Annotated in this window: 60 protein-coding genes and 1 other RNA gene (2 of these 61 cut by a window edge); 33 read left to right on the forward strand and 28 right to left on the reverse strand. The window is 56.6% G+C overall.

Going from position 1 to position 53,661, the window contains the following annotated elements:
• The 5 genes from AC5EFR_RS12780 to AC5EFR_RS12800 form a co-directional block, all read right to left on the reverse strand.
• Positions 1–484: the 5' end (the start) of a Gfo/Idh/MocA family protein gene (locus AC5EFR_RS12780; RefSeq protein WP_493576184.1), read on the reverse strand. 581 nt of this gene lie to the left of the window's left edge; 484 of the gene's 1,065 nt are visible here — the first part of the coding sequence; it begins with the start codon at positions 482–484; its stop codon lies off the left edge, out of view.
• Positions 484–1,974 carry a UxaA family hydrolase gene (locus AC5EFR_RS12785; protein WP_493576185.1) on the reverse strand — a complete coding sequence of 497 codons (1,491 nt, stop codon included), beginning with the start codon at positions 1,972–1,974 and terminating at the stop codon, positions 484–486. The genes AC5EFR_RS12780 and AC5EFR_RS12785 overlap by 1 nt, the downstream gene beginning before the upstream one ends.
• A gap of 116 nt (positions 1,975–2,090) precedes the next feature.
• Positions 2,091–3,686 carry a TRAP transporter large permease gene (locus AC5EFR_RS12790; RefSeq protein ID WP_493576186.1) on the reverse strand — a complete coding sequence of 532 codons (1,596 nt, stop codon included), beginning with the start codon at positions 3,684–3,686 and terminating at the stop codon, positions 2,091–2,093.
• Positions 3,686–4,507, reverse strand: coding sequence for a TRAP transporter small permease subunit (locus tag AC5EFR_RS12795; RefSeq protein WP_493576187.1), 822 nt, complete (start codon positions 4,505–4,507; stop codon positions 3,686–3,688). The genes AC5EFR_RS12790 and AC5EFR_RS12795 overlap by 1 nt, the downstream gene beginning before the upstream one ends.
• A gap of 96 nt (positions 4,508–4,603) precedes the next feature.
• A complete protein-coding gene (locus tag AC5EFR_RS12800) occupies positions 4,604–5,626 on the reverse strand; it encodes a TRAP transporter substrate-binding protein (protein ID WP_493576188.1) in 1,023 nt (340 codons plus the stop codon).
• A 210-nt stretch (positions 5,627–5,836) separates the two neighbouring features.
• Here AC5EFR_RS12800 and AC5EFR_RS12805 point away from each other — a divergent pair, with 210 nt between their 5' ends.
• Positions 5,837–6,496, forward strand: a complete 660-nt coding sequence (locus AC5EFR_RS12805) for a GntR family transcriptional regulator (RefSeq protein WP_493576189.1) — start codon at positions 5,837–5,839, stop codon at positions 6,494–6,496.
• A gap of 10 nt (positions 6,497–6,506) precedes the next feature.
• Here AC5EFR_RS12805 and AC5EFR_RS12810 read toward each other — a convergent pair whose 3' ends face one another.
• Positions 6,507–7,478 carry a GlxA family transcriptional regulator gene (locus AC5EFR_RS12810; RefSeq protein ID WP_493576190.1) on the reverse strand — a complete coding sequence of 324 codons (972 nt, stop codon included), beginning with the start codon at positions 7,476–7,478 and terminating at the stop codon, positions 6,507–6,509.
• Between the two features lie 54 nt (positions 7,479–7,532).
• Here AC5EFR_RS12810 and AC5EFR_RS12815 point away from each other — a divergent pair, with 54 nt between their 5' ends.
• The 4 genes from AC5EFR_RS12815 to bcoG all read left to right on the forward strand — a co-directional run bounded on the left by AC5EFR_RS12815 (position 7,533) and on the right by bcoG (position 12,603).
• Positions 7,533–8,693 (forward strand): acyl-CoA dehydrogenase family protein, encoded by a 1,161-nt coding sequence (locus AC5EFR_RS12815; protein ID WP_493576191.1) that lies wholly within the window; start codon positions 7,533–7,535, stop codon positions 8,691–8,693.
• Positions 8,694–8,751: 58 nt separating this feature from the next.
• Complete coding sequence (locus tag AC5EFR_RS12820; protein WP_493576192.1) at positions 8,752–10,830, forward strand: acetate--CoA ligase family protein; 2,079 nt, start codon at positions 8,752–8,754, stop codon at positions 10,828–10,830.
• A complete protein-coding gene (locus AC5EFR_RS12825) occupies positions 10,827–11,609 on the forward strand; it encodes a carnitinyl-CoA dehydratase (protein ID WP_493576193.1) in 783 nt (260 codons plus the stop codon). The genes AC5EFR_RS12820 and AC5EFR_RS12825 overlap by 4 nt, the downstream gene beginning before the upstream one ends.
• Positions 11,610–11,691: 82 nt before the next feature.
• Complete coding sequence (gene bcoG, locus AC5EFR_RS12830) at positions 11,692–12,603, forward strand: 3-dehydrocarnitine:acetyl-CoA trimethylamine transferase BcoG (RefSeq protein WP_493576194.1); 912 nt, start codon at positions 11,692–11,694, stop codon at positions 12,601–12,603.
• Positions 12,604–12,607: 4 nt separating this feature from the next.
• Here bcoG and AC5EFR_RS12835 read toward each other — a convergent pair whose 3' ends face one another.
• The gene (locus tag AC5EFR_RS12835; protein WP_493576195.1) at positions 12,608–13,054 is read right to left on the reverse strand and encodes a hypothetical protein; all 447 of its coding nucleotides are present in this window, start codon (positions 13,052–13,054) and stop codon (positions 12,608–12,610) included.
• 77 nt (positions 13,055–13,131) lie between these two features.
• The gene (gene metF, locus AC5EFR_RS12840) at positions 13,132–13,995 is read right to left on the reverse strand and encodes a methylenetetrahydrofolate reductase [NAD(P)H] (protein ID WP_493576196.1); all 864 of its coding nucleotides are present in this window, start codon (positions 13,993–13,995) and stop codon (positions 13,132–13,134) included.
• A gap of 127 nt (positions 13,996–14,122) precedes the next feature.
• On the opposite strand from metF, the gene AC5EFR_RS12845 reads away from it, so the two are divergent.
• Positions 14,123–15,028 carry a LysR family transcriptional regulator gene (locus tag AC5EFR_RS12845; protein ID WP_493576197.1) on the forward strand — a complete coding sequence of 302 codons (906 nt, stop codon included), beginning with the start codon at positions 14,123–14,125 and terminating at the stop codon, positions 15,026–15,028.
• A 13-nt stretch (positions 15,029–15,041) separates the two neighbouring features.
• On the opposite strand, the gene AC5EFR_RS12850 is transcribed toward AC5EFR_RS12845, so the two are convergent.
• On the reverse strand, positions 15,042–15,350 hold the full coding sequence (locus AC5EFR_RS12850; RefSeq protein ID WP_493576198.1) for a hypothetical protein: 309 nt from the start codon (positions 15,348–15,350) through the stop codon (positions 15,042–15,044).
• 178 nt (positions 15,351–15,528) lie between these two features.
• Entirely contained in the window at positions 15,529–15,735 is a 207-nt protein-coding gene (locus AC5EFR_RS12855) for a cold-shock protein (RefSeq protein WP_493576199.1), read from the reverse strand.
• 221 nt (positions 15,736–15,956) lie between these two features.
• Between AC5EFR_RS12855 and AC5EFR_RS12860 the strand changes: the two genes are divergently transcribed.
• Positions 15,957–16,274 (forward strand): arsenate reductase family protein, encoded by a 318-nt coding sequence (locus tag AC5EFR_RS12860; RefSeq protein ID WP_493576200.1) that lies wholly within the window; start codon positions 15,957–15,959, stop codon positions 16,272–16,274.
• Positions 16,267–16,635: a hypothetical protein gene (locus AC5EFR_RS12865; protein ID WP_493576201.1), complete on the forward strand. Its 369-nt coding sequence runs from the start codon at positions 16,267–16,269 to the stop codon at positions 16,633–16,635. The genes AC5EFR_RS12860 and AC5EFR_RS12865 overlap by 8 nt, the downstream gene beginning before the upstream one ends.
• 16 nt (positions 16,636–16,651) lie before the next feature.
• Here AC5EFR_RS12865 and AC5EFR_RS12870 read toward each other — a convergent pair whose 3' ends face one another.
• The 4 genes from AC5EFR_RS12870 to AC5EFR_RS12885 all read right to left on the reverse strand — a co-directional run bounded on the left by AC5EFR_RS12870 (position 16,652) and on the right by AC5EFR_RS12885 (position 19,202).
• The gene (locus AC5EFR_RS12870; protein ID WP_493576202.1) at positions 16,652–17,224 is read right to left on the reverse strand and encodes a DoxX family protein; all 573 of its coding nucleotides are present in this window, start codon (positions 17,222–17,224) and stop codon (positions 16,652–16,654) included.
• A gap of 12 nt (positions 17,225–17,236) precedes the next feature.
• Positions 17,237–17,974: an HvfC/BufC family peptide modification chaperone gene (locus AC5EFR_RS12875; protein WP_493576203.1), complete on the reverse strand. Its 738-nt coding sequence runs from the start codon at positions 17,972–17,974 to the stop codon at positions 17,237–17,239.
• Positions 17,975–17,985: 11 nt separating this feature from the next.
• Entirely contained in the window at positions 17,986–18,834 is an 849-nt protein-coding gene (gene bufB / locus AC5EFR_RS12880) for an MNIO family bufferin maturase (RefSeq protein WP_493576204.1), read from the reverse strand.
• A gap of 62 nt (positions 18,835–18,896) precedes the next feature.
• Positions 18,897–19,202: a BufA1 family periplasmic bufferin-type metallophore gene (locus tag AC5EFR_RS12885; RefSeq protein ID WP_299925660.1), complete on the reverse strand. Its 306-nt coding sequence runs from the start codon at positions 19,200–19,202 to the stop codon at positions 18,897–18,899.
• A 382-nt stretch (positions 19,203–19,584) separates the two neighbouring features.
• Between AC5EFR_RS12885 and AC5EFR_RS12890 the strand changes: the two genes are divergently transcribed.
• Complete coding sequence (locus tag AC5EFR_RS12890) at positions 19,585–20,052, forward strand: GNAT family N-acetyltransferase (RefSeq protein WP_493576205.1); 468 nt, start codon at positions 19,585–19,587, stop codon at positions 20,050–20,052.
• Positions 20,053–20,101: 49 nt separating this feature from the next.
• Here the strand turns inward: AC5EFR_RS12890 and thrS are convergent, their stop codons facing one another.
• Together thrS and AC5EFR_RS12900 are read right to left on the reverse strand one after the other, a co-directional pair.
• Complete coding sequence (gene thrS / locus AC5EFR_RS12895) at positions 20,102–22,048, reverse strand: threonine--tRNA ligase (protein WP_493576206.1); 1,947 nt, start codon at positions 22,046–22,048, stop codon at positions 20,102–20,104.
• A gap of 175 nt (positions 22,049–22,223) precedes the next feature.
• The gene (locus tag AC5EFR_RS12900) at positions 22,224–22,532 is read right to left on the reverse strand and encodes a hypothetical protein (RefSeq protein ID WP_493576207.1); all 309 of its coding nucleotides are present in this window, start codon (positions 22,530–22,532) and stop codon (positions 22,224–22,226) included.
• Positions 22,533–22,650: 118 nt separating this feature from the next.
• Here AC5EFR_RS12900 and AC5EFR_RS12905 point away from each other — a divergent pair, with 118 nt between their 5' ends.
• The 12 genes from AC5EFR_RS12905 to rnpB all read left to right on the forward strand — a co-directional run bounded on the left by AC5EFR_RS12905 (position 22,651) and on the right by rnpB (position 33,081).
• A complete protein-coding gene (locus AC5EFR_RS12905; RefSeq protein WP_493576208.1) occupies positions 22,651–23,319 on the forward strand; it encodes a DNA-3-methyladenine glycosylase I in 669 nt (222 codons plus the stop codon).
• 122 nt (positions 23,320–23,441) lie between these two features.
• Positions 23,442–24,176: an alpha/beta hydrolase gene (locus AC5EFR_RS12910; RefSeq protein ID WP_493576209.1), complete on the forward strand. Its 735-nt coding sequence runs from the start codon at positions 23,442–23,444 to the stop codon at positions 24,174–24,176.
• A 118-nt stretch (positions 24,177–24,294) separates the two neighbouring features.
• Complete coding sequence (locus tag AC5EFR_RS12915; RefSeq protein ID WP_493576210.1) at positions 24,295–25,263, forward strand: alpha/beta hydrolase; 969 nt, start codon at positions 24,295–24,297, stop codon at positions 25,261–25,263.
• Complete coding sequence (locus AC5EFR_RS12920; protein ID WP_493576211.1) at positions 25,263–25,691, forward strand: VOC family protein; 429 nt, start codon at positions 25,263–25,265, stop codon at positions 25,689–25,691. Before AC5EFR_RS12915 ends, AC5EFR_RS12920 begins: the two co-directional genes overlap by 1 nt.
• Before the next feature lie 37 nt (positions 25,692–25,728).
• A complete protein-coding gene (locus tag AC5EFR_RS12925) occupies positions 25,729–26,340 on the forward strand; it encodes a hypothetical protein (protein WP_493576254.1) in 612 nt (203 codons plus the stop codon).
• A gap of 70 nt (positions 26,341–26,410) precedes the next feature.
• A complete protein-coding gene (locus AC5EFR_RS12930; protein WP_493576212.1) occupies positions 26,411–27,373 on the forward strand; it encodes a nuclear transport factor 2 family protein in 963 nt (320 codons plus the stop codon).
• On the forward strand, positions 27,343–27,969 hold the full coding sequence (locus AC5EFR_RS12935) for a class I SAM-dependent methyltransferase (RefSeq protein ID WP_493576213.1): 627 nt from the start codon (positions 27,343–27,345) through the stop codon (positions 27,967–27,969). The genes AC5EFR_RS12930 and AC5EFR_RS12935 overlap by 31 nt, the downstream gene beginning before the upstream one ends.
• Before the next feature lie 222 nt (positions 27,970–28,191).
• Positions 28,192–29,307 carry a substrate-binding periplasmic protein gene (locus AC5EFR_RS12940; protein WP_493576214.1) on the forward strand — a complete coding sequence of 372 codons (1,116 nt, stop codon included), beginning with the start codon at positions 28,192–28,194 and terminating at the stop codon, positions 29,305–29,307.
• Between the two features lie 222 nt (positions 29,308–29,529).
• Complete coding sequence (locus AC5EFR_RS12945) at positions 29,530–30,624, forward strand: LysM peptidoglycan-binding domain-containing protein (RefSeq protein WP_493576215.1); 1,095 nt, start codon at positions 29,530–29,532, stop codon at positions 30,622–30,624.
• Between the two features lie 4 nt (positions 30,625–30,628).
• Positions 30,629–31,663 carry a LysM peptidoglycan-binding domain-containing protein gene (locus AC5EFR_RS12950; protein ID WP_493576216.1) on the forward strand — a complete coding sequence of 345 codons (1,035 nt, stop codon included), beginning with the start codon at positions 30,629–30,631 and terminating at the stop codon, positions 31,661–31,663.
• A 159-nt stretch (positions 31,664–31,822) separates the two neighbouring features.
• A complete protein-coding gene (locus AC5EFR_RS12955) occupies positions 31,823–32,533 on the forward strand; it encodes an alpha/beta fold hydrolase (RefSeq protein WP_493576217.1) in 711 nt (236 codons plus the stop codon).
• Between the two features lie 136 nt (positions 32,534–32,669).
• Positions 32,670–33,081, forward strand: an RNA gene (gene rnpB, locus AC5EFR_RS12960) — RNase P RNA component class A.
• On the opposite strand, the gene AC5EFR_RS12965 is transcribed toward rnpB, so the two are convergent.
• A complete protein-coding gene (locus AC5EFR_RS12965) occupies positions 33,082–33,441 on the reverse strand; it encodes a hypothetical protein (protein ID WP_493576218.1) in 360 nt (119 codons plus the stop codon).
• A gap of 193 nt (positions 33,442–33,634) precedes the next feature.
• Here AC5EFR_RS12965 and rpmG point away from each other — a divergent pair, with 193 nt between their 5' ends.
• Positions 33,635–33,802 (forward strand): 50S ribosomal protein L33, encoded by a 168-nt coding sequence (gene rpmG / locus AC5EFR_RS12970; RefSeq protein ID WP_008233681.1) that lies wholly within the window; start codon positions 33,635–33,637, stop codon positions 33,800–33,802.
• Positions 33,803–34,169: 367 nt separating this feature from the next.
• Positions 34,170–34,349 (forward strand): hypothetical protein, encoded by a 180-nt coding sequence (locus tag AC5EFR_RS12975; protein ID WP_493576219.1) that lies wholly within the window; start codon positions 34,170–34,172, stop codon positions 34,347–34,349.
• A 159-nt stretch (positions 34,350–34,508) separates the two neighbouring features.
• Here AC5EFR_RS12975 and AC5EFR_RS12980 read toward each other — a convergent pair whose 3' ends face one another.
• Together AC5EFR_RS12980 and AC5EFR_RS12985 are read right to left on the reverse strand one after the other, a co-directional pair.
• A complete protein-coding gene (locus tag AC5EFR_RS12980; RefSeq protein WP_493576220.1) occupies positions 34,509–35,291 on the reverse strand; it encodes a Bax inhibitor-1/YccA family protein in 783 nt (260 codons plus the stop codon).
• 113 nt (positions 35,292–35,404) lie between these two features.
• Positions 35,405–35,611 (reverse strand): DUF1127 domain-containing protein, encoded by a 207-nt coding sequence (locus AC5EFR_RS12985; protein WP_493576221.1) that lies wholly within the window; start codon positions 35,609–35,611, stop codon positions 35,405–35,407.
• Positions 35,612–35,736: 125 nt separating this feature from the next.
• Here AC5EFR_RS12985 and AC5EFR_RS12990 point away from each other — a divergent pair, with 125 nt between their 5' ends.
• Positions 35,737–36,585, forward strand: a complete 849-nt coding sequence (locus AC5EFR_RS12990) for a LysR family transcriptional regulator (RefSeq protein WP_299925603.1) — start codon at positions 35,737–35,739, stop codon at positions 36,583–36,585.
• 10 nt (positions 36,586–36,595) lie between these two features.
• On the opposite strand, the gene AC5EFR_RS12995 is transcribed toward AC5EFR_RS12990, so the two are convergent.
• Together AC5EFR_RS12995 and AC5EFR_RS13000 are read right to left on the reverse strand one after the other, a co-directional pair.
• Positions 36,596–37,006 carry a hypothetical protein gene (locus tag AC5EFR_RS12995; RefSeq protein WP_493576222.1) on the reverse strand — a complete coding sequence of 137 codons (411 nt, stop codon included), beginning with the start codon at positions 37,004–37,006 and terminating at the stop codon, positions 36,596–36,598.
• A 59-nt stretch (positions 37,007–37,065) separates the two neighbouring features.
• Complete coding sequence (locus tag AC5EFR_RS13000) at positions 37,066–38,076, reverse strand: alkane 1-monooxygenase (protein WP_493576223.1); 1,011 nt, start codon at positions 38,074–38,076, stop codon at positions 37,066–37,068.
• Positions 38,077–38,255: 179 nt separating this feature from the next.
• On the opposite strand from AC5EFR_RS13000, the gene AC5EFR_RS13005 reads away from it, so the two are divergent.
• Together AC5EFR_RS13005 and AC5EFR_RS13010 are read left to right on the forward strand one after the other, a co-directional pair.
• Positions 38,256–39,941, forward strand: coding sequence for an NAD(P)H-dependent oxidoreductase subunit E (locus AC5EFR_RS13005; RefSeq protein WP_493576224.1), 1,686 nt, complete (start codon positions 38,256–38,258; stop codon positions 39,939–39,941).
• Between the two features lie 110 nt (positions 39,942–40,051).
• A complete protein-coding gene (locus tag AC5EFR_RS13010) occupies positions 40,052–40,675 on the forward strand; it encodes a lysoplasmalogenase family protein (RefSeq protein ID WP_493576225.1) in 624 nt (207 codons plus the stop codon).
• Here AC5EFR_RS13010 and AC5EFR_RS13015 read toward each other — a convergent pair.
• A complete protein-coding gene (locus AC5EFR_RS13015) occupies positions 40,672–41,571 on the reverse strand; it encodes a lytic transglycosylase domain-containing protein (RefSeq protein ID WP_493576226.1) in 900 nt (299 codons plus the stop codon). The genes AC5EFR_RS13010 and AC5EFR_RS13015 overlap by 4 nt on opposite strands.
• Before the next feature lie 100 nt (positions 41,572–41,671).
• Between AC5EFR_RS13015 and ftsY the strand changes: the two genes are divergently transcribed.
• From ftsY to AC5EFR_RS13030, 3 genes are all read left to right on the forward strand, one after another.
• A complete protein-coding gene (gene ftsY / locus AC5EFR_RS13020; protein ID WP_493576227.1) occupies positions 41,672–42,928 on the forward strand; it encodes a signal recognition particle-docking protein FtsY in 1,257 nt (418 codons plus the stop codon).
• An 82-nt stretch (positions 42,929–43,010) separates the two neighbouring features.
• A complete protein-coding gene (locus tag AC5EFR_RS13025) occupies positions 43,011–43,913 on the forward strand; it encodes an EamA family transporter (RefSeq protein WP_493576228.1) in 903 nt (300 codons plus the stop codon).
• A gap of 33 nt (positions 43,914–43,946) precedes the next feature.
• Positions 43,947–44,567, forward strand: coding sequence for an inner membrane-spanning protein YciB (locus AC5EFR_RS13030; protein ID WP_493576229.1), 621 nt, complete (start codon positions 43,947–43,949; stop codon positions 44,565–44,567).
• A gap of 66 nt (positions 44,568–44,633) precedes the next feature.
• Here the strand turns inward: AC5EFR_RS13030 and AC5EFR_RS13035 are convergent, their stop codons facing one another.
• On the reverse strand, positions 44,634–45,068 hold the full coding sequence (locus AC5EFR_RS13035; protein WP_493576230.1) for an Lrp/AsnC family transcriptional regulator: 435 nt from the start codon (positions 45,066–45,068) through the stop codon (positions 44,634–44,636).
• Between the two features lie 111 nt (positions 45,069–45,179).
• On the opposite strand from AC5EFR_RS13035, the gene AC5EFR_RS13040 reads away from it, so the two are divergent.
• The 4 genes from AC5EFR_RS13040 to AC5EFR_RS13055 all read left to right on the forward strand — a co-directional run bounded on the left by AC5EFR_RS13040 (position 45,180) and on the right by AC5EFR_RS13055 (position 50,371).
• Entirely contained in the window at positions 45,180–46,301 is a 1,122-nt protein-coding gene (locus AC5EFR_RS13040) for a type III PLP-dependent enzyme (protein ID WP_493576231.1), read from the forward strand.
• 75 nt (positions 46,302–46,376) lie between these two features.
• Positions 46,377–48,689 carry a xanthine dehydrogenase family protein molybdopterin-binding subunit gene (locus AC5EFR_RS13045; RefSeq protein ID WP_493576232.1) on the forward strand — a complete coding sequence of 771 codons (2,313 nt, stop codon included), beginning with the start codon at positions 46,377–46,379 and terminating at the stop codon, positions 48,687–48,689.
• Positions 48,652–49,719 (forward strand): T6SS phospholipase effector Tle1-like catalytic domain-containing protein, encoded by a 1,068-nt coding sequence (locus AC5EFR_RS13050; RefSeq protein ID WP_493576233.1) that lies wholly within the window; start codon positions 48,652–48,654, stop codon positions 49,717–49,719. The genes AC5EFR_RS13045 and AC5EFR_RS13050 overlap by 38 nt, the downstream gene beginning before the upstream one ends.
• A 184-nt stretch (positions 49,720–49,903) precedes the next feature.
• Positions 49,904–50,371: a CoA-binding protein gene (locus tag AC5EFR_RS13055; protein WP_493576234.1), complete on the forward strand. Its 468-nt coding sequence runs from the start codon at positions 49,904–49,906 to the stop codon at positions 50,369–50,371.
• A gap of 60 nt (positions 50,372–50,431) precedes the next feature.
• Here the strand turns inward: AC5EFR_RS13055 and AC5EFR_RS13060 are convergent, their stop codons facing one another.
• The 5 genes from AC5EFR_RS13060 to hisA all read right to left on the reverse strand — a co-directional run.
• The gene (locus AC5EFR_RS13060; protein ID WP_493576235.1) at positions 50,432–50,740 is read right to left on the reverse strand and encodes a phosphoribosyl-ATP diphosphatase; all 309 of its coding nucleotides are present in this window, start codon (positions 50,738–50,740) and stop codon (positions 50,432–50,434) included.
• Entirely contained in the window at positions 50,740–51,498 is a 759-nt protein-coding gene (gene hisF, locus AC5EFR_RS13065) for an imidazole glycerol phosphate synthase subunit HisF (RefSeq protein WP_493576236.1), read from the reverse strand. Before hisF ends, AC5EFR_RS13060 begins: the two co-directional genes overlap by 1 nt.
• Before the next feature lie 87 nt (positions 51,499–51,585).
• Positions 51,586–51,942, reverse strand: coding sequence for a hypothetical protein (locus AC5EFR_RS13070; RefSeq protein WP_493576237.1), 357 nt, complete (start codon positions 51,940–51,942; stop codon positions 51,586–51,588).
• Positions 51,943–52,036: 94 nt separating this feature from the next.
• The gene (locus AC5EFR_RS13075; protein ID WP_493576238.1) at positions 52,037–52,522 is read right to left on the reverse strand and encodes a DUF2867 domain-containing protein; all 486 of its coding nucleotides are present in this window, start codon (positions 52,520–52,522) and stop codon (positions 52,037–52,039) included.
• 498 nt (positions 52,523–53,020) lie between these two features.
• Positions 53,021–53,661: the 3' portion of a 1-(5-phosphoribosyl)-5-[(5-phosphoribosylamino)methylideneamino]imidazole-4-carboxamide isomerase gene (gene hisA / locus AC5EFR_RS13080; RefSeq protein ID WP_493576239.1), read on the reverse strand. It continues 82 nt past the right edge of the window; only the last 641 of its 723 coding nucleotides appear in the window; its start codon lies beyond the right edge, outside the window — the gene reads right to left on this strand; it ends in the stop codon at positions 53,021–53,023.

The raw sequence follows: 53,661 nt of genomic DNA on the forward strand, positions 1-53,661 counted from the left end.
GCCACGGAACGTCATAGTAGCTGTCATGTTTGCGCATCGACCAAAACCCTTGCAAAGCAATGGGTTTGCCAATCTTGAAAAGAATATCACGCGCCGCGATGCTAAACGGATGACATCTGCGGTGGTGCCCCGTGAACAAGGGCAAGCCCAAGGCGCGGGCCAATCGGATCAACGCTTTGGCCTCGTCCATCGACGCACCAATCGGTTTTTCGACCAAAACGCCCATGCCCCGTTCCAAGGCGTCACGCGTGGCGCGAAAATGCAACGGGGTTGGGGTGGCGACAATGGCGGCTTTGGTGCCCTGTGGAAGGTCGGCGACATCAGGCACCATCGGCAAGCCAAGCGCCGCCAAATCCGCCCGCCGGGCGGCATCTGGTTCGACAACACCGACAAGAGCCACATCGGGAAGCACCTGAGCAACCTCAATATGGCGCATCCCGATCTGTCCGGCACCGATCACACAAAGGGGAAGGGCCGCCGTCATTACATGACCGCGCCGATTTGCCAGGGCACAAATTCGTAGTCGCCAAGGCCCTGCGCCTCGGATTTGCTGGCTTCACCGCTGGCCATGCGCAACCACATTTCATAGATTTCGCGCCCGACCTCTTCGATCGAGGCGTCACCGGTCAGAATGCGCCCGGCATTGACGTCCATGTCATCGGTCAGGCGATTGTACATATCGCTGTTGGTGGCCACTTTCATGCAGGGCGAAGGTTTGGACCCAAAGGCCGATCCACGCCCGGTAGTGAAACACACAAGGTTACAGCCCGAGGCGATCTGCCCGGTGACCGAAGCCGGATCGTAGCCCGGACTATCCATAAAGGTGAACCCTTTTGACGTGACCGCTTCGGCATATTTATAAACCCCGGTGAGCGGCGAGGTTCCGCCCTTGGCCGCCGCGCCAAGCGATTTTTCAAGGATGGTGGTAAGCCCACCCTTTTTGTTGCCCGGCGAGGGGTTGTTATCCATGCTGCCCTTGTTGCGGTCGGTGTAATCTTCCCACCAATGGATCAGATCGACCAATTTGCCGCCGACGGTGTCATCCACGGCGCGGGCGGTCAGCAGATGCTCAGCCCCGTAAATCTCGGGTGTTTCGGCCAAAACGCCGGTGCCGCCTTGGGCCACCAAGAGATCACAGGCGTAGCCCACCGCCGGGTTGGCGGTGATGCCGGACCAGGCATCAGACCCGCCACATTGCAGCGCCACCATCAGCTCAGAAGCGGGGCAGGGTTCGCGTTTGGCCTCGTTGACGATGGGCAGCATGGCTTTGATTTTGGCAATGCCTAGATCAACGGTTTTGCGCAATCCGCCAACGTCCTGGATGTTCATTGATTGAAAAAGCGGGCCGGGTTTGAGCCCATAGGATTCGATCAACCAATCGATCTGGTTCATCTCACAGCCAAGTCCGGCCATAAGAACGCCGCCGACATTGGGGTTGCGGGCATAGCCCCACATCACCCGCTGCAGTGCTTCGAATCCGGTGCCGTCGCCACCCATGCCACAACCGGTGCCATGCACAAAGGCGGTGACGCCATCGACGTTCGGATAGTCGGCCAAAACCTCGGGGGTAAAGGCCTGTGCAATCATCCGTGCCGCCGTGGCCGAACAATTCACCGAGGTCAGAACGGCGATGTAATTGCGGGTGCCGACACGACCGGTGTCGCGGCGATAACCCATAAAGCTGTCTTGGGTTGCGGCGGGGGCAACGGAGCGCAGATTGGTGGCAAAGCCATAGTCGGCCTCAACGTTGCGAAATTCGAGGTTATGCGAATGGACATGCGCGCCTTTGGCAATATCGCACGAGGCAAAACCAATGGTTTGGGCGTATTTTTGTACTTTTTCCCCCGCCTGAATGTCGCGAAGCGCCAGCTTGTGACCGCGTGGGATAATTTCGGTTGCCTCGGATTGGCCCGGTTGAAGTGTGGTCAGGGCCGTGGCGACATTGTCTTGGGGGGACAGGCGGGTGATGCTCATGGTCAGCAGTCTTTCATAAGTCTGCCCCGGGACGGACCCCGGGGCAATTTGTTGTTGTGTCCGGTGCAGAACCGGAAATGTTTGAGGCCGGGCCCCGGTCTTGGGGCCCGATCAGTTTACAAAAAGATCGTGACGATTGGTGGCCAGATCAGCAAAACCGAGAGCGCCAGCAATTGCAGGGCGATAAAGGGCAGGAACCCTTTGAAGATATCGGTCAGCGAGATATGCGCCGGAGCCACGGATTTCAGATAGAAGGCCGCAGGACCAAAGGGGGGCGACAGGAAGGACACCTGCATGTTCATACAGAACACCACACCAAACCAAATCGGGATATACTTGGCATCAACCGAGCCAAGGAACCCAATTTCCTCGGGTGGCAGTTTCATCACGATTGGGAGGAAAACCGGCATGATCAACAGAACAATGCCAACCCAATCCATGAACATCCCCATGATCAGGAACACAACCATCATCACCAGAATGATCCCCATCGTCGGCATATCGGCCCCAACAATGGTGTTGGCCACAAAGGTCGGCCCCCCCGCAAGCGTATAGGCCGCAGCCAAAGCCGCCGCGCCAATGGTGACCCAAATGATGGTGCCGGTCGATTTGATGGTCCGCATGACCGCGTCCCAAACAATATCAAAGGTCATCTCACGTCGGATCAAGCCAATGACAAAGACGGCGACAACGCCCATGCCCGCCGCTTCGGTGATGCCGGTGATACCGCCATAGATCGAGCCAAGCACAACGCCGATCACCACCGTCGGGGCGATCAGACCTTTGCCCATGTCCCAGCCGATTGCGGTGCGTTCGCGCCCAACGATGACAAAGACGACCAAGGCGCAGAGAACAAAGGCCCCGACGATCCAAGGAATGTCAGACACCATTCCCAACGGGATCGGGTCAACGCCTTCGGTGATGGCGTTTTCGCCGGTCACGGTAAAGAACAGCGCCCGCGCAAAGATCACACCGGACACCCACATGCCAAAGCGTGCCAAGAACCCGAGGAACATCATGCCCTTTTCGCTCCCGGCGGGGGCGTCTGGGTCTTCGGGGGGCAAGGGGGCTTGATCCGGGTCCATTTGCGTGCGGATGATGATGTAGACGATAAAGAAGGACGCCAACATGAACCCCGGTAAGAACGACGCGGTGAACAGCGCCTTGATCGAGGTTTCCGTCACCAGCCCGTAAAAGATCAAAACGATCGAGGGCGGGATCATGGTTCCCAAGGATCCAGAGGCGCAGATTGTCCCAATGGCGAGGTTCTGGTTGTAGCCAAGGCGCAACATTTGCGGCAGGGCAATCAGACCAAGCAGAACAACTTCGCCGCCGATGATACCCGACATCGCCGCCATGACCACGGCCATGATCGACGTCACGATGGCAATACCACCGCGCATCCGGCTCATCCAGACGTTCAGAGAGCTGTACATATCCCGCGCAATACCGGAGCGTTCCAGCAGCGCGGCCATGAATATGAAGAGCGGCACCGATATGAGCACATAGTTGGTCATTTGTCGGTAGACCGCCTGACCCAGAACGTTAAACGGCCCCATGCCAAAGCGGCCAAACATCAAGTCAGGGCCAAATTTCATCAACAATGTTGCAACTGCCAAAAAGGCAGAGGCAAAGCCAAGCGGCATGCCGATTGCCAGCAGGGCAAACATGCCCAGCAGCAAAATCAGGCTAAGTGTGCCGACATCAACCATTATTTATCCTCCCCAGAGACTTCTAGCGTGCGGCGAATGTTTTCGATTTCTGTTTCGTCAATCTCATCCGCAGGAGAGTGATGTTCAGGAGCTTTGTGCCAATCCGCGATCAGGTTAGACAGCGCTTGGATGGCCACCATGACGATCATGATAATGATCATCGGCTTGATCGTGGCCGGAATGGGGGGATCCCAGGCGGTGCCAAAGGTCTCCATCCGTATGAATTTGGCCTTGGCTTCGGAATAGCCGCCCCAAAATAGGCAAAAGGCAAAAACCCAGATCAGGAACACCGAGATGCAATCCGACAGTTTTTGCATCCAATGTGGCATCATATCGTAGATGATATAAATACGGATGTGGCTGCGTTGCTGCATGGCGTAAAGCCCAGATAGCAAAAACAAAAAACCGGCGAGCCAGAGTGAAAGCTCATTGGCCCAGAGCGTACCGGAGGCAAAGACGTAGCGCGAGATGACTTCGTAAAACATCACGATCACGATCAGGGGCAACATGATCATCGCGATGCGCGAAGACACCAGCGAGACAACATCGAAAAAGCCAGCCGGTTCGCTTTCGATCGAACCGACCGTATCGGAGAGATAGACCGAGGCAAAAAACACCGCGCCAAAGACGACGAAGAGGGTCAGATAGACGATCAAACGCCCTTCGGGACGCAGCATCTGGTGTATGCCGACTTCGCTGCCCAGAAAGGCGTTAGAGAAAGCAAGGCCGCCAACCAGAAGCAGGGCGGCGGCACCAAATCCGATCATCAGTAACCGAACGGGCTGGCGGGCGGGACCAAGCCAGACAGAAGGTGAGGACATAGAGATTTTCCTTGGATGGAAGGAAAACTGATCCCGGCGCGCGGGTGGGCCACGCGCCGGGCAGTCAGTCAGCCCAAGGGCTTATTCAGACACGGGTTACTCGGAGACGAGACCCAGCTGCTTGAGGTAACCAAGGTGGCTGGAAACCAGCGCCTTGGCTTCGTCCGTTGTGGCGAACTCGGGCCATGTGGCCTGGGCTGCGTCACGGAACGCTTGCAGGTCTTCGTCAGACCAAGCGTGAAGCGTCACACCATCGGCGCGCAGCTGAGCCGCAGCTTCGGCATTTTTCTTCTCAAAGGTCAGTGCGGTCTGCAGCGCCAGCTTTTGCATGGCGGTGTCCATGATGGCGCGATGGCTGTCGCTCAGACCATCCCAAACCATTTTGTTGCAGGCCAAGTGATCCGACGGCATAGAGTGGAAGCCAGGATAGTTGGCGTGTTTCACCAGATCATAGAGACCTAGACCTACGTTGTTGGCCAGACCCGAGGCATCGGCACCGTCGATGATACCGGTTTCAAGCGCGGTAAAGATTTCGGTGAAATCCATCACGATCGGCTTGGCACCCAGCTTTTCGAAGATTTTGGTTTCCATGCCGGGAGGTGAGCGGAATTTCCAGTCTTTGAAGGCGGCAGGGCCGTCGATTGGCTTGGAAGAGGCCAGCGATTCCTGACCGTAAACCCACCAGCCAACAAGCTGCATGCCAAAGCCGTTATAGAGTTCTTGGGCCGCGTCGTAGCCGCCACCGTGATAGAGCCAGCTCAGCTGTTGGTAAGGCGTGTCGTAGCCGCCCATGATGTCTCCAACGAACTGGAACGCCGGGTTTTTACCGGTCTGATAACCGCCACCTGTCATGTCGCAGTCCAGAATGCCGTTGGCCGCCGCGTCAAAGGTTTCAACCGAGGCCACAACAGATGACGAGAAGAACATTTCAATGTCGATCGCCCCGCCGGACATCAGTTCAACGTCATTTGCGAATTGTTGGGCCAACTGACCGGATACGGTTTCAGGCGCATAGTGCGTCTGGATCCGCAGGGTCACATCAGCAGCCATAGCCGCGCCACCCGCAACGGCCAATGCCGCGCCAGCAACTGAATTTAGAATCATCTTCTTAAGTTTCATTCTTTCCTCCCCGAAGGCGACACTCCTGCTGTCGCCGTTGTTTTTAAGGGTCTTTTTTGTGACCCTTGCACAAGATGGTATACCATCTAGGCCTCACGCTAGCGAAAGCGTGGTCGACAATCAACAGATTTTGGTATACCAAATTTTGCACTCGACATTTTCGGTCAGGGTTCGAACAAGGACCCAACCTGAAAGAGGGCTAAGAAGGGCATGGCAGAAGAAAACCGCTTTGAGCATATCGCAAACCGCCTACGGCGGGGGATTTTGCGTGGCGATCTTGCGCCCGGCTCTCCGATCAAAGAACGGGACAATGCCGCCGAGATGGGGGTGAGTCGCACACCGATGCGCGAGGCGATTCGCCAATTGGCCAACGAAGGGTTGGTGGTTTTACGTCCGTCTCGAAGCCCGATTGTTGCCGACCCATCGTGGAAAGAAATCAGCGATTGCATGGATTTGGTCCGTGCGCTTGAGCTGTTGTCGGGAGAATTGGCCTGTGCCAAAGCCACCGATGAAGAAATTGACCAAATCGCTGCGATCCAAACCCGGATGGAGGAGAAGGCAGACGCGATTGATGAAATTGATCTCTTTGAGATTGATATGGAATTTCATGTCGCGATTGTGCGGGCCTCGCACAATATCCCCTTGGCCGAAACCCATCGATCCTTGTTGTCGCGGCTTTGGCGTGCCCGGTTTTTGGGATCGCGTGTGGGGCGTAACCAAGACCGTGTTTTTGCCCAGCATCAGGCGATTATGGCGGCCCTGCGTGCCCGAGATTCCGCAGCTTTTCAGGCAGAGCTACGCAATCACCTGAGTATTCTGAAACAGCAAATCCGTCAGTTCTATCAAGAGGTTGAAGAGGACGTCGACTAGGGTCAACCTTCTAGGGCGCGCCCTTGCGCATATCGCGTGGTGTCATGCCAAATTCGCGTCTAAAGGCGCGGGTGAGAGCGCTTGGATCTTCATATCCACAGCGGGTGGCGATTTCGGTGACCGATAGCCGCGTTTGTTCCACCAATCGCCGCGCCACCCCAAGCCGAAGTGACAAATACACACTGCGCGGGCTATGCCCGGTGGCGCTGACGAAATGCTTTTCCAAGGCGCGCAAGCCCAGACCCAGCCGCTTGGCGATGGCCTCAAGGGGAAGGGGGGCTTCGGTGGTACGCCGCATGATTGCGACGGCGGCTTGGACAACTTGATTGTCGCCCATGCGCACCGGTGCGATCTCGGCCGGGTCCCGTTCGCCATGCATAAACAAGGCCGCCACTTCGAGCCGCAGCATCGTGCCGTGATGCTGGCCGATCAGGTCAAGCATCAGCTCCATTGTCGTGCTAGCCCCACCACAGGATAAGATAGACCCTTGGGCAATATAGCGATCTTCTCGCACCTCAACCTCTGGAAAACGCTCGGCAAAATGGGTGATCTCATCCCAATGAATGGTGGCGCGTTGCCCCTCCAGTAATCCGGCCTTTGCCAAAAGCCACGACCCCATGTCCAACCCGGCAATCTGCTTAAACCGCGACCGCGCGGCGCGCAAGGCACGTAGGGTTTGCGGTGTGCCCTGATCCTTGAACCCATAGCTGGGCAAGACCAACAACAGGTCGCCGCCGGGATGATTGCTCAGCGTGCCATCGGGTGTCACCGGCAATCCGCTCGACGATATGACCGTCCCGTTTTCAATCCCCAAGAAATGCCAATCATATAGGTTTTGACGCCCCAAAGAATTGGCGGCACGCAGGGGCTCCACGGCGTTGGCCAAGGCGTGATTGGAGAATTGCTCAAAAAGCAAAACGCCGATTTTGCGTGTTTTGGGGATGGGGTTCGACTTGTGCATGGTCGACGCCGTATCATGCATGATTAAAACTGGCGAGCCAAAGTTACCTTTTGTGCAGAACTCAAGGAGCGCCGCATGCATTTTGGTTTGTCAGAAGAGCAGGAGATGATCGTCTCGACCGTCCGCAGTTTTGTCGAGAACGAGATTTACCCTCATGAAGCCGAGGTTGAGCACAGCGGGCAGGTGCCTCATGAGCTGGGGGAGCAGATCAAGCAGAAATGCATCGATCTCGGTTTCTATGCCTGCAACTTTCCCGAAGAGGTCGGCGGCGCTGGACTGTCTCACATGGATTTCACCTTGGTTGAACGTGAGTTGGGCCGCGGGTCGATGGCGCTCACCCATTTCTTTGGGCGTCCCCAAAACATCTTGATGGCCTGCACCGGTGACCAGCGTGACAAATACCTACTGCCTGCGGTGCGGGGCGAGCGAATGGACGCGCTGGCAATGACGGAACCGGATGCCGGGTCAGATGTGCGTGGGATGAAATGTCAGGCGCGACGCGATGGTGGTGATTGGGTTGTGAATGGGTCCAAGCACTTCATTTCCGGCGCGGAACATGCTGATTTCTTTATCGTCTTTGTAGCGACAGGTGTCGATGACACCCCTAAGGGGCCGAAAAAGCGGATCACTTGTTTTCTGGTCGACCGTGGCCATCCGGGTTTTGACGTCCGCGAGGGGTATCACTCGGTCAGCCACAAAGGTTACAAGAATTACATCCTGAGTTTTGATGACTGCCGCCTGCCGGATGCGCAGGTTTTGGGCGAGGTGGATGGCGGGTTTGAGGTCATGAACGAATGGCTCTATGCGACCCGTTTGACCGTGGCGGCCTTTTGCGTCGGTCGGGCGCGGCGCTGTTTTGACTATGCCTTGGACTATGCCGCCGAGCGCAAACAATTTGGCCAGCCGATTGCCAAGTTTCAGGGCGTGAGTTTTCAGGTTGCCGATATGATCACCGAAATCGACGCGGCGGATTGGCTGACGTTATCGGGCGCATGGCGTTTGGATCAAGGCTTGCCAGCGAACCGAGAAATTGCCTCGGCCAAGCTATATGCCAGCGAAATGTTGGCGCGGGTGACGGATACAACATTGCAAATTTTTGGCGGTATGGGGTTGATGGATGACTTCCCGATTGAGCGCTTTTGGCGCGATGCGCGGGTTGAACGGATTTGGGACGGCACGTCTGAGATTCAGCGCCACATCATCAGCCGCGATCTCTTTCGCCCAATGGGGGCGTAGAGCGTGAGGCTGGGCCAAATTCCGTGCACGGAATTTGCACCGCAAGAGGCGAGGGCACATGTCAGGTAATCTGTCGCGTTTGTTGAAGCCGCAGAGCATCGCGGTGATTGGCGGGGGGGCGTGGTGCGTCAACGTCATTCGGGAATGTCGCAAAATTGGGTTTGCTGGGGATATTTGGCCGGTTCATCCCAAACGGTCCGAGGTTGGCGGTGTGGCGGCCTATGCGTCGATCGACGTGCTGCCTTCGGCTCCGGATGCGGCCTTTGTTGGTGTGAACCGCGAGGTCACGGTTGAGGCGGTTCGGCATTTGGCGGAACGCGGTACCGGCGGGGCCGTGTGCTTTGCATCTGGGTTTCAAGAGGCACAGGCCGAGCTTGGCAATGGTGCTGATCTTCAAGCTGCTTTGCTCGGAGCCTCGGGTCAAATGCGCCTATTGGGCCCCAATTGTTATGGATTTATCAACGCGTTAGATGGTGCCGCCCTGTGGCCGGACCACCACGGCATGACGCAGGTCGAAAGCGGCGTCGCGATCTTGACTCAAAGCTCGAACATCGCTTTGAACCTGACCATGCAAACACGCGGATTGCCGATTGCCTATCTAGGCACCGTTGGCAATCAGGCCCAAACGGATTTGGCCGAGTTGGGCATGGCGGTTTTGGATGACCCTCGGGTCACGGCCCTTGGTTTGCATATCGAAGGGATTGCAGACATTCGCCGCTTTGAAGCCTTGGCGGCCAAGGCATTCAATCTTGGCAAACGTATTGTTGCGCTCAAGGTCGGCGCGTCTGAACAAGCCAGTGCTGCCACGATCTCTCATACGGCGTCTCTGGCGGGGTCGGATGCGGGGGCACGGGCCTTGCTGGCCCGGCTGGGCATGGCGCAGGTGGGATCGTTGGCGGGGCTTTTGGAGGCTTTGAAGGTTCTGCATTGCAGCGGTCCGTTGGAACATGGTGGTATCGCGTCGATGTCTTGTTCGGGCGGCGAGGCCAGTTTGATGGCTGATAGTGTCCTTGGTTTGAACCTCTACTTTCCTGCGTTAGGTGCGGATCAAGAAGAGGCCTTGCGCAAGGCGCTTGGGCCGAAGGTCGCTTTGGCCAACCCATTGGATTACCATACCTATATTTGGAACGACGGCCCTGCGATGACCGCTTGTTTTAGCGCGATGATGGCAACGGGGGCATTGGCACTTGGGATCGTTGTGTTGGATTTCCCGCGGTTAGATCGCTGTGATGCCGGGGAGTGGGACAGGGTCACCGACGCTGTGGTTGCCGCGGCGAAAGAGACCGGGCGGACAATGGCGGTATTGGCCAGCCTGCCGGAAACCATGCCAGAGCATGTCGCCCAAGATTTGATGGCGCGCGGAGTGATCCCGCTGTGTGGTATTGGGGAAGCCATGGAAGGGGTGTCGGCAGCGGTTTGGTTGGGGGCACATGGGCCTACGTCAACGCCAATATTGCGCCCTCAAAACGGTGCCGGTTCTGAGGCTGGGCCGGGAGATGCGGCGGATGCCCAATCGATTTTGAGCGAAGGGGCCGCCAAGGCAACCTTGGCCGAGCATGGGCTGATGGTTCCACGTTCACGCCGTGTTTGTTCGGTTGAAGAGGCGGGAATGGCAGCGCAGGAAATCGGGTTTCCAGTTGTTTTGAAGGGCGAAGGCTTTGTCCATAAAACCGAGGCCGGGGCGGTGAAAGGAAACCTTTGCTCACCGTCGGATGTGATTGGGGTAGCTGAGGACATGGCCGCGCACGGCTACCTTGTTGAACAGATGATTTCGGGGGCCGTGGCCGAAGTGTTGGTTGGTGTGACGCGCGACCCGGCGCATGGCTATGTTTTGACGCTGGGCGCGGGCGGGGTTTTGACTGAAATTATGCAGGATACGGTGTCGCTTTTGCTACCGGTGGACGAGGGGGGGCTTGTCTCTGCACTGGAATCCTTGCGGATCGCGCCATTGTTGTCCGGGTATCGGGGCGCAGAGGCGGCGGATGTGAAGGCGATTGTAAACGCCGTTCTTGCGGTTCAGGACTATGTGATCGCCCATGCGGGGTCGGTTGGCGAAGTTGAAATTAACCCGCTGCTATGTCTCCCTAAAGGGGCTGTGGCGGTGGATGCGTTGATCAGATTGGAGAAGCAAGCATGACAGGACCCATTCGAACCGAACGTCGTGGCCATGTGTTTGAAGTGACACTGGATCGGCCCAAGGCGAATTCGATTGATTTGGCCACAAGTCGGATCATGGGCGAGGTGTTCACCGGATTTCGTGACGATCCGGAGTTGCGCGTCGCGCTTGTGACCGCGGCGGGTGAGAAGTTTTTCTGTCCCGGATGGGATTTGAAGGCCGCTGCCGATGGGGACGCCGTGGATGGTGATTATGGGGTTGGCGGCTTTGGCGGATTGCAGGAATTGCGCGGCTTGAACAAGCCAGTGATCATGGCAGTGAACGGGATTTGCTGTGGCGGCGGTTTGGAATTGGCGCTTTCTGGCGATATTATTCTAGCGGCGGAACACGCCAGTTTCGCCTTGCCGGAAATCCGGTCTGGAACGGTGGCGGATGCGGCGAGCATCAAGCTACCCAAGCGCATTCCCTACCACATCGCGATGGAAATGTTGTTCACAGGCAGATGGATAGATGCCGAAGAGGCGGCGCGTTGGGGGATGATTAATCAGATTCACCCGGCCGGTGATTTGATGACCAAGGCGCGCGAGATGGCGGATGCTTTGGCGGCCGGTCCACCCTTGGTGTTTGCGGCGATCAAGGAAGTGGTGCGCGAGGCGGAAGATATGAAGTTTCAAGACGCGTTGAACAAGATCACCAAATCGCAGTTTGAAACAGTTGAGAAATTGTATCGCAGTGAGGATCAGTTGGAGGGGGCCAAGGCCTTTGCCGAAAAGCGGGATCCGGTTTGGAAGGGGCGGTGATGTTTGTCGCCGCTCGTGCCGGGGCACGTCGCCCCGCCCACCATCCCGCCAGACGTTGCATGAAAATTGAAAGGAGGCAGCCATGCCATTGACCATGAACAAAGAGGTCTTCATCACCGCCGCTGTCACCGGTTCGGGCAGCACCCAAGACCGCAGCCCGCATGTACCACGTTCCCCCAAAGAGATCGCTGAGAGTGCGATTGACGCGGCCAAAGCCGGGGCGGCGATTGTACATTGCCATGTACGTGACCCGGAAACCGGTGTGCCATCGCGGGATTTGAAGCTTTATCGGGAAGTGACGGACCGCATCCGTGATAGCGACGTCGATGTTGTGTTGAACCTAACGGCGGGCATGGGCGGCGACATTGTTTTTGGCCCGACTGACGCACCTTTTCCGGTCAATAAGGCGGCAACCGACATGATCGGGGCCGAGGAACGCGTCGCCCATGTGGCGGAATGCCGGCCCGAGATTTGCACGTTAGATTGCGGCACGATGAATTTTGCCGAAGCCGATTATGTTATGACCAACACGCCGGGCATGTTGCGCGCCATGGGCAAGATGATGACCGAGATGGGGGTAAAACCCGAGATCGAGGCCTTTGACACCGGGCATTTGTGGTTTGCCAAGGAGTTGGTCAAAGAAGGGGTGTTGGACAGCCCGGCCTTGGTACAGCTTTGCATGGGGGTGCCATGGGGCGCGCCGGATGATCTCAACACCTTTATGGCGATGGTCAATAATGTGCCTGATGATTGGACGTTTAGCGCCTTTGCTTTGGGGCGCAACCAAATGGCCTATGCGGCGGCGGCGATTTTGGCCGGCGGCAACGTTCGGGTCGGGCTTGAGGATAACCTGTGGTTGGACAAGGGCGTTTTGGCCACCAACGCGCAGCTTGTGACCCGCGCCCGTGGTGTGATCGAGGGAATGGGCGCGCGGGTGATTGGCCCGGATGAGGTCCGCGCCAAACTGGGCCTGACCAAGCGCGCACCGGTTTAACGGGCTAGGCGATCGCCCCGGAGGTCTCTTCGGGGCGCGGCCAAATGGCCAATGCCAGCGCGAGCCACCAACACAGCCCCATAAGGGCAAGGGTAATCACCCCAAGTAGCACGGATAGGTTTTTGGAGAGTGGTTCGGATATTTCCCAAATGATCAAAGCCGTCATTGGCATCAGCGCAAAGGCGATGGTCGCAATGGCCAGACTAAAAGCGTTTTGAAGGAGATGGATGCCGGTTTTGGGATGCGAGAGGGAGCTTGGTGTCCATTTGGGAACGGCCAAGGTCAGAGCCGCCGAGGTAATGCCGAGCACAAGAATGCTAGGGATCAGAACAGAGGCATCCCGGTCAAAAGCCTTTGGCAAACCTGCGAAAAAGAGGATCGAAAAGGCGACGGTATAGGTGCCAGACAGGCGGAGAAGCAAAAGATAGGCTTTTTGAGTTAGGTCACGCATAGGAAACTCTATAAAGGGCAATTTGAATTACAAATACCCTTTATAGGTGATCAAAACATGGCAGTCACAAGGATTTTTTAGGCCACGTTCTCAAACTTTGCCTTTGGAGTGACACCCAAGGCAAAGCAAACGTCGCGGGTTAGCTCAGGGCGGTTGAGTGTGTAAAAGTGCAGGTTTTCAACGCCTTCGTCTAACAACTCGCTGCAGAGCTCGGTGCAAATCGCCGTGGCAAGAAGATCTTCGCGATTGTCACGGGCAGCTTTGGTAAAGGCTTCGTCGACCCACGCCGGAATATGTGTGCCGCACCGTTTGGCAAAGTTACGCGCACCCTTCCAGTTTTCGATCGGCAGGATGCCGGGGATGATTTGCTTGTCGATTCCCGCCTTGGCACAGGCATCGCGGAAGCGCAGGAACGTCTCGGCTTCGAAGAAAAACTGGGTCAGAGCCTCGGAGGCCCCGGCATCAAGCTTGCGCTTGAGCCACTCGATATCAGCCTGCGCATCGGCGGCTTCGGGGTGAATATCGGGGTAGGCCCCAACGCGAATGTTGAAATCCCCGGTGCTGGAAAGCGCTTCGATCAGCTCAACCGAATTGGCGAACCCGTCGGGGTGTGGGGTGAATGTATCGGCCCCTTTGGGCGGATCGCCACGAAGGGCAACAATGTCAGAAACCCCAGCGGCGGCAAAGCCTTGGGCAATTTCCAAGGTTTCGGCGCGGGTGGCATCAACACAGGTCAAATGCGCCGCCGTGGCCAGACCGGAATGCTTGTGCAGCGTCGCGACAACATCACGGGTTAGATCACGCGTTGTCCCACCGGCGCCATAGGTGACCGACACAAAGCGCGGGTCCAAAGGCGAGAGAACCTGAACCGCATCCCAGAGCCGAAAGGTGCCTTCAACATTGCGGGGCGGAAAGAATTCGAACGAGATTTGCGGGCGCATGGGAGGGTCCTGTGCTTGTTTTGTCGTGCCCGAATGGCCGGGCGGAGGTCGCTTTACTTGCGCTGCTTGTCGCATTTTGGCATTGGTGAAGCAAATTCATAATTCTCATCACAAACATGAGGCAAATATGCATATCGAGTTTCGCCACCTGCGCACGGTCAAAGCCATACACGAATGTGGCGGTCTCGCGAAGGCGGCAGATCAGCTCAATATTACGCAATCAGCTCTGAGCCATCAGATCAAAGGCCTTGAGGATCAAGCCGGAGTTGAGCTTTTTGTCCGCCGGTCCAAGCCGCTGAAACTCTCGGCGGCGGGGATGCGTTTACTTCGGCTCGCCAATCAAATTTTGCCACAAGTCGAGGCCCTGCAAGAAGAATTTATGGGGTTGCGTGCCGGGAGCTCGGGGCGGCTCCACATCGCAATTGAATGCCATGCCTGTTTTGAATGGCTGTTTCCGGTGCTGGAAGGGTTTCGCAAAAATTGGCCGGATGTGGATGTGGATATTCGCCCAGGTTTGGCCTTTGACGCGTTGCCAGCGTTGATAAAAGAAGAGGTCGACGTGGTGATTTCGTCCGATCCCGAAGACATCGCAGGCGTCACATTTACCCCCTTGTTTGACTACAGCCCGGTCTTTGTGGCCGCGTCAAACCATCCTCTGGCGGAAAAGAACCACATCGACGCCGAGGATTTTCGCGGCCAAACATTGATCACCTATCCGGTCGATCGCGCGCGGTTGGACATTTTCAGCCAGCTGTTAACCCCCGCCAAAGTTGAACCCGCAGCCATTCGCCAAGTCGAATTGACGGCGGTGATCTTGTTGCTTGTGGCGTCCAATCGCGGCGTGTCTGTTTTGCCGGATTGGGTGGTGCGCGAGGTGAAATATAGCTCTGATTATATCACCAGGCCGCTAACAAAAGAGGGGCTGACCCGGCGTCTTTACGCGGCGACGCGAACGGAAGATTTGACCAAACCCTTTATGCAGGAATTGATCAAAAGCGCCGGGCAGGAAGCTCTGAAATTACAAAAGGCTTAGGCCGCAGCTGCGCTTAGGATGAACAACCTTTGCGCCCTTGTTCGATTGCGAGATCAAGCTGATTTGCATAGGACCAGCCTAAGATACGTTCCTGTTTTTGCGCCAAAACCTGAGCCGCTTTTTGTTCAAAGCACGCGCAATCGACCCCGGGCATAGACGCGGCGCAGAACTGACGTGGTTGAAAGGCCGAGCGTTTGGCAACATATGCGACGGCGGTTGATGACACGCTCGGTTCTGTGAGTGCCGGTAGGGTCTGGGCACCCGCGACAATTGACGCGCAGACGACAATCGCTACGCCGATTCTGATGATATGGTCTTTCATGGCAAGTCCCATACAATTGCACTGTATGGAAAAAACCTTAACACGGATGACCCTTTTATGGGCCTAAATTACAGGTTGCACTTACGTTAAAATGTAGGGGTCCGGCGAAAGGAAACCCACCCCTGCAAACGACGGGCCGCGCACAGCCCGTGTTTTTCTTATCTATTTTTGTGTTGTTTTAAATCAGCTCAAGATCCGAGGCCATGACACGCCCGTCGCGGTTTTCCCGCAATTCAAAGCTGACCTTCTGATCGTCGGCCAATCCGGTCAATCCGGACCGCTCAACCGCTGAGATATGTACAAAAACGTCTTTGCCGCCATCATCGGGCGCAATAAAGCCGTAACCTTTAGTGGTATTGAACCATTTCACGGTGCCTGTCGGCATGATCCCCGTGCTCCTTTCAAAGTCTGTCTTAATGATCCGGCAATGTGCTGGACCCCCCTGTCGCAATCGCCTTTCAGACGCGCCGGGAAATGATCCGGTTCGCGGCTGATCATCGAAAGTAACGAGATCAGCTTCGTCGGTTGCGGGAAAAAAGCAAGAAAAACTCCCTCGTATTTCAATTTGAAGGCCCTTATGTGAAGATTATCAGCACAGGAGAAAACATGATCCTCTTTGGGTTAAAGACATGTGATACTTGCAGAAAGGCCCGTAAGGCCTTGGTTCAAGTGGACTTTGTTGACGTAAGGGAAGATGGCGTCGCAAAAGACATTCTAGATGCGGCATATGAGCGCTTCGGCGAAAAATTGCTCAATACCCGATCTACAACTTGGCGAAATTTGCCAGAATCCGACCGTGTGGGCACGCCGGTTGAGCTGATTTTGGCGCATCCAACCTTGATGAAACGCCCCTTGATCACCGATGGAGATCGGATGTGGTTGGGCTGGGACAAGGCGGTTCAGGCGGAGCTTTTGAATGCGTAATGCGGCGTTGACCCTAGGGATCATCGCCGGCGTTTTCGGCATGATCGTTGGCTTTTTTGGCTTTGGCTATACAGAGCTTGTGCGCGAATACACCGAAGTGGGCGAGGTTTTTGGAACTTTCAAGAACCCCGATCTGGTGCGGTTCTTTTCGCTCGTGTCGCCGATGTTGGCCATCGCAGGGGGGGCAATGGCCAAGGCCCGCGCGCTATGGGGCGGGGTTTTGTTGCTCTTGTCGGCGGGCGGCATGTATTACGCTTTTGGGTTCAATGTCTTCACAATGTTCCCGATTGCCTTTGCTGGTTTGGCGGGTGTTTTGGCCTTGGCCGCCGGAAAACCGGATGAGCCAAAGGCACATTTCTGACTAGACCCGACAAGCTTTAGGCGTGGGCCGCTTGGCCCACATGCCGCATCTGCAGGACCTTGTCGACGGACAAGACACCAGCCCCTTTGATCACCAAAGTCAGCAACAGCAGCATCCAAAAGGCGCGTTGATCCATGATCACCGAATCCGGTGCGCCATCAAACCATGCCCCAAGCGTTTCGACATGTTCGATGCCGCCATGGCCATAAAGATCGGTCAGGCTTTGCACCACAACAAAGCCGATCATGCCGAGCGAGGCCAGACGGGTGAACAAGCCGATGACGATCAACAGGGGGAGGATGAATTCGGCCCATGTTCCGGCGACGACGACGGCCCAATGAAAAATACTGAGCTGTGAGCTGTCATAGCCAACGGCCTCGAGCTGTTTCGGGAAAATCTGTGCGTAGGCACCAACCGAAGGCGACACGAGCCCAAAGAAACCGTCGCCGACTTTGGTCAGGGCGGATTTCCAGAAATAAACCAGTAAGACACCGGCAAAAATTAGTCGTGACAGCAAGGGTAGTAGCCCGTCGCCGAAACGCTCGACCGCGCCAAATACCGAGGAATGAAAAGAAATAAGACGATCCATGGCAATGGTTCCTTAGGTTAAATTGATGTCGCTTAGCGCGCCAGTGGAGAGCAGGACAGACAGGGTTGGACCCAAATCGAAATCCGTGCCCGCAGCGGCCATCGCGTCGGAAAAGGGTTGGTTCATTTGCAGGGCCGATACGAAATCAGCGCCACCAGACGGGAGAAGATGCGGCACCGGGTCATAGTCGGATCGGGTGACAAGAACGTCTTGGGCCACGGCGTCGGGTTGTGGGCCGTCGTTCATCGTGAAGTTGTAGACGGCTAAAACCGGCCACGGGGATCGCAGCAACCGGACCGATGGGGCGAGGATCAACCGCGCGCTCATCAACTGTTCTTCGCTGAGGGTTTGCAGGCGGGCCGGGTCCAGAATGCTGGCATCGGCGGCGTGATAGCTTTGGCGCATGGCCTGTTCGAGACGGGCCACATCGGCCAAATAGCCAATGGATTGTAAGGGTTCCAAACGTGCCAGAAACTCTGGAAAGCCTGCGCCGTAATGCATCATCAACGGTGACGAGGGCGGCTCTTGACGTAAAAACAATCCGGCGGCTTTGGCGAAATTCTCTGCGCCGATAAGTTTGGACACGGCCGGAAAGGCTGTTTCCAATGCCTCGGCCAAAGACACCGCGACGTTGTTGCGATAGACCGCGTAGCGGCGGCCGGCGGGCTGCCCCTGACCATCGAGCAAGCCGGGCGGGACCGGCAGGGCGGCGTCCAAAAGCGCGGCGCGAAAATCACTTTGTGTGGTCATGCCAATGCCTCTCAAGCGTGAACGCGGGCGAGGGCCTGCGCGGCGCGCTCGGCCTCGGCGGCCAAAACCGGCCAGTCGGGCACATCGGTGTCCCATTCGATCAAAAGCGGTTTGGGGCCAGATTGAGACAGGGTGAGATCAAGCAAGGCCCAAACCGGATCGGCAACCTCACGTCCGTGGCTATCAATCAGGAGCGGCGCACCATGGTCATCGTGGTCTTCGTCATGGCCGCCAAGGTGGATTTCCCCCACAAGATCAAGGGGGTAGCCAGCGATGTATTCTTGGGGCGAATAGCCAAGATTGGTGGCGGAAACAAAGACGTTGTTCACATCCAAAAGCAAACCACAGCCGGTGCGACGCGCCACTTCGCGCAAGAAATCCGTTTCGCTCCAGGTACTTTGCTCAAACGCCAAATAGGACGACGGGTTTTCCAACAACATCGGGCGGCCAATCGCCTCTTGCAGCTCATCTATATGGTCGGCAACGCGTTTGAGTGTGTCGTCCGTATAGGGCAAGGGGAGAAGATCATTAAGAAAATGGCTGTCATGGGTGGACCAAGCCAGATGTTCGGAAAAGCTAGCCGGGTTGAGCCAACTGACGAGATGTTTGAGGCGGGCAAGGTGCTCTGGATCAAGGCGGGTTTCACCGCCGATCGACAGGCCAACACCATGTACGGAAATGGGAAAGCGTTCGGACAGGGCGCGCAGTTGCGCCAAGGGGCGGCCACCGTCACCCATGTAGTTTTCGGCGTGAATTTCGAGCCAACCAACCGGAGCGGGATTGTCCAAAATCTCGGAAAAATGCTGCGGTTTGTAACCAACGCCGGGGAGCGGGGGCAGGGCATTTGCGTGATCGAACATAGGGGCCTCGGGGCTGGAATTGGACGGCATAGGGGCGGGAAAAACCCGCCCCAACCAGAGACTTAGGACGCTGGGAGATCGCGCTCCAGCTCTTCAAGAGAGCCCATGCGCGCTTTGCCGTCTGCCATCGCGGGCAGTTCGATCGAGGCACATGTGCCGGCGTCTACCAAGGTCCAAGCGTTGCCTTGATAGTCAACTTTGGATGTCCCGGCGCAGGTTGTGCCTGGGCCCGCGGCACAGTCATTTTTGCCGGCCAGCGACACGCCAAAGCACTTTTCTTTGTCCATTGCGGTTGCAGTGGTTGCGTGGGCGGCGAAAGAAGCTGCAACGGCGCTCACGAGAGCAACGGTTTTGATGGTGTTGGACATGGGTGATTTCCTCTGGTTTCAAAAACTGGTTCCGGGTGGCAACCTTGCCGTCCGGTGAAAACAGATTGGCCCAATTCCCCCCTCAATCGCCAATCACGGGCGCGTGCATCACGGGCGCGTTAGCTGCCGTGCGCGGACTGTGAGTGAAATTGCTGTCTTTCTCCTGAATCCATTGGGCGAAACCAAAGGCGGCGAAACAATTTCGCGGCTTTGACTCCAAAAATCCTGTCAATTGTTACAGTCGATCACGAGAATAACCCGTGAATCTGGCGTCGCTCACAGGTTTTGTCATGTTTGTCAGATGGCTTGTTCTTTGGTGACGGCTTTCCATCGCGCCGATTTTGCGTCAAAAATCCAATTCTTAACAATGTAAGAGGTCAAGATGGTGCACATTCGACAGGCGCAGCACAGAGACGCCGATGGGATCAGCGCATTTTTACAGAAACTGACTGCGATTGGGCTGCGGACTTTGCCCGACACGGCTGACTATGTTCTTGATCGCTATATTGATCATCCTGACATCCTGTCCTGTTGCCTTGCCGTTTCCGAGGCTGACGCGCCGCTTGGGCTTCAGGTTTTGCTGCGTGCGAGCGCGGGCAATGAGTACGGGGTTGCCCAAGGTTGGGGAATTATTGGCACTCATATTGACCCGGATGCCGCCCGTCAGGGGATCGGCAAGGCTTTGTTTACCCAAACCCGTGAAACGGCGCGTCTCAACGGGCTTCGCTTTTTGGATGCGGCGATTGGAGATCAGAATGCCGGTGGTTTGGCCTATTACGAGCGTATGGGGTTTGAGACCTATGCGATCGAGCCGGGCAGGGTACGCAAACGCTATGACGTGAGCGCATGAGAAAGGCGGCCAACTGGGGCCGCCTTTGACTTTTCTATATATAAGGTGATCAGCGCAGATCGGGGGGCGTTGCATCCGCCGACAGGCTTGTCACGATATCGGCAAGGCTTTCGACCTTGGTCTGTTTTTCCCCAAGGCGGCGCACGGTCACGGTCCGCTCTTCGACTTCGCGATGACCGACTGCCAAGATCACCGGCACTTTGCCGACCGAATGTTCGCGGACCTTGTAGTTGATCTTTTCGTTGCGAATGTCGGCTTCGGCGCGCACGCCTGCGGCTTTCAATTCGGCCACAACTTCATGCACGTAATCATCGGCCTCGGATGTGATCGAGGCGACAACCACCTGACGCGGCGCAATCCAGAACGGCAAACGGCCCGAATGTTCTTCGATCAGAATGCCGATGAAGCGTTCAAACGATCCAAGGCAGGCGCGGTGCAACATGACGGGGCGGTGTTTGTCACCATCCGCGCCAATATAATGCGCGTCGAGCCGTTCCGGCAGAACAAAGTCGACCTGAAAAGTCCCACATTGCCAAACCCGGCCAATGGCGTCGGTCAGGCTGAACTCCAGCTTGGGTCCGTAAAACGCGCCTTCGCCGGGGTTCATTTCCGGTTCAATCCCGGCGGCGCGAGTCGCGTCAAGAAGGGCGCTTTCGGCCTTGTCCCAAACCTCATCGCTACCGGCGCGGGTTTCAGGGCGGTCCGAAAATAGGATGCGGAAGTCTTCGAACCCGAGGTCTTTGTAGACGGCGGACAGGAATTTGATGAACTCGGCGCATTCCTCGGCGATTTGTGCTTCGGTCGAGAAAATATGCGCATCATCTTGGGTAAAGCCACGCACCCGCATGATGCCATGCAGAGCGCCCGAAGGTTCGTAGCGCGCACAGGAGCCAAACTCGGCCATGCGCAGGGGCAGGTCGCGATAGCTCTTCAGACCCTGTTTGAAAATCTCAACATGACAGGGGCAGTTCATCGGCTTGAGCGCGTTGATCGCCTTTTCGCGGGCGTGCTCTTCGTCAACTTCGACGATAAACATGTTTTCCTGATATTTTTCCCAGTGACCCGAGGCTTCCCACAACTTGCGGTCAACGACCTGCGGGGTGTTCACCTCGACATAGCCGCCGCGGGTTTGGGCGCGGCGCATGTAATCTTGGAGCATGGTGTAAATGCTCCAACCATTTGGGTGCCAAAAGATTTGGCCGGGGGCTTCGGGTTGTAGGTGGAACAGGTCCATCTCGCGGCCAAGTTTGCGGTGATCACGCTTGGCAGCTTCTTCGAGGAAGTTGAGATGGGCTTGCAGTTCTTTGCGGTTGCGAAACCCGATGCCGGTGATGCGTTGCAGCATCGGGCGCGAGGTGTCGCCAAACCAATGCGCGCCGGAAACGCCCATCAATTTGAAGCTGTCGCCGGGCAATTGGCCGGTGTGTTGCAGGTGCGGACCACGGCACAGGTCTTGCCATTCGCCATGCCAATACATGCGAATGTCTGCACCTTCGGGAATGCGGTCGACCAGCTCGACCTTATAAGGTTCGCCCGCGTCCTCATAGAATTTGCGCGCAACATCACGATCCCAGATTTCGGTGCGCACCGCATCCCGGGCATTGATGATGTCTTTCATCTTCTTTTCGATCACGCCAAGGTCTTCGGGTGTGAAAGGCTCTGCGCGATCAAAGTCATAGAACCAGCCGTGCTCGGTAACAGGGCCGATGGTGACCTTGGTATCAGGCCAGATGTCTTGAACCGCGCGGGCCATGACGTGGGCAAAATCGTGACGGATCAACTCAAGCGCCTGTTCGTCATCCTGCATGGTGTGCAGGGCGATGCTTGCGCTTTGGTTGATTGGCCATTGCAGATCCCAATGTTCGCCATTGACGGTGGCTGAGATCGCTTTTTTGGCAAGGGATTTGGAGATGGAGGCCGCGACTTCGGCAGGGGTCACACCTGCGTCGTAGTCACGCGCGTTGCCATCGGGAAATGTGAGAGAGATTTGGGCCATCTGTTGGCTCTCCTCGTCAGTTTGGCGCCCACGAAGCGCCCGGTTGCGGGTATATTGTTCGGCTGGGGTTTTGCGCCTGTGAGAACGGTGTGTCAAGCGGGGATGTTGTGGCCCTTGGCCCGAAGGGCTCCCACCCGCCCACCCCCGCCCTCCGGGCCAAGGGCGCGTTTGGTGTTCAGAGGTTTGTTTGTGACGAAATGAGCGCGAGAAAGTGATCGCAAATGTCGTGCAACACCGGGTCGGGTGTGTCGGGATCATTGGCAAAGAACCAGAATTCACCATAGGTTTCATGCACGCTAAAGGCATAGCCTTGATAGCTAAAATCAAACCAGGTTTCGATCATGTCCCCAAGGAAGTCGCCCCGCGTCGCAGTGTCGAGTTTTGACAGGCTGCGCCATAGCAACCGCGGCGGATAGTCAGCGGGCAAGCCAAGGAAATGGCGCGACCCATCATGCATGGTCAGATTGATCAACGGGTAGGGCATTTACAAGTGTGTATCACAGCAGATCGGGCGCGAATACTGTTGCCGCTTTCTGGCAGGATGGGCCTTTCCCAACGCGTCAAGCTCTGCAATTCTGGGGCTATTCGAGAAAGGGATCATAATGCGCACATTCGAACAAATCCTCGACATTGCCGCGGACCGCAAAGGGGGACGTGAGGCTGTCTTGGATGGGATTTCCAGTCCGAAATCGTCGGATGAGCTGGCCGCTATTTCCGATGATCGTTGGTTGTCGGCCATGGCGCGGGGGATTTTTCAGGCTGGGATTAGTTGGAAAGTCGTCGAAAACAAATGGCCCGATATTGAGGACGCCTTTCATGGGTTTGATGTCGCGCGGATCGCCTTTATGCCCGAGGATTGGTTTTACGAACTGATCGAAGACAAACGCATTGTCCGCAGCCCGCCCAAAGTGCGCGCCATTCAAGAAAACGCCGCGCTTATCCAAGATGTTGCCAAGGAGCATGGATCATTCGGGCGCAAAATCGGCGACTGGCCGGTGGATGATTTTCAAGGTCTTCTTGATTGGTTGCAAAAGGATGGGTCGCGTTTGGGCGGCGGCACCGGGTCGTATTTGCTGCGCTCGATGGGCAAGGAAAGCTATATCTTGTCCAAGGATGTGGTTGCGCGTCTGATCGCCGAAGGGGTGATCGACAAGGCACCCACGTCCAAAAAGGCCAAAGCCGCCGTGCAAGACGCGTTCAATATTTGGAAATCGCAATCTGGTCGGAGCTTGACCGAAATCAGCCGGGTGTTGGCGCAAAGCATCGGTTAGCGCCAACATGAAACTTTGTATCCGTTAATCTTGTGTTGGTGGCTTGTCTCTAAATACAACTAGAATTCTGTTGGGTATTTGTTCATTGCCGGTATGCTTGTCCAAGAATAACGGAGAATTTGATGGCTGAGGTTTCTTATCTCGATGGGCCGCGCGGTAAACTGGCCTATGCCTACACCGAGGGTGATGGCCCCTGTATCGTTTTCCTGCCCGGATATCGGTCAGACATGGATGGCAGCAAAGCTGTTCATCTTGAACAATGGGCGGCTTCGACGGGGCGGTCTTTTCTGCGGTTGGATTATTCGGGTCACGGCAAATCTGGTGGTGTGTTCGAAGACGGGTGTATTGGTGACTGGGCGGCGGATGCGGCCTTGGTTATCAAAGAGGTTGTGACTGGCCCGCTGATCTTGGTTGGTTCATCCATGGGTGGTTGGATCGCCTGTATTTTGGCCAAACGCCTGTCTCAAACGGTTGGCTTCGTTGGTATTGCTGCTGCACCGGATTTCACCGAAGAAGAATTTTGGGCCGGATTCAACGCAATAGAACGCCGCCAAGTCATGGAGGAAGGGCATCTTGAAATGCCCTCACTCTATGAAGACCCGTATTGGGTTACCAAAAAGCTTATCGAAGATGGGCGCGACCATTTGGTTTTGCGCACGCCACTGAACATGCCGTGGCCGGTCCGGTTGCTCCAAGGGACCGAAGATGAAGCGGTTGCGCGGGATACGGCGTTGAAATTGCTTGATCATATCGAAAGCGACGACTTGCGCCTGACATTGGTCAAAGGCGCAGATCACCGGTTTTCATCTCCGGCCTGTCTTGCATTGATTGAGCGCATCCTGTCGGAAATCGCCTAAACAATTGCCCAAATTGCGCTGGCTGACGTGGCGATTTTGTTGGCAGGCCGAAGTTCTATCCGCATGATTGCTGTGCCGCCTAGGTTTTTTGTGGGCGACGCGATCGGGGGGGGGAGCTGTGAAATTGTTGATTTGGGCATTGGCAGGAATTTTAGGGGCGGGCTGTCTGCTCTGGTTCTTTGGGCCGCGCGAACCCGTTGTGACACAGGTCGAGTTTGAAGAAGGCCAGTTGTCCGGAGGCATCGACGCATGGCTTGCGGCGCAAGAAGCCCGTTTTGACGACATCACCGATGGCACCGCCAAACAGGTGATATGGGCCAGAGAGCCAGAGACTAAAACCGATTGGTCAGTGGTGTACTTGCACGGGTTTTCAGCCACATCCGAAGAAATCCGACCGCTCCCCGATAGGGTTGCAGAGCAATTGAACGCCAATCTGGTTTTCACACGCCTTCAAGGGCATGGCCGTTCCGGAGAGGCCCTCGCCGAAGCCACGGTTGAAGGTTGGATGCGGGATGTGGCCGAAGCGCTGGCCATCGGTCGGGCCACGGGAAACAAAACCCTGGTACTTGGCACATCGACTGGGGCGACCCTTGCGGCCTTGGCCCTTCACGAGGACATGGCCAAAGAGGTCCGCGCGGTGGTGATGATCTCGCCAAATTTCCGGGTACGGGCTGCGGGAGCGCAGGTTCTAACTTGGCCCGGTGCCCGGTGGTGGTTGCCAAAACTGGCCGGGGCCGAACGGAGTTTCCCGCCATCCAACGACGATCACGCGAAATTTTGGACCAACACCTACCCAACCACGGCGCTTTTGCCGATGGCCGCCTCAGTCCAAGCCGCGCAAGCAGTGCCACATGAACAGGTCGCGCAACCGGCGCTTTTTGTCTTTGACGATCTGGATCAGGTCATTGATCATGCGGCCACGCGCGACGTGGCTGCGCGCTGGGGCGGGCCGACAATGATTCATTCGGTGGATGTTGGGCCCGGCGATGACCCCGGCCGTCATGTGATTGCGGGGCGGGTTTTGTCGCCTAACCAGACCTCCCCACTGACCGAGGTTATTGTGAAATGGGTTAAGGATTTGAAGTGATGGAACAACGTGTTAGCCTAATCACCCTGGGGGTGTCCGACCTTGGCGCAACGTCTAAGTTTTACGAAACTCTCGGCTGGCAACGGGTGCAGACGCCTGACAATATCGTTGTTTATGATCTTTTGGGGCAAGTGATCGGCCTATACCCTTTGGCGGCTTTGGCCGAGGATATCGGCATTGATCCGACGGCGCTGGGCAAGGGGGCGATGACACTAGGCCAGAACCTGCGTAGCAAAGACGAGGTCGATGCCTTGATGGAGTTGGTGGAACCGTCTGGCGGCAAAGTATTGAAACAGCCGCAAGAGGTGTTTTGGGGTGGTTATCACGGCTATTTCTCCGACCCCGAGGGCCATATCTGGGAGATCGCCTTTAACCCGTTTTCTCCGTTGCGCGATGGTGATGGGGCGTTTCGCTGGGGCGGGTATTGATGCGTTTTGGCGTGATCTGATGCGGCAACCTAAATCCATGTGGAGCCTTGAGACGTTGGGGCGTGAGCCCCTTTCGCGCCATTTCTGGATGCGGGAATTTTTGATGTCTGAGATCGGAAATTTTCACGAAATCAGTAATATACCAGATAATCCTGATCTTGCACTGGCGCGGGGGCGTGCCTTTGCCACCACTTTGCTAGACCCTCTTGAGGAAACATTTGGCCGTATTTTTGTGCGCTCTGGGTATCGCTCTGCTCGTCTCAATGCCTATGGCAACGCCCACAAACTCAACTGCGCGCGCAATGATTACCCGCTGGAATGCCATATCTGGGACCTGCCACAAACCGAGGTCGCCGGAGCGTCGATTGTCATTCCGTGGTTTGCCGAGAGATACGATCAAGGGCGCGATTGGCGCGATTTGGCCTGGTGGATGCATGACCATCTCGCGTACTCCGAAATCTGGTTTTTCCCAAAACTGTGTGCCTTTAACTTAACGTGGCGACCAACGCCTCAGCGCCGGATCGACAGTTACATTGCGCCACGCGGTTGCTTGTTGCGGTCCGGGGCCGAGCCTGTTGAAACCTTGCAACAGCGGCAGGCAAGATATCGCGATTTTCCACCCTTTCGCGGAATTTCTTACCCAAGTTAGCCAATCTAAACGCGGCATTAACCTTGATTGGTCAGCAAGGAAGGAAGGTTAACTGCGAAGGCGTGCCCCGATGAAGGGTTTTGATCAAAAATTTAGGGACTTTCCCGACTACATCCTGACAAGTACCCGCGAAATCTGGGAAAAGCGCGGGTTGATGTCGAAGATGCAGGAATATTACCACCCCGATGTGACCATTCGTACGCCGCGTGGTATCGGCTTTGGGGTTCAGGCTGTGGCGGATTTGGGCATGGAAAGTCTTGTCGCTTTTCCGGATCGCTCGATGCTCAGCGAAGATTTGGTGTGGTCCGGCAGCCCGCAAATCGGGTTGCTTGGCTCGCAACGGTTGTTGTCAACGGCGACCCATCGCGGCAGCGGATCGTATGGCCCGGCAAGCGGGCGCGCCATCCGGTTTCGTGAAATTGCTGACCGCTATGCCAAGGCAAATCGCATTTGCGACGAATGGCGGGTGATGGATAGCGCTGCTGTTCTGGCGCAACTCAACCTTGATCCCAAAGAGTGGGCGCGGGATCAATTGCCGGGGTTAAGCCCGGAAACCCAACCATTTCGCCCGGAGATCGACGAGGTTGGACCGTATACGGGCGGTGGAAATTCGAACCAATGGGGCGAAGCATTCGCCACAATCCTTGATCAGATAATGCAGGGTGAACTCTCTGTTATTCCCGAACAATATGATCAAGCCTGTCAGATGAGCTATTCGGGCGGGCGCGAGGTGCACGGCTGGACCGAGGCCGATACGTTCTGGCTTGGGTTGCGCGCGGCCTTTCCATCGGCGCAATTTCAACTCCACCATAAAATTGGCATGGAAGAGACCTTGATGCCGCCGCGCGCCGCTGTACGCTGGTCTTTGACCGGGCGGCATGATGGTTGGGGGGCCTTTGGCAAGCCAACCGGAGCCGAGGTGCATGTGATGGGGATTAGCCATGCGGAATTTGGCCCTTGGGGCTTGCGCCGGGAATGGACATTGATCGATGAGGCGGCGGTTTGGATTCAGATTGTGAGCAAGACCGGCTAGCAAAGCTGGCTGGTGAGACCCAAGAGATCTATGATCGTCAGGCCGTGTCTTATGACCAGCAGCGCAACAAATCCTTGTTTGAACGCAATTGGTTAGAGCGTGCTTTGCAAGATGTCCCGCCGGGCGGCCGTGTGCTTGATCTGGGCTGTGGGGCGGGGGAACCAATCGCGGCTTGGCTTGTTGCTCAGGGCTACCGCGTCACGGGGGCCGATTTTTCCACCAACATGCTGGCGCTGTTTGCAAGCCGCTTTCCCAAGGCGATGGCGGTTCGCAGCGATATGCGCGACCTTGATCTTGGGGCACAGTTTGACGCGATCATCGGGTGGGGCAGTTTCTTCCATTTGACGCGGGACGAACAGCGCCACGCTTTGCCGAAAATCGCGCGCCATCTCGCCCCAAGTGGGCGGCTGTTACTCACTGTTGGTCCGGGGGAGGGCGAGGCCCTCGGACAGGTGGGAACCGACGACGTTTTCCACGCCTCGCTGAGTGCCCAAGAATACGATGAGCTGCTTGATCAAGGCGGTGCCAAGGTCGAGGATTTTGTTCCCGAAGACCCGCACTGTCATGGATTCACCTTGCTGTTGGCCCGCGCCTAACCCTTATTTTCAAAGGTTTGAATGTGTCGCGTATCGTCGGGTGATTCTGTGGATAACTTCACCAACCCGCTGAAATCGCGTTATGTGACCACCCCAGAACCCTTTGAAACGGCTAGAGCAATCCACTAACTGTTGTGGCCCTGTTGACCGATACCACTAGATAGGCAACGCTAAGCCTGCCGGGATCTGGGGGAGATGGTCCTGTCGAGCAGGGAGAGGAATATGAAAAAGAGCGCGATTGCGCTGGCGGCGTCGCTATGGGCGGCCAGCATGGGGACGGCACAGGCGCAGGAAACCTGTGGTGGCGTCTACAAGGTCAAAGGCGGCGATTCACTGTCACTGATTGCTGATTATCTGTACAAGGATGTCAGTCAATGGACCGTGATTTACCGCAACAATATCGACAAAATCACCAGCCCAGATAGCATCCGGGTTGGCCACGAATATCGCATTCCTTGCATTGATGGGATGCCGCGTGGGCTCAAGGGCGGTAAACCCTTGCAGACTGCGGCTCTTGTGGCCCCAGCCGCGAGTTCGGCGACCTCGGCGGATAGTCTTCGGGATCGTCAGCGCGCTGCGCAACGCCGCCAAGAAGGAGTTGATCTCAAGCTGTTGGCGGGTGACGATTTTCGCCCCTTCACCAACCGTCTTCAGCTCAACTCGGGCCTGATCACGGATTTGGTCAACCGGGTGGTCGTGTCTTCTAACGCCTTTGGAAAGCACAAGTTTTACTGGGTGAATGACCGGTCTGTTCACCTTGATCCGATGTTGTCCGAAGGCATGGTTGATTTGGCGTTCCCATGGCGAAAACCCGATTGCGAAGCCGCTGCGAACACGCCGCTTTGCACCGATTACGTTTATTCGGACCCGATGTTTGAAATGCTGGTCGTCTTGTTCACCAAAAAGGGCGGCGGGGTAACTTATCGCTCCGAAACGGACCTCAAGGGGATGCGGGTTTGCTCACCTTTGGGGCACGAAGCGGCGACGCGACGCGGACAGGGCGCTGGGTTCCTGACACGGGCCGGGGCGCGGTTGCAATCGCCTCAAACCGCCGAAGATTGTTTCAATCGTCTGATTGAAGGCACAACCGATGCGGTCGCGATGAATGAATTCACCGGGCGGATCGTATCCAAGGATATGGGGGTATCTGATCAGGTCGAATTGCAGCTAAGCCGACCGCTGGCAATTGAGGGTTTGCATGCTGTTGCGCACAGGTCCAATCCGCGCGCTCAAGAGATCATCGCCAAGTTCAATGGCGGGCTGCGCGACATGCGCGATGGCGGCGAATACCTGAGCGTCATTGACAAGCATATGTCGAGCATTTGGGCCGGTCTTTAACCGGGTAGCTGCGGGGGCCGGGCGGCCCCTGCGTCCCCTCCCGATTCTGTGGATAACTGCTCCGAAAGTATTCTAGAAATCAGATGTAGCGATGAAAAAACGCGCGCGAATCGGGCTGAAACCCTTGATCCATATAGGTCTGGCTACAATCCCTAGGCAGGCCGTTGACCCTTCCCACAACATGGGCGACCATTCGTTAACGGGATTTTGGGGAATATACCTATGTTAAAACGTCTGAGTGCGCTCGCCGCCTCTGCTATTGTTGCGGGCACCATGTCGGCTTCGGCACAGGAAACATGCGGTGGTGAGTATACGGTGAAACGCGGTGACAGCCTGTCGTTGATTGCCGACAAACTCTACAAAAACGTCAGCGTCTGGACCACGATTCAGGGCAACAACAGCGACAAGATCGGGGCGAACCCCAATAACATCCGGGTTGGGATGAAACTGCGGATGCCATGTGTCAACGGCTTGCCCACGGGCCTTAAGGGCGGAACGGCGATTGAAACCATCAAAGCCGCCGCCGCAGCGCCCGTGGCTCCACTTGTGGTTGCGCCGGGGAATGCGGCAACACGCAAGAAAATCAACATCCTGACCGGTGATGACTTTGCTCCTTTCACCGACCGTGGCCTGCCCAAGGGCGGTATTTTGGCGGATGTGGTCGACGAGGCGATGAAAGCCGCCGATCCGGCCCAAGGATATGCGGTTCATTGGGTCAACGACTGGTCGTCCCATCACGAACCTCTCTTGTCCAACGCGCTTTTGGACATCGGGTTTCCGTGGTTCAAACCCGATTGTGAAGCCGATCCAGATACCTATCGCTGTGCCAATCTGCGGTTCTCGGACTCGATGTTCGAAGTGCTGATGCTGCTGTTTGTCAACGCGTCACAGCCGATTGCCTTCAATTCAGATGCGGATCTGGAAGGCAAAACTCTGTGCCGCCCCAAAGGCTATTCAACTTATATCTTTGATCAACATGGTCGGAATTGGTTGAAAAACAACCATATTACTTTGCACACCGGTGACAGCCCCGGCGATTGTTTTGAGCTGTTGGCCGAGGGCAAAGTTGATGGCGCGGTTCTCAACGAATTCAGCGGCCGCAAAAAAATCAAAGAACTGGGACTGCAAGACCGGATCGTTGTCGCAAAAGGGCAGCCGATCTCGGTGGATGGCAACCATATGGTTGTTCACAAGTCCCACCCGAACGGACCCGAACTCTTGGCAGAATTTGAGAAAGGCCTAGCCATGATCAAAGAAAATGGAACTTACCAACGTATCATCGACGAACACATGACCCGTATCTGGGCCGAGTTCTGATCCGATGCGGCGTCTTCTGACAAGTCTTGCTGCGCTGCTGCTGCCGATCGGGGCCGCAGCGCAGGATTGCCCGGCCGAAAGCTATACGGTCAAGCCGGGCGAAACCGTGTTCAGCATCGCGGAAAAGCGGTTTGGCGATCCTGAAAAGTGGACGCTGATCTATTACGCCAACCAAGAAATGCTGCAAACCAGCGTGTTTCAGATCAACCCCGGCGACGTCTTGACCATTCCTTGTGTGCCTGGACAGGCAAGCATCAAGGCCGAGGTGACGCCGTTTCACGTTCCCGAAGATGAGGCCGAGGTCAAGTTGTTGACCGGCACCGGGCGCCCGCCTTTTGCCGATCTGAACTGGCTTGGTCAGGGCATGACCACCGAATTGGTTCATGCGGTGATGGAAGAAACCCCAAATCCGGTAAAGTATTCGGTGACGTTTTCCGAAGACTGGTCGACACAGCTTTTCCCAAAACTGGACCAGAAGGAATTCGACATGGGGTTCCCGTGGTTTAAGCCGGATTGCGATAGTACGCCGGACGAACCGCGTTGTGCGAATTTCCATTTTTCCGATCCTGTGGTCGAAATTCTGGTGCTGCTTTGGGTGCGCAAGGGCAAGGAATTCAAGTGGGAAGAGGACAGCGACATTCACGGCAAAACCATCTGCCGTGCCGCCGGCCAATTTGTGCATGACCTCGACAGCCCGGACCGCCAATGGCTCACCAAGGACCTGATCAATCTGGAACGCCGCAACGAGTTCAAGGGCTGCTTTGAGGCGTTGATGGCGGGCGAAGTTGATGCGGTGTCTGCCAACGTCTTTAACGGGGCGCATATGGTCGACCAGATGGGCCTACGTGGTGAGATCGAGCCCCTGTCGCGCCCCTTGTCGGTGCAAACCATGCATATGATCATCTCGAAACGCCATTGGCGCGGCACCACGATGATGTATCGGTTTAATGCCGGGTTGGCCAAGTTGCGCCAGTCGGATCGCTACAATCAAGTGGTGAACAAGCACTTGAAGCATTTCTGGGACAAGCTCGACCAATAATCCGGTCGAAATTCACGCAAATGATTGAAACGAGGCGCAGAAATTCGCCTCGTTTTCTTTTGCTCTCTTCCCATCTCTGGCATCTCTGATACTGTGCCCCCAGAGGTATTCGAGCGCGTGACGGGCTGGGCCCTGTTCACCAAAAGGACAAGACAAGCGATGCGTGAACCGGTGGTGTTTTTGCCCGCAATGATGTGTGATGCGCGGCTTTATGGCCCGTTGATCGCTGATTTGTCCCGCGACCATGCGGTGATGAGCGCACCGGTCACTCATGGTGAACGGATTGAGGAAATCGCCTCGGGTCTTTTGGATGTTTTGCCCAAACGCTTTGCCCTTGCCGGGCTTGGCATGGGAGGGATTGTGGCGCTTGAGGTGATCCGACGTGCGCCGGACCGTGTGTCACGCCTGTGTTTGATGGACACCACCCCGCTTGCCGACACACCGCAACAGGCCGCCGCACGCGACCCTCAGATCATTCGGGTGCGCACCGGCAAGCTTGACGATGTGATGGCCGAAGAGCTTAAGCAATCGGACCTTGCTCCGGGGCCGCACCGGGCCGAGATATTGGCGCTGGTGGCGGATATGGCCCAAGGATTGGGGCCAGAGTGTTACGTACGCCAGTCGCGCGCCATGCAACGTCGTCGCGACCAACAGACCACCCTGCGCAAAATCGCTGTACCGACACTGGTGATGTGTGGGTCTCAGGACTCGATTTGGCCGGTTAAACGCCATACATTTATGGCAGAGCTTATCCCCGGTGCTCAGCTAAGTGTGATCGAAAACGCCGGACATTTGCCACCGCTGGAACAACCAGATGCCGTTGGGTCGGCCCTGCGCGAATGGTTGGCGCAACCGTTGGTCTTGCGCTGAAAGTTAAGAAAAGCTTGCTGAGTTGACAGCTGTCAACTTGGTCATCTTCTCTTAATGTTTCCGCCCTCAAAATCCTTGTTGATGACCGTTGTCGGGGGATTGACGCCGCTTGGACCTGCCCGTAAGCGGGGCGGGCGCGGAAGGCTGGACGGCCGCACCCCAATGGCTTTGTCAAAAGGGTGAGGAAAGTCCGGACTCTACAAAGCATCGGTGCCGGGTAACGCCCGGGCAGGGTAACCTGACGGAGAGCGCCACAGAAAACAAACCGCCTTGGTTTCGGCCAGGGTAAGGGTGAAACGGTGGGGTAAGAGCCCACCGGGGGGCTGGTAACATCCCCCGCATGGCAAGCCCCACCACGGAGCAATGCCAAATAGGAACCTCGCGTTCGTCTGATCCGCTTGCGGATATCGGGACAGGGCAGCTTTGGCCTGAGAGGTTCGGGTTGGCAGCACGAGCCATGTGGCAACACATGGCCCAGATGAATGGTCGTCGATCCCAAGGGGCAACCCAAGGGGGGACAGAATCCGGCTTATAGGCCTTCCGCGCATTTACGGCTCAGGGGTATAGACAAACCCTTGGCCATCGCCCTTGTTACGGGTGATGCGAAAATCCGTGCCGTCATGTTCCCAAAGCTGGCAATCGGCCTTGGTCGAATAGCTTTTCAACACACGGCAAAAATAGCCGCCCTGCCATTCCCACGTTCCGGTTATTGTCTTGCCTTTGAACACAACGGTCATGGTGCCGCCGTCATGCACCGTTGCGGTGGTGTCGCCAAGATATAGGGTATGACCAAGCGCCAGAGCGCGAAACTCTGCTTCTGAGTCGATGCGGTCGAACCCGTCGGCCAGGGCCGGGGCGCTGGCAATGGCCGCCGTAACAAGACAAGCTGCGAAGAGCGTTTTGGACATGGGTTTTCTCACTTTTTCAGCTGGGCTGAGGCTAATCCCGAGCAATATTGGCTGCAATGCGGTGCAATGACCGATTTACCTGAGATTCCGTCGGAAAACTGTCATAGAGCGGTTGACTCGGGGGCCGGGGCCAGTAAAAGGCAGGTTCCAGATTTTCACGTGGGCAATCGCCCAGCGTTGCAGGAGACGACCCATGGCGAAGCCTACCACAATCAAGATCCGCCTGAACTCGACCGCAGGCACCGGCCACTTCTACGTGACCAAAAAGAACGCCCGTACGATGACCGAGAAAATGGTTATCAAAAAGTACGACCCGGTTGTGCGCAAGCATGTTGAATACAAAGAAGGCAAAATCAAGTAAGCCTTTTTTCGGTTCAACCGAGACTGCAAGCCGCGCAAGGGAAACCTTGGCGCGGTTTTTGCGTTGTCGTCTTTGCGTTGTCGTCTTTGGGTTTGCGCAGAGGGAAGCGGACTGAGGACTGAGGGCTGGGCGCGGTCTTTCTCAAGGGGCTTGCGAGCTGGCGATGTGCTTTCCCTCCTCAATATGAGGCGCGGTGTAGGCCCGCTAGTTTGTCGCCAACGAAGACGCTTGCTGGGCGCAAATTCCGCGTCACTGTGGCCGAACACTGAATGGGGCCGGGCCTAATGTTGGTTGGGGTGGTTTCCAGAGGCGGGGCGACTGGGACTTCGGTTTTGGTCAGCACCCTGAGTGGTTTGGTCGCTTCCCTTTGAGTGCGCAAGGGGCGCACACAGGCGCGCGCAGGGAGCCGCACATTCCCTATGTGACCTTTCTCTTGCCCCCATCGCGGCGCAACCTGTTGGCGCTGCCTCTGATCGGGGCAGAGTTTGTCGGGGACGTCGATTACAATGGTGAGCTGTTCCGAAAATATCGTTTGGAAACGGCCTGATAGGCTGCAATCTATGGAGTTGGCGAGGGCACGAGGGCAGTCAAGCGGTGCTGCCGTTTTAGGTCATCCTCTGGGCCGCTCATCCCATATCCTAGCATTCCAAAACAAAAGGGCCGGTCGCAATGACCGGCCCTTGGTTTGATTGTCTGACGAAAACGCTTATTCGCGGTTGCCGAGCAGTTGGAGCAGGAACATGAACATGTTGATGAAGTCCAAGTACAGGTTCAGCGCGCCGCTGATCGCTGCCTTGGCCAACCATTCCTGATCGCCATGCTGAGCGTGCTGGATGTAAACATTCTTGATGTTTTGCGTGTCATAGGCGGTAAGGCCCGCAAAGATCAGCACACCCAGAACCGAAATCGCCAGCTGCATGATGCCGGAACCCAGGAAGATGTTGACGACCGAGGCAACCAGAATGCCAATCACACCCATGATCAAGAAAGAACCCCAACCGGAGATGTCTTTCTTGGTGGTGTAACCCCAGAGCGATAGACCCGCAAAGGCGACGGCGGTGATCAGGAAGACCTGAATGATCGAATAGCCAGTGTACATCAGGAAGATCGAGCTAATCGACAGACCCATCAGAGCAGCAAAGGCAAAGAACGCCAATTGTACGCCAGCGGCGGACAGGCGGTTCATCGCAGCGCCAAAGCCAAAGAAGATAAAGGCCAGCGGCGCGAACATGATCACCCATTTCAACGGGCTCGCGTAGATCGCGTAGCCCAGATCGGTGAGATATGTGCCTTGGCGAACCATACCAGCCGCCTGCGACGGGTCGCTGGTCACTGCGAGGTTAGAAATCGCCCAAGCCGCAGCAAAGGTGATCAACATGCCTATAGACATAGTGCTATAGACTTTATTCATATGGGCGCGAAGCCCTGCATCGATCGTCGCAGAGCGGGCACCAATGCCAGCCGAGCGGACCGTGTCAAATTCAGCCATTAAAGCCTCCGTAACGAAAACCTGCCGCGCAAATGCACGGTTTCACGTTTAGATATTGGCCATGTGGCGCGGTATTTCAAGGAAATCCGCGCCTAAACCTGACATGAATTGTACTATTTTGACCAATGGTCCGGCGCATCCCAGAATGGGCGCGCGGCTTCGGATTGGGCTTGGGTCGCGCTAACGCCAATGTCATCTAGCGCTGCGGCATCCAGATTGGCCAAAGAGTGGCGTTGTTCGGCGGTGGCAAACCACTTGCGCAGCACGGTCAGGGGACGCAGGGATTTGGCGGGGGAAAAGCCTGTGGCAACACGGATCATGATGGTCTCCTTCAAAGTTTGTGATGGGGTTGCAGTTTTGTATGTTTGTTGTTGATGTATATGCGCCTCTGTGATTGATTTGTGAAACGAATGTTTTTGACGTCTTCCATCAAGGAATGTGATCTATGCGCAATTTGGACATCACCACCCTGCGATCATTTATGGCTGTGGCCAATTCCGGCGGGGTCACCCGCGCCGCCGGGTTTTTGAATCTGACGCAATCGGCGGTGTCGATGCAGCTTAAACGGCTCGAAGAAACGCTGAACCTGCAACTGTTGGACCGCACAGGGCGGGGCGTGTCGCTTACGCCAGCGGGGGCGCAATTGTTGACCTATGCGCAAAAGATCGTCGATTTGAATGATGAGGCCTATGCCAAGCTAACCGATCAGAATTGGGAAGGTGACATTGTGTTGGGCGTGCCCGAGGACATTGTGTATCCGGTCATTCCCAAAGTGTTGCAGCGCATGGGGCGCACGCACCCAAGGGTCAAGGTTCAGCTGATGTCATCCTTTACCCGCACCCTGAAAGAGAAGTTTTCAAAAGGTGAGGCGGATATCATCCTGACCACCGAAACCGGCGTGGACAGCGGCGGCGAGACATTGACCAATGTGCCGCTCAAATGGGTCGGAACGCCCGGTGGGCAGGTCTGGAAAACGCGGCCCCTGCGCGTGGCGTTTTGCCGACGGTGTGTGTTTCGCGAAGACACCTTGAAGCGTCTGGATGCGGCGGGCATCGAATGGGAGATGGCCGTGGATTCCGATAGCGAAACCACGGTGGATGCCACGGTGAGCGCCGATTTGGCGGTAACGGTCAAACTTGAGGGGCACGCACCGCCGTATCTAGAACAAATCGACGGGTCGAACACCTTGCCGGATTTGGGCACGCAGCGGATCAACCTCTATGCGGGTACGGGCAAGACGCAATTGGTCGATACGCTCAAAACCTATCTACGGCAGGGCATGGCCGAGGTCTAAACCCGCCGGGTTAGACGCCGATCTCTGGCCCCAGACACATCATGGGTTCATCGTTTTGTTGAGCTTCGTACAGGACGGTACTTGATGGGTCATTTTGGAAAACAGCGCGCAACCCTTCGCCCTCTTTGAAGAACGACCAGCATTGCGGGTCGGGCGTGTCTTCGTAGACGAAACAGATTTGCCCGGCCTCTTCGTACCAATATCCGTCTTTGCATTTGCCATCGAGAAAGGACCAGCGGACCTTGCGGTTGCTAAGGTATTCTTCGACGCCGTAGGCCTGACCGGCCATGCCGAAATACAATGTTTTGCCGGTGACATAGGATTCGAAGTCACTGGCAGAGAGCGCGTCTGCGGCCCAAGCGGGCAGGGCGGAGGTGGAGACAATTAGGGCACTGAGGACGGAGGCAAGAATCTGTTTCATGGCCCATCTTGTGCCAGAAGCGGCGCGATGCCGAAAGTCAGGCTTTCCCTGCCACCGGGCTATGGGCGAGGTGCCGCCCATTTTTCCACGCGCTTGTCCATCACCCTACGCCAAATCGGCGGAACCAAAGCCAGAACCGCCATCACCGGAAGGGATTGCGGCAGGATAGGCATGGCGTCCCGGTCGAGTTCGAGGCCGGGATAGGGGCGGTTTGGATGTGAATGATGGTCGGAATGGCGCGGCGCATTGAGCATGAGCGCCGAAGAAAAGCCATGCGGGCTATTCCAGCTATGCTGGGGCCCAACGGGTTCCCATTTGCCCGGTGCGATTTCGGCGCGGCGCAAGCCGTAGTGTTGCACATAGTCAGAGAGAAGCAGTTGGATTTGCGCATAGGTAGATAGGCCGAGCAAGGCCAAAACACCGCCCCAACCGCCGATGAGCACCGCGATGGTTATCGAAGCCACCGCATAGGCGGTGTAAATGGCGTAGGGGTGCAGCCCCTTGCCTTTGCGAAATTTCGATTCGGCCCGAAAGCCTTGCCGCAGTGCCCCAACCCACGCGCGCCCCGCGAAATGATAAAAGTTCTGACCCAGTCGCGCCGAATTTGGATCCTGTGCGGTGGCGGCGTGAATGTGATGCACACGGACATGGGCCGAGGCATGAAAGCCAAAGAGCACCGAGCTATAGACCGCAACGCCCAAGCGGTGCAGCGGGCGGGAGGATCGGTGGATCAATTCATGAGCATTGGAATTGCTCACCTGACCTAGAAACAGGGACAGGGCAAAGAAAATCAGGACTTTGTCTAGCGTCGTCAGGCCTGATGCGGAGATCGCCCAGACCCCGCCATAGAGCAGGGGGAAATGCAACAGGCCAAGCGCAGCGGACAGGCCGTTGCCAGCGGGAAATTCGGCCCCTGGATGATCAGGGGCGGCCATCGCGGTCAGCTTGTCCATGAAAAAGGTGAAAACGGTGATATAAAGCAGGGCCGCAGCGCCAAACATGCCACCAAACAACATGGCCAGCGCCAAACACGCCACCATTCCCAGTGTCACAGCGGTAAATCGACCCATTTCGGCCCCCTTTGATGTCCGCCCATTTGCTCCCTTGTCCTACCTCTATCGGAACCAAGCGTCACTATCGGATGAATTCGGGCGGAAATTAGGGCGCACATACGTGTGTTTCTGTCGTTTTTCATCTGCGCTTGGTGTGGGCGGCGGGCTAGAGTGAGCGCAAGATTTAGGAGACGCGCATGGCACTTGATGATCGCAAAGGTGTTTGGAAATCCGGCAAAGGCAAAGGCCGCCGCACGCCCAAGGGACGGCAGCTGGATGATACGGCTTTGGCGCAGGTGCAGGCGCTGATTGGGGGACGTCCCATTCGGCGCGACCTGCTGATCGAGTATTTGCACCTTGTTCAGGATGAATACGGGCATCTTTCGGCGGCGCATTTGCGTGCGTTGGCAGAATTGTTGCGCATTGGTCAGGCCGAGGTCTATGAGGTCGCGACATTCTACGCGCATTTTGATGTGGTCAAAGAGGCGGAAACCCCGCCGCCGGCGCTTACCATTCGGGTCTGTGATAGCCTGTCTTGTGAATTGGCTGGGGCCGAGCAGCTGCAAAAAGCGCTCGAAGATGGGATGGACCCGGCCAAGGTACGGGTGCTGCGCGCGCCGTGCATGGGGCGGTGTGACACCGCACCGACGGTTGAGCTTGGCCATAATCACATTGATTTTGCCACGCCGGACAAGATTTTGGCGGCAATTGAAGCCGGGGACACCCATCCGAAAATCCCGGAGTACGAGGGTTTTGCGACCTACAAATCCGCTGGCGGATATAAGGAATTGGCCGAGCTGCGGGCCAAAGGTGATCCGGTCACCGTGCAAGAGGACATCCTAAGCTCGGGTTTGCGCGGTTTGGGTGGGGCCGGGTTCCCCTCGGGGCGCAAGTGGGACTTTGTTCGCGCCGAAGCCGGTCCGCGCTATTTGGCGGTAAATGGTGATGAGGGCGAGCCGGGCACATTCAAAGATCGCTATCACCTTGAAAGGGAACCACATTTGTTCCTTGAAGGCATGTTGATTGCAGCCTGGTCGATCGAGGCCGAGACGTGTTTCATCTATATGCGCGACGAATATCCGGCGGTTTTGGAAATCCTGCGCCGTGAGATTGCGGCATTGGAACAGGCAGGCATCGTTGAGCCGGGTTATATTGATCTGCGCCGTGGGGCCGGGGCCTATATTTGCGGCGAAGAAAGCGCGATGATCGAAAGCATCGAAGGCAAACGCGGCTTGCCGCGCCATCGCCCGCCCTTTGTCGCACAGGTCGGCATCTTTGGCCGCCCAACCTTGGTCCACAATGTTGAGACGCTTTATTGGGTTGGCAAAATTTGCCGCGAAGGGCCAGAAGTCTTTAGCTCGGTTGAGAAAAATGGCCGTACCGGTCTTCGCAATTATTCGGTGTCGGGACGGGTGAAAAATCCGGGTGTGCATTTGTTGCCCGCCGGATCGACCATCACCGATGTGATCGAGGCCGCGGGCGGTATGTTGGATGGTCACGCGTTCAAAGCCTATCAACCAGGCGGCCCATCATCCGGATTGTTACCCGCCAGCATGGCCGACATCCCGTTGGATTTTGACACGCTGCAACCACATGGCACCTTTATTGGCTCTGCCGCTGTTGTGGTTCTATCGGACCAAGACAGCGCCCGCGATGCCGCGTTGAACATGTTGCGGTTCTTTGAGGATGAAAGCTGTGGCCAATGTACCCCGTGCCGGGTTGGCTGTGAAAAGGCGGTCAAGCTGATGCAGGCCGAACACTGGGATCAGAACCTTCTTGAAGAGCTCAGCAACGCCATGGTTGATACGTCGATTTGTGGCTTGGGACAGGCGGCACCGAATCCGATCCGACTAACGATCAAGCACTTCGCCGACGAGATATGACATAAGTCCTGTTTGCATTGCGGTTTTGATTGGTGTCTTTCAAAGGCTCCTTTGACCCCAACGCGATGTGAGCAGGACAAGTCATGACACCAAGCCCCAGTGACCCCCAAATGAGCTTTGCCCTTTTGGCAATCATGTCCGGGCTTTGCGCCGTGATTTATCCGTTTTTGACCTCGCTGACTTGGTCACGGAGCCTCGTCAAAACGCTGGCAATTGCCCCTTTGGCGGTCTGGTCCCATATGATCGGCTTCCCGGTTTTGGCGGCTGGTTTGGCCTTGTCTGCTATCGGTGATCTGGCCTTGTCGCGCCCCGGAGATCGCGCCTTTCTCGTTGGAATGCTTAGCTTTGCCGCCGCCCATCTGATCTATGCGTGGATGTTTTATGCGGGTGGTTTGGTTCCGTTGGGGGGCTGGCAAAGCCTTGCCCTCGTGCCTGTTATTGGCATCGCGCTTTGGCTTGGGCCGGTTTTCGCAGCCAAGGCTGGTGCCTTGGCGTTGCCGGTTCTTGTCTATGTAGGGATTATTGGTGTGATGGGGGCAACGGCGGTGATGCAACCGATGGGGGCCGGGCAGGTGATTGCGCTAATCGGGGCGCTGTTGTTTATGGCTTCGGACGCGATTTTAGGGCAGGAAAAGTTCCTAAACCGCCACTGGCCGGGGCAAGGCTTGGCGATTTGGGGGCTTTACTACGCGGCCCAAGTTGCTTTGTTTATTGGCTTTGTCTGGATCGGTTAGCGGTTACGATAAACCGCGCAAATACAGCCGCTTGATTTCAATCGACGGCACAGTTTCCAAGCGCTGTCACGGCTATTGCGACCGATGCGGGCCATGAAATACCCACCTTTGGGGCTGGCGCGGCTTTTCTGCCAAACCAGATCGGGTTTTTCACCTTTGACCGTGGCCGAACAGCGGCGCGACCGTTCTTTGTATTGGGCAAGGGCGCGCTTTTTCGTCACGCCAAAGGCCATCTGAACCCCCCATTTTTTCAGCTTGGGTTCTGGTGGCTCAAGGGGGGGGTATTTGGACAACTTCCGTTTGCGCGCCAATTCGTAACAGGCCTGTTGAAACGGTTTGTCCTTTTGCAACCGATAGTCATGGGTTTTGGGTGGGTTATGCGCCCAAACCTCGGCGGGGAATCCGGTGATGATTTTAACGTAATTGACGGTTTCACGGGCAAGGCCGCCGGTGCCTGCCATCAACCCTTTGGCGCGTCGTTCGCCGCCGTTGTAGCCAATCGCGGCAAGGCCATGATTGCCAAAACGCACCGACATGTCGCCAAGGTATTCCGCCGAATATTCAAGGGCTTGGGCGGGATTGTAGGGGTCGCGTAACCCGCGGAGTTTGGCCGTCGAGGGAATAAACTGCGCAATGCCACGCGCATTGGCATGGCTAAGGGCATTGGGGTCAAAACGGCTTTCTTGCCAGATCAGCCGCGCAAAGAAACCGGGGTCAAGGTTGCTGTCTTTTGCAAAGGCCTCGATCGCCTGACAGGTGTCGAACACAAAATGGCTGGGTCGGATGCATTGCACCTGACCAAAGGCCCCGTCCGAACACATGGTGCCGGGTTCATCGGTGTCGGCCTGCGCCATACCCGCAAGCATGAGAAAACAAAGAAACGCGCGTAACATCATAGGGTCACATAAGGAGGTTTCTGCCCTCTGCGTCAACTGAGACTTTTATTGCGGCGCTGGCCGTATTAGGTGGAGGGAACAGTTATACACAGGCTCTGACATGTCTTTTTTCGGCAAGCTCAAAAATAAGTTGTTCAAATCTTCGTCCAAATTGGATGAGGGTCTTGATGCGATTGTACAAGAGGGAGGCGAAGAAGCCGCTCCAGATGTGAATGTGCAAGAGGCCGTCGCGCCAAAAGCGGCACCTGAGGTTGTGGAGGATACGCCTGCGTCACCAGAGGTCATCGAGGCCCCCGACGCAACGGGCACCCCGGAAGAGGAGGTGGTTCCAGACGTTGAGCCAGATTTGGACCCGGTGGAAGACGCAACCTCAGAAACCGATCAAGGTGATGTTGAAGAACCGGAACTGGTCCGTTCGTCCGATCCATTGCAAGACGTGGTCGCGGCCGCCCCAGAAGAGACGACCAAGCCCGGTATTTTGGGCCGTTTGCTGGGGCGTTCAAACGAGAGCACAGAAGTGCGCCGGGTGCTCGATGACGACATGCTCGAAAGCCTTGAAGAGCTGTTGATCCAATCGGATATGGGGGTTGAGACGGCTTTGAGGGTCTCGGCCAATATCGCCGAAGGGCGCATGGGCAAGCGCCTATCCGTGACCGAAATCAAAGGGCTTTTGGCGGCGGAAGTGGCCCGTATCATGGAACCCGTGGCCAAACCCTTGCCACTCTATCCAACAAAGCCGCAGGTGGTTCTGGTCGTGGGTGTGAATGGGTCGGGCAAGACGACAACCATCGGCAAACTGGCTTCGCAATTCCGTGCGGCGGGCAAAAAGGTGGTGATTGCCGCCGGGGATACCTTCCGTGCTGCGGCGGTTGAACAGTTGCAAGTTTGGGGCGATCGCGCCGGTGTTCCGGTTTTGACGGCCCCCGAAGGGTCGGACCCCGCCAGCCTTGCCTATGACGCGATGACCAAAGCCCAAGAAGAAGGGGCCGATTTGTTGATGATCGACACAGCGGGCCGGTTGCAAAACCGCCAGGACCTCATGGAAGAGCTGGCCAAAATCGTCCGGGTGATCCGCAAGAAAGACCCCGATGCGCCTCACAACACCTTGTTGGTTCTGGATGCGACCACGGGCCAAAACGCGGTGACGCAGGTCGATATGTTCCGCAAAATCTCGGACGTGTCCGGCTTGGTGATGACCAAGCTTGATGGCACCGCCCGTGGTGGGGTTCTTGTCTCGCTTGCCGATAAATTCGGTCTGCCCATTCACGCCATTGGCGTCGGAGAGCAGATTGATGATCTTGCCCCCTTTGATCCCGAGGAATTTGCCGCGGCCCTGACCGGGCTTGACCAATCCTGATTTTCATCTCGCCAGGTAAACTCCGGGGGGCTCCGCGGCGACACGCGGAGGGGGGCTGGCCCCCAAATGCAGGACGGGTGTCATGAGCGATTGGTTGATTTCCCTCGAAGGCACAGAGGCTGGGCACCAATTGGCGCTTGTTCTGGCCTTGATGGCCGCCTTTTTGCACGCCTGTTTTGGAGCCCTGCAAAAAGGCCGTCATGATCCGTGGCTATCTCGTGGGGCGATCGACGGGATGTACGGGCTTATCGCAATGCCTTTTGCGTTGTTTGTCGTGCCGTGGCCGGAACCGCATATGTGGCTGATCTTCCTTGGCGCGTTTGTCATCCACGGCTGCTACAAACTGCTTCAGGTCGCCTCTTATGCGCGCGGGGCCTTTACGGTTGTTTACCCGGTCATGCGCGGCATGGGGCCGTTGTTCACGGTGATTGGGGCGTCGATTGTCTTTGGGGAAAGCTTTGAGCCGTTGCAATGGTTTGGCGTGGCAATTCTGTTGGTCGGGATTTTTGGTCTGGCGGTATACAATTACTTGTATCTGGAAACCGAACGGGACACGCTGATCCCGGCGCTGCTACTGGCACTTGCGACCGGGGTCTTTGTGGCGCTCTACACCACCTTTGATGCCTATGGGATTCGCGCCACCGCCAATCCTTTTACCTTTCTGGCGTGGTTCTTTTTCATTGACGGGTTTTTGATGCCGCTGATTGCGGTGCGTCATTGGCGACGTTTGGCAGTCCAGCCTGACTTGCCGCCTTTGATGTTGCGCGGGGTTGTTGGGGCCGGGATTGCTATGGCCAGTTTTGGTTGTGTGATGATGGCGACACGGCTCGACAAAGTTGGCGAAGCAGCGGTTTTACGCGAAACATCCACCGTTTTTGCGGCGCTGATTGGCTGGCTGGTGTTGCGCGAAACGGTGGGGCCTCGGCGCATCGCTTTGATGGCTCTGATCGCTTTGGGGGCCGTTGTAGTTGAGCTTGGCGGGTAAAGCCCCTATCTGGAACTCAAAGGAGCGCCATTTATGACCCAAGCCGCCAATACCAAGCTCAAAGCCTTGCTCGAATACGGGCCACTGGTGGCGTTTTTCATCGCCTATCTCAAGCTCAAGGATGAGGTCTTCACCTTTGGCGGTACCGAATATCAAGGGTTTATCGTGGTCACCGCCGGGTTCATCCCGCTGTTTTTGATTGCCACGGGTCTGTTGTGGAAGTTGACCGGACATCTCAGCCGGATGCAGGTGGTTACGGCGGTGTTGATCGTGGTTTTCGGCGGGCTAAGCGTATATTTCAACGACGAGCGGTTCTTTAAGATGAAGCCGACGCTCATCTATCTGTTGTTTGGCGGAGCTTTGGGCCTTGGGTTGCTGCGCGGGCAATCCTATCTGAAATCGGTGATGGAAGGATTGATGCCGCTAAAACAAGAGGGCTGGATGATCCTGACCAAGCGCGTCACCGGCCTGTTCCTTGGGCTGGCGGTGTTGAACGAAGTTATCTGGCGGAGCATGCCGACGGAAACTTGGGTGTATTTCAAGACCTTTGGCCTTCCGGCGGCGGTGTTCTTGTTCTTTATGTTTCAGGGCGGGTTGTTCAAAAAATACAGCATCGCAGAAGAATCTGTTGCCGAGGGCGACAAGGCGGAGTAAGCGCCGGAGAGCACCGCCTTTGACGGCTGTGCCCACCCGCCCACCCCACACCCGCCAAAACCGGAGCTATCCGGCGCGGTCGATCTTGGTAGAGAGATGGATCAGGCTTTCAGAGCTTTTCACCCCCTGCGCATCCCGGATGTCGTCGAGCCGTTCGTCGAGGTCTTCGGTGGTGTCTGCCCCCAGCGTCACGATGAGATCAAACCGGCCCGAGGTGGTGTGAACCGTTTCGACTTGGGGCAGAGTTTTGAGGCGTGCAACCACGGCCGCCGCCGCGCGTGGTTCGATCGACAAAAGGGCCGTGGCGCGTACCGGGGCACGCAACCCGGCGCCTTTGCGCAGGGTGAAACCGGCAATGGCACCGCGATCAATCAACCGATCAATCCGTGCCTGAACCGTGGTGCGGGCAATGCCCAAGCGCCGCGACAAATCCGCAACTGGAAGTCGGGCATTTTCTGACAGCAGCGCGATGAGTTTCAGATCTGTTTCGTCGTTTTGCATTTTCGGCCTTACAGATTGACAAAAATTTTCAGGCATATTGGCAGTTCCGACAGGTGAATTCGAGGGGAAACACACCCATTCTGGTTGGAACAGGCAAAGGACACGCGAAAAATGGGACATTTTGAACCGCTGGCGGAGACGCATGAGGTTTGGTTGCGCAGTGAGCAGCCCGATGAGCCGATCTTTTTCTTTCGCCCCGCGCAACTGCGGGCCACGGCGCAAGAGTTTCTAACCGGGTTTCCCGGCGAAGTGACCTATGCGGTCAAGGCCAATCCGCATGTCGATGTGTTGGCGGTTTTGGTGGATCAGGGTATCGAAGCCTTTGACGTAGCGTCGCCCGAGGAAATGATGCGGGTGCGGCAGGTTTTACCGAACGCTCGGCTGCATTATCACAACCCGATCCGGTCGCGGGACGAAATCGCCTTGGCGCGCTTGTACGGTGTGACAAGCTGGTCCGTGGATCGCATGAGCGAGTTGGACAAGCTTGGCGCGTTAGAAGGGGCCGAGGTTGCCGTTCGATTTAAGCTCCCGGTTGAGGGGGCTGCCTATGATTTTGGCTCCAAGTTTGGTGCGGAACCGGAGGCGGCGATTGCTTTGCTGAAGGCTGTTGCTGCGCGTGGTGGAATCCCGTCGATCACTTTTCATCCCGGCACTCAATGTCATGATGCGCAGGCTTGGGTGGCCTATATCCAGACGGCCGCCGATATGGCCGAACAGGCGGGCGTGACGCTTAATCGGTTAAATGTCGGGGGCGGGTTTCCGGCTCATCGCTGTGGCTTGTTGCCCGACCTGACCCGGATCTTCACTGCGATTGATGCCGCTGTGAACGAGTCCTTTGGGGCAAACCGTCCGGCTTTGGTCTGTGAACCGGGGCGTGGCATGGTGTCTGAGGCCTTTACCCTCGCGCTTCGGGTGAAATCTGTGTCTGATGACGCAGTGTTTTTGAATGACGGTATTTATGGTGGATTGAACGAGTGGCGTGATCTTGGCACCGGTGAGCGGGTCGAGCTTTTGGCCGATGAACATGATCAACCGGCCCCAAAAACCCGCGAACGTATCGTTTTTGGCCCGACCTGCGACAGCATCGACAGGTTGCCCAGCCCCTTGACGCTGCCAGATGGGATCGAAGAGGGAGATTTCCTTTTGTTCCATGGTATTGGGGCTTATTCTTTGGCGCAAGCCACACGGTTTAACGGCTATGGGGCGCATAAAGTTGTGACGTTGCGCAGCTAGGCGGCGTGCCGCTCTGGACAGGGCGGGTATTCGTACTAAAGTTCCCCTCGGCAAGCGTTTGCGCGAGGGGATTCCATGGACAAGTTCGGAAAAAGCCAATCAGTGGCACGGGTTGAAGACACTCGGTTGCTGATGGGGCAGGGGCGTTACGTTGATGACATTGCCCCGGATGGCGCGCTGCATGCCTATGTGTTTCGTTCCAGCGTGGCCCATGCAGAGATCACATCGCTAGATGTGTCCGAGGCGACCGCCTTGGACGGCGTTCATGCGGTGATCACCGCCGATGATTTGACGGCGGCCGGACTTGATACGGCAATGGTCTATACTTCGGCCCCAATGCGCGACGGGTCCAAAGCGCCGCGTCCCAAACGGCCGATTTTGGCCGAGGGTCGGGTGCGCTTTGTGGGCGAAGCGATTGCCGTCGTGATTGCCGAGACGTTGGACATTGCCAAAGACGCGGCTGAGCTGATTGAATTCGACTATGACGACCTGCCGGTTCACATGGATTTGACGCCTGGCGGCCCGGCAGTTCATGAAGAATGCCCCGATAACCGCGCTTTTGACTATGGTCTTGGTGACGAAGAGGCGACAGCGACAGCCTTGGCCAATGCGGCGCGGGTGGTCCGTTTGGAGGTTGGCGACAACCGTATCATCGTCAATGCGATGGAGCCGCGCGGCTGTTTTGCCGAATGGCAGGATGGACGGTTGCATCTCTCCTTTGGCGGGCAAGGGGTTTGGGGCATGAAGGACGAATTGGCGCGTGTCATGCATCTCGACAAAGAGAGCATTCGGGTCACCAACCCCGATGTTGGCGGCGGGTTCGGGATGAAGGCCATGGTCTATCCCGAATACTTTGTCGCCGCTTTTGCCGCCAAGGAGTTGGGGCGCCCGGTGCGTTGGATGTCGGATCGCACAGAAGCCATGTTGTCGGACAATGCGGGCCGAGATTTGGTCACCATGGTTGAGATGGGGTTTGATGACGCTAACCGGATCACCGGGTATCGGTTGCACACGTTCTCAAACCTTGGGGCGTATAATTCGCAATTTGCCCAGATGATCCAATCGTTTCTGTTTTCGCGTGTGTTGACGGGGGTTTATGACATTCCGGCCGCCTATATGCGCTGCGAAGGGATTTACACGAATACAACGCAGGTCGATGCCTACCGCGGGGCGGGGCGGCCCGAGGCGATCTATTTGATCGAACGGGTGATGGATCGTGCGGCGCGGGAGTTGGGCGTCGACCCGCAAGCGTTGCGGCGGTTGAATTTTATCAAACCTGATCAATTCCCCTATGATACAATCCCCGATGAAACCTATGATGTTGGCGATTTTGAGCGTGTTTTGAACCGGGCGGAGGACGAGGCGGACATCGCCGGATTTGCGGCACGGCGCGCGTCGTCGGAAAACGCCGGCAAGCTGCGGGGGTTGGGGTTATGTTACTATATCGAAAGCATTCTTGGTGCACCTGAGGAGGACGTGAAGGTCGCTTTCACCGACGAGGGTGGGGCAATCATTTATGTTGGAACGCAATCGAATGGGCAGGGGCATGAAACCGTGTTTGCCCAGTTCCTAGCCGATCAAACCGGCATTCCTGCCGACATGATTGAGGTTGTTCAAGGTGACTCAGATCAGATTGCCCGGGGCGGTGGCACCGGCGGGTCACGTTCTGTGACGGTGCAGACCAACGTGACACTCGAAGCGGTGTCCGCCATGGTGACGGGGTTTTCTGCGTTTTTGGCAGAACAAGCCGGGGCGGACCTTGAGGACGTCAGTTTTGACGATGAACGCTTTCGCATTTCAGGGTCAAATGTTTCGCCCACGATGTTGGAAGTCGCTCAGATGGCCCGAGAGGCCAGGCGTCAGGATTTGCTAACTTGGCAGGCCACGGCCAAGCTGCCCGGGCGCAGTTTCCCCAATGGCGCGCATTTCTGTGAAGTCGAAATTGATCCGGAGACCGGCGAAACATCCGTTGAAAAATATACGGTTGTTGATGATTTTGGTAACCTGATCAACCCTATGCTGGCGGAAGGTCAGGTTCACGGTGGCGTGGCGCAGGGCCTTGGACAGGCGTTGAGCGAGCATGTGGTTTATGACGAAGATGGTCAGCTGCTCACGGCGACGTTCATGGACTATGCGATGCCACGCGCCGATAATCTACCGATGATCCGCTTTGCGACCGAAGCGGTGCCGTCGACCACCAACCCGATGGGGATGAAGGGCTGTGGTGAGGCGGGCACCGTTGGGGCCATGGCGGCGGTCGCAAATGCGGTACAAGATGCGCTTTGGGCGCGTGGGATCAAACAGGCGGATATGCCATTCACGCCGCATAGGGTGTGGGAAATGTTGAGGGATGCAGACAATAGGGCCGACGGAAACAGGACTGACTGATAGGTTTTTTGGATGGATTCGGCGGCGCTTTGCCTCGGATCATTCCGCGCTGACGCCGCGGCGTGGGCCACGCGACCACGTCATCATTCTGGACGGCACCGCATCGACTTTGAAACGGGGTCAAGAAACCAATGCTGGCCTGACATTTCGACTTTTGAATGCTCATGGGCAAGCGTCGTTGTATTATGAGGCAGGCATCCAGTGGCGCGATTGGAAAAGCACCCATGAGGTGGTGTTGGGTCGCGGGATCAACCGTCAGATTCGACGCGCCTATGGGTACCTTGCGTCGCGCTACAAACCCGGTGATCGGATATTTCTGCTCGGATATTCGCGCGGGGCCTATGCGGTGCGGTCGCTTGCCGGGGTGATAGATCAGGTCGGTTTGCTCAGGGCGGAACATGCGACAGAACGCAATATTCGCCAGATTTACCGCCTGTATCGTTATGCGCCCAAAGGGACATCGGCGCAGGCCTTTGCGGGACTTTATTGTCACGAAAGTGCGCCGATAGAGGTGGTGGGCGTGTGGGATACGGTCAAAGCCTTGGGGCTGCGTTTGCCGGTGATCTGGCGGTTCATGGTGCAAAACCATGAGTTTCACAATCATGAGTTAGGTGATTCGATTCGCCATGGATTTCATGCTTTGGCCCATGATGAGACGCGTATGGCGTTTTCGCCGGTGCTTTGGACCTGTCGCGAGGACTATCAAGGACACGTCGATCAGGTGTGGTTTCGAGGGGCGCATGGCGACATTGGCGGGATGATCGGTGCCCATCAAGACGCCCGGCCATTGGCCAACATCCCATTGAATTGGATGCTAGAAAACCTTGAGCGCTGTGACTTGGATTTGCCAGAAGGCTGGCGAGGCATGTTTCCTGAAGATGCAAGCGCCCCATCGGTGGGAACCTGGCAGGGCTTTGGGAAACTCTTCTTGCTGCGCCGCAAGCGGAGTGTCGGAGAGGACCCGTCAGAACGTCTTCATTCCAGTTTTGAACAACCGCACCCGCCGGTTGGAACGCGCGCAATAAGTTGATGGCAAGATTTATTTTCACAAAAGGTTGATAGGGGTTTAAACTGTGACATGAATGCCTATTTTTTGTTCAGGACGCAGGATCGGAACCCCTGCGAAACCTTCACTGTCCCTCGTTCCGTAACTGGCGCCCGGTCGTGACCCGGGCGCCTTTTCTTTTGTCACCGGCTTGGGATAGGGTGATGAAATGAGCTATTCAGACGGTTTTCTTAAAACGGTTTTAGCCCGCACCCGCGTGATTGCTGTTGTTGGTGTGTCGTTGAACCCGGTGCGGCCAAGTTATTTTGTGGCGCGTTACTTGACCCTCAAAGGGTTTCGGGTGGTCCCGGTCAATCCGCGCCATGCGGGCGAACGCCTATTTGGCCAAGAGGTGGTTGCGTCACTGCGTGACTGTCCCAAAGACGTTGATATGGTGGATATCTTTCGACGATCGGAACATGTTCCACCGATTGTGGCGGACGCGTTAGATGTCTTTCCGAACCTGCGCACGATTTGGATGCAGATCGGTGTTGAACATGCCGAAGCAGCGCTTGACGCAGAGACACACGGCGTTGATGTGGTGATGAACCGCTGTCCGAAGATTGAGTATCAGCGGTTGTTTGGCGAGCTGCGCATGGGCGGCTTTGCCACTGGGGTTATCTCGTCAAAACTGTGATGGGGACGGCGCTTTTTGCGTTGCAAACACGCCCCGCCCACCATCCCATCAGGCAGGAGTTCAGCGGCTGGCTTTTTCGGCGATGCCGGAGGTGCCTTGACGACGGGCAAGTTCGGTCAGGACATCATCCAAAGGAATATCCCGCGCCGCCAGCATGACCAACAGATGGTAAAGCACATCGGCGCTTTCATAGGTCAGGTTTTCACGGTCATTTTTGGCCGCTGCGATAATAGCTTCGATCGCCTCTTCACCAAATTTCTCAGCGCATTTTTCCGGCCCTTTGGCCAGAAGCTTGGCGGTCCAACTGCTGTCGGGATCGGCGGATTTGCGGGCGGCGATGGTGGTTTCTAGATCGTGGAGAACAGACATCAGAGCCTCACTGCGATACCGGCGTCAGCCATGTGTTGCTTGGCCTCACCGATGGTGTATTCGCCAAAGTGAAAGATTGAGGCGGCCAAAACGGCACTTGCCCCGCCCTTGGTGACGCCCTCAATCAAGTGATCGAGATTGCCGACACCGCCCGAGGCAATGACCGGAACGTCAACCGCATCGGAAATCGCCTTGGTCAGGGGCAAGTTGAACCCGGCTTTGGTTCCGTCACGATCCATGGATGTGAGGAGAATTTCACCACAGCCTTTGGCGGCGACGGTTTTGGCAAATTCAACGGCGTCAATGCCGGTGGATTTGCGTCCGCCATGGGTGAAGATTTCCCAACGGCCCGGTTCAACGGTTTTCGCGTCGATGGCCACAACGATGCATTGGCTGCCAAAGCGGTCCGCCGCGTCGGCCACCACGTCCGGGTTGGCAACGGCGGCTGAGTTGAAGCTTACCTTGTCGGCCCCGGCGAGCAAGAGCGCGCGCACATCTTCGGACGTGCGCACCCCACCGCCGACGGTCAGCGGGATAAAACACTGTTCTGCCGTCCGGGTGACGACGTCAAACATGGTGCCGCGATTTTCATGGGTGGCATGAATGTCGAGGAAACAGATTTCATCGGCCCCAGCGGCGTCATAGGCGCGGGCGGCATCCACAGGGTCACCGGCATCCACCAGATCGACAAAGTTCACGCCTTTGACAACGCGGCCATCCGCGACGTCGAGGCAAGGAATGATACGTGTTTTCAACATGCCGGTCTTATGGCCCGACAAGGCCCGCAAGGAAAGCCTTTGATCGCAGATTTGGGCCGCTGTGTTTAGATCTGTCTTTGATTGGGGTTAGGTTTGGGCCTCTTCGCTGCCCAGATGATAGAAATAGGTCAGGGCATAGACCACAAACATGGCAGGCAACACGACCAGACCGGTCTTTTTGAGCCAGACTGAGAGCGCGAACAGGATTGTGCCGAGACTGTCGGAATATTCAGTGCAGGTGATGCCGGTTTCGCGGGTACCGGAACAGCCGGACGTTTTGATGAAGTAGACGGCGGACAACACAAGGAGGCAATGAGCCACCATGCCGATCTGAGTCGCTGTGCTGATGGCTCCGGCACCAGTTTGCTTGCGAAAGTGGTAGATAGTGATGGCCAGAATGGGACCGGTGGCGGCAATGGTCAGCATGATCAAAAAGGTGAACACAAAGGCGGTCCTTGTACCGAGACTATCAAGTTGTGTGGCACAACTTGTTTGCACGTCAGGGCCTTTTAGAGGCGACCTTGCGACCTTGTTGTGGTCATGTTGCTGAGAGTGTTGGACCAGATGTGGAGTTGTTTTGGACACGAACCAAAGCGTCCCGTGCGATTAAGATGTGAAATGGCAGGATCGCAGTTAGGTACACGCGCCCACCGATGTTGTGCGGGGAGACCCATGTGGCCAGGTGGATATGGCCATCGGTCTGCACAACGGACACGCGGAAATTGAGGTGTTTGTCGTCAAATCCAGCGATCAATTCGGTCGGCGTGTCTGAAATGACCGGAAAGAAGCCGACGCTGTCGACATCTTCGGGGCCGGATTGTTTTAGGCCAAAGGGGGCGGTGACAATCCCGCGCAGTTTGACAAGAAGCTGGGCCCAACCGGGGAAATCGGTGATGATCTCGGCAGCCGCGCGCGGGGCCATGTCCGAGGTCACGCGATAGCAATCGAGAAAGTCACCGGGGGTGCGCATTTGATGCAAGGCGCTGGAAACGGGGAGGGGGCAAGTGGAAGTTTGGGAGAACATGAGCTTTCCTTTCAGATGAAAGATAGGCGCTTCCTGTATGTTTGAAAGCGTGACAAACGGTCCCGCTTTTCGGGGTTTATCGCTGCGCGCGACTATCCAAGAGTTGGGTGATTTCCCAAAGGAAAGCAAAAAGATAGAAGAGAGGGGCTGCGACTACACTTGTTGTCGTGAAGAGTGCACGGGCACGTAGGCATGCATTCAGGAGTGCCGCCAGAAACGGAAGGTCAGGGCAATGCCACCCTTTGAGAAGGTTCCCATGACACCCTATGCGTATCAGGTGGTCCGCGCCCAAAGGCATCAGGAGCACAAAGACCCCAAATAGAATTGCCGGTGCCCCCCAACACAGGAAACGGCGTTTCCAGTTTGAGGTCGATAGTCCCCCAATCAAGAGGGCAAAATAAATGCCAGCGGTCCAGATCACACACCACCAAAACGAAAATCGGTTTCGATGGTGTTGTAGCGATGCCGGTGCAGACGGTCTGGTCGGCTATTCCTGACCTATGCTTTGAGTAATTCCAGCGCTTCTTTGAGGTCGATGGCCCCATCATAAAGTGCGCGACCCGAAATCGCGCCGTTGAGGGGCGCGCCACAGGTGTTCAGGTCTTTGAGGTCTTTCAACGACGACACACCGCCCGAAGCAATCACCGGGATGGTGACGGCATTGGCCAGCGCCGCCGTGGCTTCGACATTGGGGCCTTGCATGGCACCGTCGCGGTTGATGTCGGTATAGATGATCGCGGCAACGCCCGCGTCCTCAAAGGATTTTGCCAAATCGGTGGCATCGACATTGGTGACTTCGGCCCAACCTTTGGTGGCGACTTTGCCGTCTTTGGCGTCGATACCTACGGCGACCTGACCGGGGAAAGCCTTGGCGGCTTCGCGAACAAGATCGGGGTTTTCAACGGCGACGGTGCCAAGGATGACGCGGGCCAACCCCTTGGAGAGCCACATCTCGATTGTCGCCATGTCGCGGATGCCACCGCCAAGTTGCGCCGGGGTTTTGGTTTGGCTCAGGATCGCCTCAACCGCCGCAGCGTTCACCGGCTCGCCCGCAAAGGCCCCGTTTAGGTCAACCAGATGCAACCATTCGCAGCCCGCCGCGACAAATTCCATCGCTTGGGCGGCAGGATCGTCGCTAA

Source organism: Pelagimonas sp. (assembly GCF_058892305.1).

What these genes read in the sequence shown, in the direction of transcription:
- AC5EFR_RS12845 (WP_493576197.1), top strand. Translation starts at nt 14,123, where the DNA reads ATGCATATCGAGTTTCGCCACCTGCGCACGGTCAAAGCCATACACGAA.
- AC5EFR_RS12925 (WP_493576254.1), top strand. Translation starts at nt 25,729, where the DNA reads ATGTGGAGCCTTGAGACGTTGGGGCGTGAGCCCCTTTCGCGCCATTTC.
- AC5EFR_RS13030 (WP_493576229.1), top strand. Translation starts at nt 43,947, where the DNA reads ATGACCCAAGCCGCCAATACCAAGCTCAAAGCCTTGCTCGAATACGGG.
- AC5EFR_RS12870 (WP_493576202.1), bottom strand. Translation starts at nt 17,224, where the DNA reads ATGGATCGTCTTATTTCTTTTCATTCCTCGGTATTTGGCGCGGTCGAG.
- AC5EFR_RS12920 (WP_493576211.1), top strand. Translation starts at nt 25,263, where the DNA reads ATGGAACAACGTGTTAGCCTAATCACCCTGGGGGTGTCCGACCTTGGC.
- AC5EFR_RS12850 (WP_493576198.1), bottom strand. Translation starts at nt 15,350, where the DNA reads ATGAAAGACCATATCATCAGAATCGGCGTAGCGATTGTCGTCTGCGCG.
- AC5EFR_RS12865 (WP_493576201.1), top strand. Translation starts at nt 16,267, where the DNA reads ATGCGTAATGCGGCGTTGACCCTAGGGATCATCGCCGGCGTTTTCGGC.
- AC5EFR_RS13005 (WP_493576224.1), top strand. Translation starts at nt 38,256, where the DNA reads ATGGCACTTGATGATCGCAAAGGTGTTTGGAAATCCGGCAAAGGCAAA.
- AC5EFR_RS12835 (WP_493576195.1), bottom strand. Translation starts at nt 13,054, where the DNA reads ATGCGTGACCTAACTCAAAAAGCCTATCTTTTGCTTCTCCGCCTGTCT.
- metF (WP_493576196.1), bottom strand. Translation starts at nt 13,995, where the DNA reads ATGCGCCCGCAAATCTCGTTCGAATTCTTTCCGCCCCGCAATGTTGAA.
- AC5EFR_RS12995 (WP_493576222.1), bottom strand. Translation starts at nt 37,006, where the DNA reads ATGAAACAGATTCTTGCCTCCGTCCTCAGTGCCCTAATTGTCTCCACC.
- AC5EFR_RS13075 (WP_493576238.1), bottom strand. Translation starts at nt 52,522, where the DNA reads ATGTTCTCCCAAACTTCCACTTGCCCCCTCCCCGTTTCCAGCGCCTTG.
- AC5EFR_RS12825 (WP_493576193.1), top strand. Translation starts at nt 10,827, where the DNA reads ATGACAGGACCCATTCGAACCGAACGTCGTGGCCATGTGTTTGAAGTG.
- AC5EFR_RS13035 (WP_493576230.1), bottom strand. Translation starts at nt 45,068, where the DNA reads ATGCAAAACGACGAAACAGATCTGAAACTCATCGCGCTGCTGTCAGAA.
- hisF (WP_493576236.1), bottom strand. Translation starts at nt 51,498, where the DNA reads ATGTTGAAAACACGTATCATTCCTTGCCTCGACGTCGCGGATGGCCGC.
- AC5EFR_RS12875 (WP_493576203.1), bottom strand. Translation starts at nt 17,974, where the DNA reads ATGACCACACAAAGTGATTTTCGCGCCGCGCTTTTGGACGCCGCCCTG.
- AC5EFR_RS13025 (WP_493576228.1), top strand. Translation starts at nt 43,011, where the DNA reads ATGAGCGATTGGTTGATTTCCCTCGAAGGCACAGAGGCTGGGCACCAA.
- AC5EFR_RS13055 (WP_493576234.1), top strand. Translation starts at nt 49,904, where the DNA reads ATGAGCTATTCAGACGGTTTTCTTAAAACGGTTTTAGCCCGCACCCGC.
- AC5EFR_RS12790 (WP_493576186.1), bottom strand. Translation starts at nt 3,686, where the DNA reads ATGGTTGATGTCGGCACACTTAGCCTGATTTTGCTGCTGGGCATGTTT.
- AC5EFR_RS12785 (WP_493576185.1), bottom strand. Translation starts at nt 1,974, where the DNA reads ATGAGCATCACCCGCCTGTCCCCCCAAGACAATGTCGCCACGGCCCTG.
- AC5EFR_RS12885 (WP_299925660.1), bottom strand. Translation starts at nt 19,202, where the DNA reads ATGTCCAACACCATCAAAACCGTTGCTCTCGTGAGCGCCGTTGCAGCT.
- AC5EFR_RS12820 (WP_493576192.1), top strand. Translation starts at nt 8,752, where the DNA reads ATGTCAGGTAATCTGTCGCGTTTGTTGAAGCCGCAGAGCATCGCGGTG.
- bcoG (WP_493576194.1), top strand. Translation starts at nt 11,692, where the DNA reads ATGCCATTGACCATGAACAAAGAGGTCTTCATCACCGCCGCTGTCACC.
- AC5EFR_RS13040 (WP_493576231.1), top strand. Translation starts at nt 45,180, where the DNA reads ATGGGACATTTTGAACCGCTGGCGGAGACGCATGAGGTTTGGTTGCGC.
- AC5EFR_RS12985 (WP_493576221.1), bottom strand. Translation starts at nt 35,611, where the DNA reads ATGATCCGTGTTGCCACAGGCTTTTCCCCCGCCAAATCCCTGCGTCCC.
- AC5EFR_RS13010 (WP_493576225.1), top strand. Translation starts at nt 40,052, where the DNA reads ATGAGCTTTGCCCTTTTGGCAATCATGTCCGGGCTTTGCGCCGTGATT.
- AC5EFR_RS13050 (WP_493576233.1), top strand. Translation starts at nt 48,652, where the DNA reads ATGCAGACAATAGGGCCGACGGAAACAGGACTGACTGATAGGTTTTTT.
- AC5EFR_RS12800 (WP_493576188.1), bottom strand. Translation starts at nt 5,626, where the DNA reads ATGAAACTTAAGAAGATGATTCTAAATTCAGTTGCTGGCGCGGCATTG.
- thrS (WP_493576206.1), bottom strand. Translation starts at nt 22,048, where the DNA reads ATGGCCCAAATCTCTCTCACATTTCCCGATGGCAACGCGCGTGACTAC.
- AC5EFR_RS12990 (WP_299925603.1), top strand. Translation starts at nt 35,737, where the DNA reads ATGCGCAATTTGGACATCACCACCCTGCGATCATTTATGGCTGTGGCC.
- rpmG (WP_008233681.1), top strand. Translation starts at nt 33,635, where the DNA reads ATGGCGAAGCCTACCACAATCAAGATCCGCCTGAACTCGACCGCAGGC.
- AC5EFR_RS13060 (WP_493576235.1), bottom strand. Translation starts at nt 50,740, where the DNA reads ATGTCTGTTCTCCACGATCTAGAAACCACCATCGCCGCCCGCAAATCC.
- AC5EFR_RS13045 (WP_493576232.1), top strand. Translation starts at nt 46,377, where the DNA reads ATGGACAAGTTCGGAAAAAGCCAATCAGTGGCACGGGTTGAAGACACT.
- AC5EFR_RS12860 (WP_493576200.1), top strand. Translation starts at nt 15,957, where the DNA reads ATGATCCTCTTTGGGTTAAAGACATGTGATACTTGCAGAAAGGCCCGT.
- AC5EFR_RS12910 (WP_493576209.1), top strand. Translation starts at nt 23,442, where the DNA reads ATGGCTGAGGTTTCTTATCTCGATGGGCCGCGCGGTAAACTGGCCTAT.
- AC5EFR_RS13000 (WP_493576223.1), bottom strand. Translation starts at nt 38,076, where the DNA reads ATGGGTCGATTTACCGCTGTGACACTGGGAATGGTGGCGTGTTTGGCG.
- AC5EFR_RS12980 (WP_493576220.1), bottom strand. Translation starts at nt 35,291, where the DNA reads ATGGCTGAATTTGACACGGTCCGCTCGGCTGGCATTGGTGCCCGCTCT.
- AC5EFR_RS12945 (WP_493576215.1), top strand. Translation starts at nt 29,530, where the DNA reads ATGTTAAAACGTCTGAGTGCGCTCGCCGCCTCTGCTATTGTTGCGGGC.
- AC5EFR_RS12855 (WP_493576199.1), bottom strand. Translation starts at nt 15,735, where the DNA reads ATGCCGACAGGCACCGTGAAATGGTTCAATACCACTAAAGGTTACGGC.
- AC5EFR_RS12930 (WP_493576212.1), top strand. Translation starts at nt 26,411, where the DNA reads ATGAAGGGTTTTGATCAAAAATTTAGGGACTTTCCCGACTACATCCTG.
- AC5EFR_RS12810 (WP_493576190.1), bottom strand. Translation starts at nt 7,478, where the DNA reads ATGCATGATACGGCGTCGACCATGCACAAGTCGAACCCCATCCCCAAA.
- ftsY (WP_493576227.1), top strand. Translation starts at nt 41,672, where the DNA reads ATGTCTTTTTTCGGCAAGCTCAAAAATAAGTTGTTCAAATCTTCGTCC.
- AC5EFR_RS12965 (WP_493576218.1), bottom strand. Translation starts at nt 33,441, where the DNA reads ATGTCCAAAACGCTCTTCGCAGCTTGTCTTGTTACGGCGGCCATTGCC.
- bufB (WP_493576204.1), bottom strand. Translation starts at nt 18,834, where the DNA reads ATGTTCGATCACGCAAATGCCCTGCCCCCGCTCCCCGGCGTTGGTTAC.
- AC5EFR_RS12805 (WP_493576189.1), top strand. Translation starts at nt 5,837, where the DNA reads ATGGCAGAAGAAAACCGCTTTGAGCATATCGCAAACCGCCTACGGCGG.
- AC5EFR_RS12815 (WP_493576191.1), top strand. Translation starts at nt 7,533, where the DNA reads ATGCATTTTGGTTTGTCAGAAGAGCAGGAGATGATCGTCTCGACCGTC.
- AC5EFR_RS12890 (WP_493576205.1), top strand. Translation starts at nt 19,585, where the DNA reads ATGGTGCACATTCGACAGGCGCAGCACAGAGACGCCGATGGGATCAGC.
- AC5EFR_RS12940 (WP_493576214.1), top strand. Translation starts at nt 28,192, where the DNA reads ATGAAAAAGAGCGCGATTGCGCTGGCGGCGTCGCTATGGGCGGCCAGC.
- AC5EFR_RS12795 (WP_493576187.1), bottom strand. Translation starts at nt 4,507, where the DNA reads ATGTCCTCACCTTCTGTCTGGCTTGGTCCCGCCCGCCAGCCCGTTCGG.
- AC5EFR_RS12950 (WP_493576216.1), top strand. Translation starts at nt 30,629, where the DNA reads ATGCGGCGTCTTCTGACAAGTCTTGCTGCGCTGCTGCTGCCGATCGGG.
- AC5EFR_RS12905 (WP_493576208.1), top strand. Translation starts at nt 22,651, where the DNA reads ATGCGCACATTCGAACAAATCCTCGACATTGCCGCGGACCGCAAAGGG.
- AC5EFR_RS13015 (WP_493576226.1), bottom strand. Translation starts at nt 41,571, where the DNA reads ATGATGTTACGCGCGTTTCTTTGTTTTCTCATGCTTGCGGGTATGGCG.
- AC5EFR_RS12900 (WP_493576207.1), bottom strand. Translation starts at nt 22,532, where the DNA reads ATGCCCTACCCGTTGATCAATCTGACCATGCATGATGGGTCGCGCCAT.
- AC5EFR_RS12955 (WP_493576217.1), top strand. Translation starts at nt 31,823, where the DNA reads ATGCGTGAACCGGTGGTGTTTTTGCCCGCAATGATGTGTGATGCGCGG.